This is a genomic window from Calidifontibacillus oryziterrae, assembly GCF_000331575.1.
Taxonomy (GTDB): Bacteria; Bacillota; Bacilli; order Bacillales; family Bacillaceae_J; genus Calidifontibacillus_A; species Calidifontibacillus_A oryziterrae.
Window position 1 is genome coordinate 275185 of the sequence record NZ_KB223527.1, and the last position, 57671, is coordinate 332855.

Annotated in this window: 61 protein-coding genes and 2 riboswitches (2 of these 63 only partly in view); of the genes, 13 read left to right on the forward strand and 48 right to left on the reverse strand. The window is 35.1% G+C overall.

What is annotated here, in order from left to right; genetic code table 11:
• The 21 genes from D612_RS18740 to D612_RS20055 all read right to left on the reverse strand — a co-directional run.
• A protein-coding gene (locus D612_RS18740; RefSeq protein ID WP_017755300.1) for a sensor histidine kinase crosses the window boundary here: on the reverse strand, positions 1-819 show its 5' portion. It extends 1089 nt beyond the left edge of the window; the window shows 819 of its 1908 coding nt (coding positions 1-819); its start codon is at positions 817-819; the stop codon falls past the left edge of the window.
• Positions 816-1751 (reverse strand): substrate-binding domain-containing protein, encoded by a 936-nt coding sequence (locus tag D612_RS18240; protein WP_017755301.1) that lies wholly within the window; start codon positions 1749-1751, stop codon positions 816-818. Before D612_RS18240 ends, D612_RS18740 begins: the two co-directional genes overlap by 4 nt.
• A 188-nt stretch (positions 1752-1939) precedes the next feature.
• Complete coding sequence (locus D612_RS0109870) at positions 1940-3040, reverse strand: 4Fe-4S binding protein (RefSeq protein WP_017755302.1); 1101 nt, start codon at positions 3038-3040, stop codon at positions 1940-1942.
• A gap of 17 nt (positions 3041-3057) precedes the next feature.
• Entirely contained in the window at positions 3058-3663 is a 606-nt protein-coding gene (locus D612_RS18245) for a TorD/DmsD family molecular chaperone (RefSeq protein ID WP_017755303.1), read from the reverse strand.
• A gap of 137 nt (positions 3664-3800) precedes the next feature.
• Positions 3801-4493 (reverse strand): 4Fe-4S dicluster domain-containing protein, encoded by a 693-nt coding sequence (locus tag D612_RS0109880; RefSeq protein WP_017755304.1) that lies wholly within the window; start codon positions 4491-4493, stop codon positions 3801-3803.
• A 50-nt stretch (positions 4494-4543) separates the two neighbouring features.
• Positions 4544-7081: a molybdopterin-dependent oxidoreductase gene (locus D612_RS0109885; RefSeq protein ID WP_017755305.1), complete on the reverse strand. Its 2538-nt coding sequence runs from the start codon at positions 7079-7081 to the stop codon at positions 4544-4546.
• A gap of 23 nt (positions 7082-7104) precedes the next feature.
• Positions 7105-8046 carry an NrfD/PsrC family molybdoenzyme membrane anchor subunit gene (gene nrfD, locus D612_RS0109890; protein WP_017755306.1) on the reverse strand — a complete coding sequence of 314 codons (942 nt, stop codon included), beginning with the start codon at positions 8044-8046 and terminating at the stop codon, positions 7105-7107.
• Between the two features lie 300 nt (positions 8047-8346).
• Entirely contained in the window at positions 8347-8550 is a 204-nt protein-coding gene (gene tatA / locus D612_RS0109895; RefSeq protein ID WP_017755307.1) for a twin-arginine translocase TatA/TatE family subunit, read from the reverse strand.
• Between the two features lie 19 nt (positions 8551-8569).
• Positions 8570-10999: a molybdopterin oxidoreductase family protein gene (locus D612_RS0109900; RefSeq protein WP_017755308.1), complete on the reverse strand. Its 2430-nt coding sequence runs from the start codon at positions 10997-10999 to the stop codon at positions 8570-8572.
• Positions 11000-11015: 16 nt separating this feature from the next.
• Complete coding sequence (locus D612_RS18250; protein WP_017755309.1) at positions 11016-11570, reverse strand: arsenate reductase (azurin) small subunit; 555 nt, start codon at positions 11568-11570, stop codon at positions 11016-11018.
• Between the two features lie 16 nt (positions 11571-11586).
• Positions 11587-11713, reverse strand: a riboswitch (molybdenum cofactor riboswitch).
• A gap of 179 nt (positions 11714-11892) precedes the next feature.
• Positions 11893-12594, reverse strand: coding sequence for a cytochrome c biogenesis CcdA family protein (locus D612_RS0109910; RefSeq protein ID WP_017755310.1), 702 nt, complete (start codon positions 12592-12594; stop codon positions 11893-11895).
• Positions 12594-13136: a thioredoxin family protein gene (locus D612_RS0109915; protein WP_017755311.1), complete on the reverse strand. Its 543-nt coding sequence runs from the start codon at positions 13134-13136 to the stop codon at positions 12594-12596. Before D612_RS0109915 ends, D612_RS0109910 begins: the two co-directional genes overlap by 1 nt.
• On the reverse strand, positions 13136-13396 hold the full coding sequence (locus D612_RS19050; protein WP_071591159.1) for a 4Fe-4S dicluster domain-containing protein: 261 nt from the start codon (positions 13394-13396) through the stop codon (positions 13136-13138). Before D612_RS19050 ends, D612_RS0109915 begins: the two co-directional genes overlap by 1 nt.
• Before the next feature lie 131 nt (positions 13397-13527).
• Positions 13528-14703: an MFS transporter gene (locus D612_RS0109925; RefSeq protein ID WP_017755313.1), complete on the reverse strand. Its 1176-nt coding sequence runs from the start codon at positions 14701-14703 to the stop codon at positions 13528-13530.
• 208 nt (positions 14704-14911) lie between these two features.
• The gene (locus D612_RS0109930) at positions 14912-15715 is read right to left on the reverse strand and encodes an arsenite methyltransferase (protein WP_017755314.1); all 804 of its coding nucleotides are present in this window, start codon (positions 15713-15715) and stop codon (positions 14912-14914) included.
• An 85-nt stretch (positions 15716-15800) separates the two neighbouring features.
• Positions 15801-16127, reverse strand: a complete 327-nt coding sequence (locus tag D612_RS0109935; RefSeq protein ID WP_017755315.1) for an ArsR/SmtB family transcription factor — start codon at positions 16125-16127, stop codon at positions 15801-15803.
• Positions 16128-16285: 158 nt separating this feature from the next.
• On the reverse strand, positions 16286-16570 hold the full coding sequence (locus D612_RS20115) for an iron-sulfur cluster assembly accessory protein (protein ID WP_083888503.1): 285 nt from the start codon (positions 16568-16570) through the stop codon (positions 16286-16288).
• 111 nt (positions 16571-16681) lie between these two features.
• On the reverse strand, positions 16682-17104 hold the full coding sequence (gene arsC / locus D612_RS0109950; protein ID WP_017755318.1) for an arsenate reductase (thioredoxin): 423 nt from the start codon (positions 17102-17104) through the stop codon (positions 16682-16684).
• Between the two features lie 19 nt (positions 17105-17123).
• Complete coding sequence (gene arsB, locus D612_RS0109955; RefSeq protein WP_017755319.1) at positions 17124-18182, reverse strand: ACR3 family arsenite efflux transporter; 1059 nt, start codon at positions 18180-18182, stop codon at positions 17124-17126.
• A gap of 31 nt (positions 18183-18213) precedes the next feature.
• Positions 18214-18561: an ArsR/SmtB family transcription factor gene (locus D612_RS0109960; RefSeq protein WP_017755320.1), complete on the reverse strand. Its 348-nt coding sequence runs from the start codon at positions 18559-18561 to the stop codon at positions 18214-18216.
• A gap of 376 nt (positions 18562-18937) precedes the next feature.
• A complete protein-coding gene (locus D612_RS20055) occupies positions 18938-19474 on the reverse strand; it encodes a PCYCGC motif-containing (lipo)protein (protein ID WP_324603075.1) in 537 nt (178 codons plus the stop codon).
• A 438-nt stretch (positions 19475-19912) separates the two neighbouring features.
• Here D612_RS20055 and D612_RS0109975 point away from each other — a divergent pair, with 438 nt between their 5' ends.
• Positions 19913-20422 carry a DoxX family protein gene (locus D612_RS0109975; RefSeq protein ID WP_017755323.1) on the forward strand — a complete coding sequence of 170 codons (510 nt, stop codon included), beginning with the start codon at positions 19913-19915 and terminating at the stop codon, positions 20420-20422.
• Positions 20423-20514: 92 nt separating this feature from the next.
• On the opposite strand, the gene D612_RS0109980 is transcribed toward D612_RS0109975, so the two are convergent.
• From D612_RS0109980 to D612_RS19465, 3 genes are read right to left on the reverse strand one after another with little or no spacing between them, the layout of a single operon-like run.
• A complete protein-coding gene (locus D612_RS0109980; protein ID WP_017755324.1) occupies positions 20515-21180 on the reverse strand; it encodes a response regulator transcription factor in 666 nt (221 codons plus the stop codon).
• Positions 21177-22565: a sensor histidine kinase gene (locus D612_RS0109985; protein WP_017755325.1), complete on the reverse strand. Its 1389-nt coding sequence runs from the start codon at positions 22563-22565 to the stop codon at positions 21177-21179. The genes D612_RS0109980 and D612_RS0109985 overlap by 4 nt, the downstream gene beginning before the upstream one ends.
• 7 nt (positions 22566-22572) lie before the next feature.
• On the reverse strand, positions 22573-22725 hold the full coding sequence (locus tag D612_RS19465; RefSeq protein WP_017755326.1) for a hypothetical protein: 153 nt from the start codon (positions 22723-22725) through the stop codon (positions 22573-22575).
• Positions 22726-22948: 223 nt separating this feature from the next.
• Here D612_RS19465 and D612_RS0109995 point away from each other — a divergent pair, with 223 nt between their 5' ends.
• Positions 22949-23725: a DUF2268 domain-containing protein gene (locus D612_RS0109995; protein ID WP_017755327.1), complete on the forward strand. Its 777-nt coding sequence runs from the start codon at positions 22949-22951 to the stop codon at positions 23723-23725.
• A 125-nt stretch (positions 23726-23850) separates the two neighbouring features.
• On the opposite strand, the gene D612_RS0110000 is transcribed toward D612_RS0109995, so the two are convergent.
• The 5 genes from D612_RS0110000 to D612_RS0110025 form a co-directional block, all read right to left on the reverse strand.
• Complete coding sequence (locus tag D612_RS0110000; RefSeq protein ID WP_017755328.1) at positions 23851-26049, reverse strand: DNA topoisomerase III; 2199 nt, start codon at positions 26047-26049, stop codon at positions 23851-23853.
• A 90-nt stretch (positions 26050-26139) separates the two neighbouring features.
• The gene (locus tag D612_RS0110005; RefSeq protein WP_017755329.1) at positions 26140-27264 is read right to left on the reverse strand and encodes a GerAB/ArcD/ProY family transporter; all 1125 of its coding nucleotides are present in this window, start codon (positions 27262-27264) and stop codon (positions 26140-26142) included.
• A gap of 250 nt (positions 27265-27514) precedes the next feature.
• Positions 27515-28723, reverse strand: coding sequence for a Ger(x)C family spore germination protein (locus D612_RS0110015; RefSeq protein WP_017755331.1), 1209 nt, complete (start codon positions 28721-28723; stop codon positions 27515-27517).
• A gap of 6 nt (positions 28724-28729) precedes the next feature.
• A complete protein-coding gene (locus D612_RS0110020; protein ID WP_017755332.1) occupies positions 28730-30331 on the reverse strand; it encodes a spore germination protein in 1602 nt (533 codons plus the stop codon).
• 141 nt (positions 30332-30472) lie between these two features.
• Entirely contained in the window at positions 30473-31483 is a 1011-nt protein-coding gene (locus D612_RS0110025) for an AI-2E family transporter (RefSeq protein WP_017755333.1), read from the reverse strand.
• A gap of 193 nt (positions 31484-31676) precedes the next feature.
• Here D612_RS0110025 and D612_RS0110030 point away from each other — a divergent pair, with 193 nt between their 5' ends.
• From D612_RS0110030 to D612_RS0110055, 6 genes are all read left to right on the forward strand, one after another.
• On the forward strand, positions 31677-32945 hold the full coding sequence (locus tag D612_RS0110030; protein WP_017755334.1) for an ATP-binding protein: 1269 nt from the start codon (positions 31677-31679) through the stop codon (positions 32943-32945).
• A gap of 179 nt (positions 32946-33124) precedes the next feature.
• Positions 33125-33970: a hypothetical protein gene (locus D612_RS0110035; protein ID WP_017755335.1), complete on the forward strand. Its 846-nt coding sequence runs from the start codon at positions 33125-33127 to the stop codon at positions 33968-33970.
• Positions 33971-34030: 60 nt separating this feature from the next.
• Positions 34031-34474, forward strand: a complete 444-nt coding sequence (locus D612_RS0110040; protein ID WP_017755336.1) for a FixH family protein — start codon at positions 34031-34033, stop codon at positions 34472-34474.
• 150 nt (positions 34475-34624) lie between these two features.
• Positions 34625-35269 carry a cobalt transporter CbiM gene (gene cbiM, locus D612_RS0110045; RefSeq protein ID WP_017755337.1) on the forward strand — a complete coding sequence of 215 codons (645 nt, stop codon included), beginning with the start codon at positions 34625-34627 and terminating at the stop codon, positions 35267-35269.
• Between the two features lie 136 nt (positions 35270-35405).
• Positions 35406-36164, forward strand: coding sequence for a cobalt ECF transporter T component CbiQ (cbiQ, locus tag D612_RS18255; RefSeq protein WP_017755338.1), 759 nt, complete (start codon positions 35406-35408; stop codon positions 36162-36164).
• 169 nt (positions 36165-36333) lie between these two features.
• Positions 36334-37053, forward strand: coding sequence for an energy-coupling factor ABC transporter ATP-binding protein (locus D612_RS0110055; RefSeq protein ID WP_017755339.1), 720 nt, complete (start codon positions 36334-36336; stop codon positions 37051-37053).
• Between the two features lie 110 nt (positions 37054-37163).
• Here the strand turns inward: D612_RS0110055 and nikR are convergent, their stop codons facing one another.
• Complete coding sequence (nikR, locus tag D612_RS0110060; protein WP_017755340.1) at positions 37164-37580, reverse strand: nickel-responsive transcriptional regulator NikR; 417 nt, start codon at positions 37578-37580, stop codon at positions 37164-37166.
• 263 nt (positions 37581-37843) lie between these two features.
• Between nikR and D612_RS0110065 the strand changes: the two genes are divergently transcribed.
• Positions 37844-38713 (forward strand): metal-dependent hydrolase, encoded by an 870-nt coding sequence (locus D612_RS0110065; protein ID WP_017755341.1) that lies wholly within the window; start codon positions 37844-37846, stop codon positions 38711-38713.
• A gap of 553 nt (positions 38714-39266) precedes the next feature.
• Here D612_RS0110065 and yppF read toward each other — a convergent pair.
• The 3 genes from yppF to trhA form a co-directional block, all read right to left on the reverse strand.
• Entirely contained in the window at positions 39267-39440 is a 174-nt protein-coding gene (gene yppF, locus D612_RS19055; protein WP_017755343.1) for a YppF family protein, read from the reverse strand.
• Between the two features lie 238 nt (positions 39441-39678).
• Entirely contained in the window at positions 39679-40047 is a 369-nt protein-coding gene (locus tag D612_RS0110080) for a hypothetical protein (RefSeq protein ID WP_017755344.1), read from the reverse strand.
• A 117-nt stretch (positions 40048-40164) separates the two neighbouring features.
• Positions 40165-40246: riboswitch (cyclic di-GMP riboswitch) on the reverse strand.
• A 179-nt stretch (positions 40247-40425) separates the two neighbouring features.
• Entirely contained in the window at positions 40426-41073 is a 648-nt protein-coding gene (trhA, locus tag D612_RS0110090) for a PAQR family membrane homeostasis protein TrhA (RefSeq protein ID WP_017755345.1), read from the reverse strand.
• 149 nt (positions 41074-41222) lie between these two features.
• On the opposite strand from trhA, the gene D612_RS0110095 reads away from it, so the two are divergent.
• Both D612_RS0110095 and D612_RS0110100 read left to right on the forward strand, forming a co-directional pair.
• The gene (locus tag D612_RS0110095; RefSeq protein ID WP_017755346.1) at positions 41223-41807 is read left to right on the forward strand and encodes a DUF1836 domain-containing protein; all 585 of its coding nucleotides are present in this window, start codon (positions 41223-41225) and stop codon (positions 41805-41807) included.
• 180 nt (positions 41808-41987) lie between these two features.
• A complete protein-coding gene (locus D612_RS0110100; protein ID WP_017755347.1) occupies positions 41988-43094 on the forward strand; it encodes a 6-phosphofructokinase in 1107 nt (368 codons plus the stop codon).
• A 142-nt stretch (positions 43095-43236) separates the two neighbouring features.
• On the opposite strand, the gene D612_RS0110105 is transcribed toward D612_RS0110100, so the two are convergent.
• From D612_RS0110105 to D612_RS0110130, 6 genes are all read right to left on the reverse strand, one after another.
• On the reverse strand, positions 43237-44082 hold the full coding sequence (locus tag D612_RS0110105; protein ID WP_017755348.1) for a patatin-like phospholipase family protein: 846 nt from the start codon (positions 44080-44082) through the stop codon (positions 43237-43239).
• 184 nt (positions 44083-44266) lie between these two features.
• On the reverse strand, positions 44267-45028 hold the full coding sequence (locus tag D612_RS0110110) for a C40 family peptidase (RefSeq protein ID WP_017755349.1): 762 nt from the start codon (positions 45026-45028) through the stop codon (positions 44267-44269).
• A 400-nt stretch (positions 45029-45428) separates the two neighbouring features.
• Entirely contained in the window at positions 45429-46502 is a 1074-nt protein-coding gene (locus D612_RS0110115; RefSeq protein ID WP_017755350.1) for a PQQ-dependent sugar dehydrogenase, read from the reverse strand.
• A gap of 211 nt (positions 46503-46713) precedes the next feature.
• A complete protein-coding gene (locus tag D612_RS0110120; RefSeq protein ID WP_017755351.1) occupies positions 46714-47355 on the reverse strand; it encodes a YpjP family protein in 642 nt (213 codons plus the stop codon).
• Between the two features lie 161 nt (positions 47356-47516).
• A complete protein-coding gene (locus tag D612_RS0110125) occupies positions 47517-47768 on the reverse strand; it encodes a hypothetical protein (protein ID WP_017755352.1) in 252 nt (83 codons plus the stop codon).
• Between the two features lie 53 nt (positions 47769-47821).
• On the reverse strand, positions 47822-49015 hold the full coding sequence (locus D612_RS0110130; RefSeq protein WP_017755353.1) for an LL-diaminopimelate aminotransferase: 1194 nt from the start codon (positions 49013-49015) through the stop codon (positions 47822-47824).
• Positions 49016-49218: 203 nt separating this feature from the next.
• On the opposite strand from D612_RS0110130, the gene D612_RS0110135 reads away from it, so the two are divergent.
• Positions 49219-50121 (forward strand): DMT family transporter, encoded by a 903-nt coding sequence (locus tag D612_RS0110135; protein ID WP_017755354.1) that lies wholly within the window; start codon positions 49219-49221, stop codon positions 50119-50121.
• Positions 50122-50410: 289 nt separating this feature from the next.
• Here D612_RS0110135 and spx read toward each other — a convergent pair whose 3' ends face one another.
• The 4 genes from spx to D612_RS0110155 all read right to left on the reverse strand — a co-directional run bounded on the left by spx (position 50411) and on the right by D612_RS0110155 (position 52261).
• On the reverse strand, positions 50411-50812 hold the full coding sequence (gene spx, locus D612_RS0110140) for a transcriptional regulator Spx (protein ID WP_017755355.1): 402 nt from the start codon (positions 50810-50812) through the stop codon (positions 50411-50413).
• A 36-nt stretch (positions 50813-50848) separates the two neighbouring features.
• A complete protein-coding gene (locus D612_RS0110145; protein WP_017755356.1) occupies positions 50849-51460 on the reverse strand; it encodes a TetR/AcrR family transcriptional regulator in 612 nt (203 codons plus the stop codon).
• A gap of 100 nt (positions 51461-51560) precedes the next feature.
• Positions 51561-51692 carry a DUF5392 family protein gene (locus D612_RS19640; RefSeq protein WP_017755357.1) on the reverse strand — a complete coding sequence of 44 codons (132 nt, stop codon included), beginning with the start codon at positions 51690-51692 and terminating at the stop codon, positions 51561-51563.
• 143 nt (positions 51693-51835) lie between these two features.
• A complete protein-coding gene (locus tag D612_RS0110155; RefSeq protein ID WP_017755358.1) occupies positions 51836-52261 on the reverse strand; it encodes a pyridoxamine 5'-phosphate oxidase family protein in 426 nt (141 codons plus the stop codon).
• A 248-nt stretch (positions 52262-52509) separates the two neighbouring features.
• Here D612_RS0110155 and D612_RS0110160 point away from each other — a divergent pair, with 248 nt between their 5' ends.
• Complete coding sequence (locus tag D612_RS0110160; protein WP_017755359.1) at positions 52510-52713, forward strand: cysteine-rich CWC family protein; 204 nt, start codon at positions 52510-52512, stop codon at positions 52711-52713.
• Positions 52714-52928: 215 nt separating this feature from the next.
• Here the strand turns inward: D612_RS0110160 and D612_RS0110165 are convergent, their stop codons facing one another.
• From D612_RS0110165 to D612_RS0110185, 5 genes are all read right to left on the reverse strand, one after another.
• Positions 52929-53528: an ECF transporter S component gene (locus D612_RS0110165; RefSeq protein WP_017755360.1), complete on the reverse strand. Its 600-nt coding sequence runs from the start codon at positions 53526-53528 to the stop codon at positions 52929-52931.
• Between the two features lie 244 nt (positions 53529-53772).
• Complete coding sequence (locus tag D612_RS0110170; protein WP_017755361.1) at positions 53773-54390, reverse strand: hypothetical protein; 618 nt, start codon at positions 54388-54390, stop codon at positions 53773-53775.
• Positions 54391-54525: 135 nt separating this feature from the next.
• A complete protein-coding gene (nagB, locus tag D612_RS0110175; protein WP_017755362.1) occupies positions 54526-55248 on the reverse strand; it encodes a glucosamine-6-phosphate deaminase in 723 nt (240 codons plus the stop codon).
• Between the two features lie 171 nt (positions 55249-55419).
• On the reverse strand, positions 55420-56688 hold the full coding sequence (locus D612_RS0110180; RefSeq protein WP_017755363.1) for a hypothetical protein: 1269 nt from the start codon (positions 56686-56688) through the stop codon (positions 55420-55422).
• A gap of 19 nt (positions 56689-56707) precedes the next feature.
• A protein-coding gene (locus tag D612_RS0110185; RefSeq protein WP_017755364.1) for an ABC transporter substrate-binding protein crosses the window boundary here: on the reverse strand, positions 56708-57671 show its 3' portion. 158 nt of this gene lie beyond the right edge of the window; 964 of the gene's 1122 nt are visible here — the last part of the coding sequence; its start codon lies beyond the right edge, outside the window; the stop codon is at positions 56708-56710.

The following is a 57671-nucleotide window of genomic DNA, read 5'->3' on the forward strand; positions in this document are numbered from 1 at the left end:
CAACAGTTCTTTATTTCGATTTTGAATCTCATCAAAAAAAAGTTTTTTCGATTTTTCCGAGTTCTCCAAATGATCTAACATCTCATTAAAGGAATTCGTTAGCTTTCCAATTTCATCATTAGGAAAAATTTCAATTCTTTTTGTTAAATCACCTTTTGAAACAGCACCTGTAAGTTCAACTAATTTCGTGATCGGGTACGTAATCGTTCTTGTTAACGCAAGTACAATAAGCCCAGATAAAACTAAAACACCAAGCATTGTAATAACCATTTGTGCTGTAATCCGATTTAATGCTGCTTGTAATGAATCAAATCGTAGCCCTACTCTAACTGTTCCACCATAATCCGTCATTACAGGTGCTGCAACATCGATTATCATCCCTTTCTCCGACTGAAAAACAACAAGTGATTCGATAAAGGTACCGAATTGCTTTTTAATTTGATTAGCGGTTATTAATTCGTTGCTAATGATTTGATCCTCGGTTGAGTATACAAGAACCGTATTGTCCGGATTCAGTATAAACAAGTATTCAATATCCTTATAATGGTCTACTGTATCTGAAACTAGTTTATTTAATGCATAAATATTTTGAGTAATGACGTAATCAACACTTCGTGCGGAGACATCACTTGCTATAGACTTTCCTCTCTCATTTAATTCGTTTGTTAATGACTGAGTAATCGATATTCGGACGACGAAAAGACTAATAATCGTAACTAGTAATATAACTGAGATAACCATTCCATATATCTTTAGTTCGATTGAAAAACTTGTGAGATAATTATATATCCGTTTTATTAGGTTAGTCCAATTCCTCATAATTGTTCACCTAATAACTTGATTAAGTTATCAATAATTGCATAGTCGACTTCATTTATTTCATTGTATTTATCTACATGAAGATCAGTTAATATTCGCTTTCCAGTAGAATCCTCATCCATTGACAAAATAATGTCCTTTAATTCAGCCTTTAATGCTGGATCTAGTTCAGAATGTATTACAATCGGTGGAGTCCCTGCCCATTCACCTTTTCCAATAATTTTTAAACTTTTAACATCGATATCATCCTCAGCAAGTAATTGGTCAAAAACCAAGCTATCAACTGCTGCTCCGTCAACACTGTTATTTGCGGCAGCCTTTATCGAATAGTCATGGCTATACGTATAAAAAGTATCTTCAAAATATAATTCAGCATTTTGATCTTTTTGATTTAATAAGTCTAATACAGATAAACGTCCCGAATATGAGATTGGATCAACGAAGGCAAATCTTTTACCTTGTAGATCATCAAGACTTTCGTATGGATTATGAATATTTGTGATTATATATGATTGATAGATTTGGGCACCATCCACAACCGGTGCTGCTAATCCTTCAAGATACCCTGCTTGTTTTCCAATTCGAAAGGCAAGCGAACATGTAATCGTAATATCAGCTTTGCCATCCTGAAGCAATTGGTTTACTTCTCCATACGTTTGCTTTTGAATAACGGTTATCGGACGATCTAATTTCTTCTCTAAGTAAACAATAAAGTCTTTATATTGGTCTAACGATTCTTTTGGAGAAACTACAGAAGCTATTGCTAATACTAAGGAATCGTCATTAATCATTTGTTCTACTGCATCAGGGTCTTGATCCGAATAAAGATTTACAAACGGTAACTCAGCATGAGATGAGCAGGCTGTTAGAAAAGTTAATAAAACAAATAAAAGAATTGAAATGGGTTTCCTTAGGAAGAAGTTGTTTTTCATTTGAACCACCTTGATAAAAAATCGTATATTACTATCATATACGATTCAAAATATAATTAAATTACATTCCTCATTTGTTAATAAAATCGTAAAAAAACACTATATTAATTGTGGCAATATAATGTCTTTTTTTAAATGAAATTGATACTCACATTTTAGCTACGGGATATTTCGATAGTTCAGATTGTTTACCAGAATGACAAAAATGCTTCCTCTTGTTTTTGTTTAATTTCACAGTCAACACACAAGTCTTTCGTGTTGTCGGACACTGTTTCACCACAACTACATAGTTTTTTGTTAAATCGATAAACTAGCTGAGGCTTTTCATTAAAAAATTCGCTCACTTCTATTTTTGAATTTTTTAAAGATAATTCGTGATTTTCACAAGCGTCTTCACATGACCTACAATTCACACACGCCTGTAAATTCTGTTTAATTTTCATCATTTCATGATCTTCCTCGCAGAAAAGTGCTCCTGTTGGACATACGTATGCACATTTCAGACAACCAGTACATCGCTCACCTATAATGATTTGTGCACTATTATAGTTGTCCACTGTAAGTAACGGGTTAATATTTGCACTATCTTTCAGTAAAACCTGTTTAAGTAATTGTCGCTTTTGACTCAAGATTATTTTTTCTCTTTCCTTATTTGTTACTTCCTCTTCTTCTATTAGTGGTAAGACAATATTAGATTGAATCCGATTAGTAAAAAAAGAAAATAATTCTCTTCTAGAAAACTGTTGTTGTTCACCAACACTTTTGTCATCTATATAAATATATAATTCGGTTTTACTGCCATTAATGAGTCTTACTTTATCAATTAATTCCTCAATAACCGAAGAAATATTTTCAAATTTATACGCACACGTTTTACACTTTTTTTCATTATATTTGATATAAATCTTTTTATTTTGATATAAAGCGTATAATAGCATCGTCTTGTCTAGTGATCGAAGACAAGGTATCGTTATTCCTTGGTTGTTCTCTGCTTGCCGTTGACAAGCTATTTCAATAACTTTTCGTCCGTTCATTTGTTCAAGATACTTCTTATAATTTTTATCTGTAAAAACATCTGTCGGACAAACAGTTGTACAAACCATGCATTCGACACATTTTTCGAAATCAACATATAGATTTTCAGCAATCTTTAAGGCAGATGCTGGACATGATTCAACACAACGATTACAAGATGATAAGTGGTTTTTCACATGTGTACACCGATTCTTATCTACTGTCAATTGCTTCGATTCCAACCATCGTGAAATCCATTTCTCAGCAACCATCATGTCCTTTCACCTCTTCTTTACATAGGAACCTTGTTTAATTCTTTTGCTTCTTTTTCAATCCATTTTTCCAACAATATTGCCACTAAACGATAAAACTCTGTTTCAGCATGATCAACGATTAACTTTGTAAATGACAGAACCCATTTACTTAAAACATTGTTTATAAATTTTTCCTGAATATATAAATATTTCTCATCGTTTGTTTCTAAATATTTATAAATCAAATAATAAACAAACTCTAATTCAACGGCAATATGATCAGGAAGTTCATGAAATCCTTCCTTAAATTCTAATCCAGCCTCTTTATAGTATTGAAAAGTATTAACGGTGCTTTGACCCATCACTTCCCATTTGCCTTCTAAATAAATCGATGCATAAGGTGCTGCTTTCACGTGAGAAGAGCCAACAAATAATTTGCTGAAATCCAGTATAAGAGAATCTAGGCTTTGCTTTTTAACTTCATCCAACAGAAAGGTAGCTAATAGACAAAGATCTTCATCAATTTCAAAAAAAGTATTTTGTAGACTATATAATGAGTGAAGAGTAGCTTCTGTTGGTTTATAAAAAAGAGAAGATAAAATCTTGTAAATAACTTCTCTTTCCTCATTTTGAATTTGTTTCATTCAAAATCACCTCTCGTAAAAAAAGTCTGAACTTTCGTTCGACCTCTTAAATTTTTTATTCTTGAGTTGAGTTACTACTCACCAATTGCCTTGGCACAATTAGTGAGTAGAATATATAATAAAAAGGGAGGAGCAATTTAGTTATTATAGCCTCTTAGATAGAAAACCTTTGGCTTTGTACCTTTATGAGGTAATAATGTTTTATTATCATATCTTGCTAAAAGTTTATTAATCTCACTATTCGGATCATCGAGATCACCAAATGTACGCGCATCCGCTGGACACGATTCAACACACCACGGATTTAAGCCGTCATTAACACGATGATCACAGAATGTACATTTCTCAACAATCCCTTTTGGTCGAATACCTTCATAAGTTGCGGCCCGGTCAGGGTTATAGTAAGGGATTTCAACTCCGAGCTTTTCCTGTATTTCCTTACCCGATGCCGTACCATCTGTAATGATTTCATTTTCATCACGCCAGTAACGGTGTGGTTTGTCCTTATTAAAGCTGATCACACCGTAAGGACACGCTTGCATACAAGATTTACAGCCAATACATTTATCAGGATCATGAAGAGTTAAGCCGTTTTCATCTTTATACATAGCACCTGTTGGGCAAGCTCTTACACAAGCAGCATTTTCACAATGATTACATAACATTGGGATATATTCATACTTTACATTCGGAAATTGACCCGTTGTTCGATGTTTATAATTTGACCAAAAGATCCCAACATCAACGTTATTTTCACTTTTACAGGCAATGGAACAAGCTGAACAACCAACACACTTGTGCAAATCAATTGCCATTCCGTATCTAGCCATTTAATAGCACCTCCAAAATTCTAACTACTATCAATTAGTATAGAAATCTATTATATTTTCTCAATTTTAATTCTAGTTAATCCACCATGACGAGCAGTAGCACCACTTAAACGATCGAAATCAGATGGATGTATTTCATTGTTATTACCACCACGTGGCATTCTCTTTTGATAATCAAGAGTTGCTGTTCTTCCATAAGCCCAGTGCCCTTGTCCATAACATTTTACAGCAGTCCCTGGTCGCACTCCTTCCCATTCTTTAACTTTCACTTCGATCGATGCATTAACTGACGTAACTTTTACTTTGTCACCAGTTTTAACACCGTATTTCAAGGCATCTATTGGATTCAGCTTTAATACGTCATCCCACTTTTCATCTCCAGGATCTGAATCCTTAAATTCTTGGTACCATGTTACATTTTGGGAACGTCCCTCACGATTTAAGCGTGACCGATGTTCGGTAAAAATTAATGGAAATTCCTTTTCGTCACCATAGCGGAATGGCTCTTCATAGTGTGGAATGAATGCTTGTTCGCCCCTCGCTAAATAATTAGTCTCTTCCATTACTTGATCAACTGAAACTTTATGCTTTTCTGCATGTCCTTCTAAAGCAGCTTTTAACGTTTCACTATAAAACTCAAATTTACCAGTTTTTGTTCCAAAGTCTTTCCATTTAGCTTTGTACTTATATCGCTCAGAATTATATACACCTTTTTCGACAAAATCATCCCAGCCCTTTAGTTGATCACCTTTTTTCTCGACCGTTGGATCCCACGCTGGATGTGAATAATACTTCGTTGCATATAATGCAAACTCTTCTGGTGTTGTTGGTTTTTTACCTGTTTCTGGATCTTTGAACTCATTTGAATAATAGTTTAGTAGATTAGGAAAGCCTTTTTCTGCTAGTTTCTCTGACAGCAACCACACAATTTCAGTTTCATCTATTTTAACGTCCCATAATGGTTTAACTACTGGTTGTTGAATCGTTAAATAGCTATGCATATTATATTTACTATCTAATACACCCCATCTTTCAAACAAATGAAATGCTGCTGGAAGAACGATATCTGCATATTGTGTCATTTCAGCAGGATTCGTTGTGATGTGAGCAAAAAATGGAAGTTTCTCCAATGCCTTTTCCCAACGTTGTGCACCTGTACAGGAAAATACCCAGTTATTCCAATAACCAATTACTACTTTTAAATCATAAGGGTCCTCTTCTAAAATACTATCAGCGACAGCGTTCGTTACCACGCCGCCACCGGATTTACCACTTTTAAGTGCGGGTAACTCCAGTGTCCCTCTGCGATCAATTTTCTTTTGATGATAACCTTCTTCAGCTATTTTATCTTGATATGGTGCATAATCAGGGGTGCTATTTTTGGGAACACTCATTTTACCTAGAGTACCACCTACGTTTTGAACTGAACCTACTAATCCATTTAACGCATGGGCAGCCATGCAACTATAGCCACCACGAATTTGCATCGCTGTTCCTGGTGATACCCATGAAATAACGCGAGGTGCTGCAGCTCCAAATTCTTTTGCAACTCTTGTAATTTGTTCTGCAGGTATTCCGGACCGTTCAGCAGCCCATTCTGGAGTACGATCCTTCAGCTCTAAATTCCACCATTTCACAACGCCATTCGTATAATTTTCAACAAACAAAGTCTCATCAACTGTTTGTCCAGGAACAAAGTGATTCACGCCATCTACAAAATCTCCAACAAATTCACGACTCCACAGGCCTTCTTTTAAGATGACGTGTGCCATTGCTGTTGCCAATGCACCATCTTCACCTGGAATAACAGGTAACCATTCATCAGCCTTTGCAGCAGTTGCTGATAAACGTGGGTCAATCGCAGCAACCTTCGCTTGATCCATTACTTGCCCCCAAATATTAATCGCATGTGGGACTTGACGATTGGAAGCAACCGGATCAGTACTCCAAAGAAGAGCATAACGTGTTTGTGCTAAATCGTAATCACGATAATCCCAAAACGCCTCAGTATAGTAAGGTCCGAACTTTTCAGCTTCCGCACAAATTGCACTGTGAGAAATACCGTTTGGAGACCCAAAGATTGATGGAAAAGACTTATAGAGAATTTCCGTTAATCCTGTATATCTACCACGTAATAATGCAAATTTATGAGTCTCATTTGTTTTCCGTAGCTCAAGCAATTTATCAGCAATCGTATCTATTGCTTCTTCCCATGAAATTGGCACAAATTGTGGATCTTCATTTCGACCCTTTTTCGGATTTGTCCGCTTTAAAGGAACTTTAATTCGGTCTGGATCGTACATTTGTTGGATCGCTAAATGTGGTCGTGGACAAATATTTCCTTCATTCGCTTTTGAATTAGGATTTCCTCTTACTTTCGTTACACGATTATCTTCAACATATGCTTGAATTGGACACCATGTTGTACAGCCTTGACAACTAGTCGAAATCCATCTTCCATTAGACTCAGCTTTTGTATTGCTATTTTCAGCAAATGCTTTTAATAATGGCTCTTTTGTTTTTATACCAGCAACTGCTGCTCCAGTTACAGCAGAAGCTTTCAAGAATGTTCTTCTTGTTATACCCATGTCAACACACCTCCTGGTTAATCTTACATAAATGGATTAGGGATATTTAATTGACCTGCATAAATGATAATATGCTTAAATGCATAACTTCCAATTAAAGTACTAATCATTAAAATAAAGGAAGCTCCAACGGAAAAGCTCACTTTTCGAATACTGTACAAAACACTTATAACTAGTGGTACAACTAAACCTACACCAATGGCTACTAGCCACCATATCATTCCATAATGTTCAATCATTAACTGATAATTATTCATTGCTTCTAAACCTGTTGCATTTAAAGTTGCTCGCCAAACAATCATTAATGCTGCTTGCAACACAAGTAAAATCGTAAACATATAAGTTAATGTATGATCTGGCTTACCTTTTATTGTTGCAGCTACTTCGGCAATTGCCTTATCTGATGCTGAATGAAATACCTTTGTTGAAAAAGCTCCAAGTACTAGTAATAGACTTGCTCCAGCTAGTAAAGATGATAATAAGAATAACACTGGGATTAAACCATTCATCCAAAGTGGTCTTCCTAATGAAGCTAATAGCAATCCATGATATAAACCCGTACCAACTGCTAATAATAATCCTACTATCTGAATAGACTTGAAAGATGTTTTTCTTAAACTCTCAATTCCTTGTTTAAATAAAAAATAAATAATCGCAAAACCTGACAAAATGAATAATGTTTGTATATATCCGCCCCATGATGTTATCGAGGTTGGATTAAAATTAATATACGTACTAAACATTCTTAGAGGTTTCCCTAGCTCACTCATTAGAGCTAATACTCCAGCTCCGACAAAAAAAGGTGATAATAAATATCCTGTTTTTATAACTGTCCAATTTCGTTCCTTTGCAGTAAAACTAAAATAAGTTGCTAATAAGAAAAGACCTACTCCTACACCACCAAGAAACAAATCAATTACAATGCGGTAATCCCATACTGCATGTACTGCTTGCGCTTCCATCATTTTATTAACCTCCTTTAAATAGTGCGTTTTTTATGGAATACAGCTTAATTACTATTTGCTACCCCCTTTTTATTAGGTCTTTAATAGTAGAATTAATTAATTTCTAAACTCATTATGATAAATTTATTTGTCGAAAAATATCAGTAATTCAAGTAAAGTTTGTAGGGAAAAAACGAAGTTATGTCGAAAAATTGAAGGACTGATGGCAAATTAATGAATAATAAAAAAGCCTCTCAATTAAGAGAGACTTTTGTCAACAATATATCATCTTGGTATAGTGAAACCCTTTATATATCTTAATCAAGTAATACTTTCTTTCTTATCCTCGTGTTTTTCTTTAACTTCTTCAACGATATCTGCCGTTAGCTCTCTAGTTGATTTTTTAAATTCACCTAACGTTTGACCAAATGCTTTTCCAATTTCGGGAAGTTTTTTAGGTCCAAAAATAACTAAGGCAATTATTAAAATCAAAATCAACCCTGGCACACCTATATTGGATAACATGATCACACCACCTTAATTATTAATATCTTTCAATCATCGTTTTATTTGTAAATGGCTTTTTTGCAATCTTTTCAACAGCAGCGTGAGTATTTTTAAAATGCGCGCCATTCCGCTTTGAACGTACACTTGATTGTAATTGATTTACATATTTAAATGGGTATGCAAATACAACTGCAAGTACGCCCTTTGGCACAACATCAGTTACATCAGCAACCACTTCTAGTTCACCTAATTCATTATGAAGTTTTAGCCAATCTCCTGCTTGAATCCCTTCTTTACTCGCATCATCTGGGTGGATTTGCAACTCAACTTCAGGTAATTGCTCAATTAGATGTGGAATCCAACGGAACGTATACCCACATTGCCAAATGACATTATAACGGACGGTTGTAAGGTAATATGGATAATCACCATTAGGGCGTATTTCCGCGGGTAAAAATGTTGGTAGATCGCCTTCCCAACTTTGATCATAAGGCTGTAATCTTGCTTTGCCGTCTTCCGTTGCAAAATGTTCTGTATAAAGTCGTGGTGTTCCAATAATATCGCTACCTTGTTTCACTAATGGTATTTGAATTCCACTCGTTCCAAGATTGCGAATCCATTCATAATCGACTAAATCAAGACCCAAATGCTTCCCATCACCGGTTAGCTTATATTCTTCAAATACATCTGAGCTAGATTTCCATTGGTACGCACTTGCATCAATTAAACCATGTTTTTCGCCTAATTTTCTTGCCACCATTGCGATAATTTCCCAATCAGGCTTTGCTTCTCCAGGCGCATCCATAAATTTAGAATACATTCTTAATCGCCTTTCTAGATTAACACGTAAATAATCCCATTCACCCCATGCAGCTGATGGTAAGATTACATCTGCCAACTCTGATGTTTCATTTTCATAAATTTCATTAATGACCATAAAATCTAACTTTTCTAAACCTTTACGGAATTCATTAACATTTTGTGTCGTAGACATTGGATTTGAATCGATTACCCACAACAATTTGACTTTTCCATCTACAACAGAATCCCATACATCTGGGCGGTCTTTAGAATCTGCTACTGGATGTGGAACGCCATTTAGAATCGCCTCTTGGTGACCACCTTGACGGCCAATCGAACCGCCTTCAATTCCAATATTGCCGGTAATAAGGTTTAAATTCGCATAAACTCCGACAACTTCGTCATTTTGTGATCCTTGCCAAATTACACCTTTTTCGAAAATAGTTAAAACACCTTTTGCTTTTGCTATTAGTTCGGCTGCCTCTTTAATGGTACTAGATGGAACACCGGTCACCATTTCAACATTTTCAGGTTTATATTTATCTTGTGTTACAACATCCTTCAATGAATTAAATGAAGCCGCATCCACTCTATTTTGAATGTATGTTTTGTTTTCAAGGCCATTCATGATAATGTGGTGCATGATCGAGTTTACTAACACAACATCGGTTCCTGGTACTAGCTGCAAATGGTAGCCATTTTTTTTCGCATTTCTAGATGCTAATGTTTTACGCGGATCAACAACAACTAACTTTTTTCCGTCTCTTCTAGAAGTAAAAATGCGGTCATATAAAACAGAGCCTGTTTCATATGTATTCGCTCCAGCTAATAAAACAACTTCAGCAATTTCTGCATCGTCATAAGAATACATCATAAATTCTGTTGAGCCAAAAATGTCCTCGTAAGATGGAACCTCTGATGCAAACTTTGGTCGATTATGAATAGCTCGATGTGGTATTCCTTTTTCTGGAGTTAATTCAGGATCATATAAGCCAACAGGTTTTGGTGAAAATGCAAATTTACAACCAACATAATTATTTTCTGGAGTTTCATGGTCTGCTTGCCAAATACCAATTCCGCCAGGACCATGTGTTTTAATTGTTTCAGCCATTTTATCCGCAATTAACTCAAGAGCTTCATCCCAGCTAACTTCAACGAACGCCCCATTTTTGTTTATTTTAGGCATTTTAACTCGGTTTGCAGTATCTGTTAACGGCTGCTTACTATTTGAATAAATCGCTTGCGCATTATTCCCACCACGAATCGAGTGATCACCTTTATTCACAACGCATTCTTGATCGGGAACGATTGATACATAACTTTCAACGTCTTCGATCGTTGTAACAGCTATTGTTTCAGGACCAGCCCATGGTTCTCCCATTACCGGTTTTGGCCACGATCCACCATCTGTTTTTGATTCACTTACCGGCCAAACCGTAACATTATAGCCACAGCCTACACAACAATATTGACAAACAGTTGTAAACTTTTTAGCCGTTTCTGGTGGAATCGGAAGTGATTGTGAATCTTTCAATCCATTTCTCGTAATCTCTTCTGCTAATACATCTTTATCTAGTAAAAAAGAAGTAGCGCTCCCCGCTAGTGTTGCTGCACCAATTGTTTTTAACGCTTGTCTTCTCGTAATCTCATTTTTAAATATTTCCATTAATATCCCCCCAATCTTATACTCTATCTCCGTCCATTAGATTATTACGATATCCATAAATTAAACCGTCCACACCGATTGCAAAAACCTCATTATTCTCTACTTTTAGTAAAATACGAGGTAAAGACGCTTTCCCTTGACCAATGACAACGCTTCCATTAAAGGACGGATCATACACTGTTTGATGGCACGGGCAGAAGAATGTATTTCTTGTATCGTCGTAATTTGAAGGACATCCCATATGTTGACAAGCACGATTATAGGCAACAATACTCTTGTTTGGACCAACACCACCGGGAACCTCTACACCTAAATCTAATAAATAATTACTTTGTGTTTTTAAAGGATAATCAAATGTAATCGGTTCATTGACCTTGATATCTGCCAAGTTAGCAATCTTTGTAACTGGATAACCGTCTGGATCGGACTTAGGTTGCTCAACTTTTTCCGTCTCTTCAGCTGTACAACCTGCTAAATATAGTGCACTTAATGCCACACTCCCCCCTAATACTTTCATTGCGTTTCGACGCGTGATTAATTGACCTTCTTCCTTCGCTTTTTGTTCTCCCACAACTTTTCCCCCTCGTATATTTTACGTTCTATCTCCTTTCCAAAACGGGAGGCAAAGTTATTTCTAACTCTACCCTAACGGTATTCGTCCATAGTAATAATTTTATTACTTTAGGATTTAAATACTCGGAGATATTAAATATTAATAAAATATTAATATATTACTATATGCTTATATATTTATGAAATAGGAATAACTATTAATAAAATATTGGAAACAATTACATTTATACATATTATACACATTTTTGTAACAATTTTCTATATATTTTGAATATTTGTGATATTTATCATATCGATATTTTAATTTTGATTTACTATTCTTAAAATCCTATATAAAACATATAAAGTGCAATTAGCATAATAAATGTTCCCATGATAATTTTTAGAATATTACTTGTACCTCCATACTTTTCACTTGATGATAGCTTATGTACAAAACCTACTGATGTTCCTGCAATCAACACTAAAAAACTATGTCCTATAGAGTATAGAAGTAAAAGCATTATTCCCCATATAAGGCTTCCTTCCTTTGCCACTATGGCTAGCAGTACAACTAAGACAGGCGTTGCACATGGAGATGAGAAAAAGCCTCCTAAAATTCCTGCAACAAACGCTCCCCCAAAACCACGTTTTTTATTCTTGCTGATTGCATAAGAAGATGGGATAAAGTTATATATCTCCCATGTCTGTAATGCCATTAATAGCATAAGTACACCAAGAAGTATATACCACCAAGAACCTGCTCCTTGCATAAGTCTACCAAGTAGCGAGGCAGCTGTACCTAAAGTAGTGAAAGTAAAAGCCATACCCAAAGAAAACACTGCTGACAGCCAAAAGGCCTTTTTTGTATCTCTTTCTCCTATGCCGCCTACATAACCTATAACAAGAGGTACACTCGTAAGTGCACAGGGAGTAACGGAAGTAAGTATCCCTGCAACTAAAGCCAAAAGTGGGGCCATCCACATATTTGCAAAAATAGAAGTTGATATAGTTTCAAGCCACTGGTTCACCATAACATCCATTATTCCAACCCCATTTCCCTCAATGCAGTCATGATTTGATCTTTAGTCATCCCACCTTCATGAGTTGTAAAAACATGCTCATCTGTATCTCTCTGTGAATAAAGTTTCATCTGTATAGCTTCAGGATTTTTTGGATTGTACGGCTTACCTTTTGCATCAATAAAAATTTGTGTAGGTATCACATTTATCGGATAATCATCAGCCAATTCATGATACTTCCATACATCAACAAACTTAATTATTGCTTTTCCTTGTAATTCTTCATTTAATTCTTTTAATATCGGGGCCATTTCTTTACACGGAACACAGGAGTCGGCCCCAAAATCAATTACAATAGGGAACCCATAAGACTTTAACTTTTCAAGATCTATCTTTTCCGTAACAAGCAAGGTAAAGTCAGTATTTTCAATATTTACATAGTTCATATCATTTTCCTTATTTTTCATAGCCCATATGCCAAATACAATACAAATAAGTATAACGGGTAATACAATTTTTAAAGCTGTATTCTTCTTGGATTTTAAAGTATCTGTATCAGGCATTAGCAGCATCCTCCATCTTCATTACCACATGAACAACCACAAAATCCACTATTTTCTCTTTGATTTCCCACATAGCTAATAGCTTCTGTTGGACAGAGATTCCCACACCCGTGACATCCATGAATACAGTTCTCCGGAATAATAACGACAGGTTTTGGTACTTTCATTAGATCATATACTCCATTTTTGCATTTCTCGATGCAGACACCGCACTCCGTACATCTTTCGTAGTCAATAACAGGATACCAAGTTTTAGACATAACATTACCGCCCATTTAATATTTTTAACCTCGATATTATTATAAAACTAATTTTATAGTTTTATAGAACAAAATGTGACAAAAAAAGTAACCCTTTACGCATAACAAAAGCCCCTCAATAAAGAGAGACTTTAAACAGAATGATTTACTCCGGCTATTTCTATTCGTTTTCTCAATAACAAAATACAAATTGGTGTTACAATCGTCATCACTCCAATGGACGTAAAGGCTACTCCCCAATTGAAATTATCGAGTAGAACCCCAAAAATCATCGGAGAAAATATCGTAGCGCTAAACCCCATCACAGATTGTATCCCAAGTGCAATTCCAATCGTCTCAGGATCAGACACTTCTGTAATCGCGGTGTTATATATCGGTGAATCAGCAATAATTGTAAATCCATATATAAATACAAGCGGCAGTAAAATCCACATGCTTACATCTGTTAGCCACCCAATCGTTAGAGTACAGAAAATACTCATATAAATAAATAGATTTATTGTTTTTAACCTTCCGTAATAATCAGACATCCTGCCACCAATAAAAGTAGCAATTCCACCAATCATCACGACAAGTGAACCAATTAAATTACCAATAGAAACCGCATTTGTGACTTCATGTGTCTGGAAGTAATAAACCATAAACGGTCCTATCCATGCCCACATAGCATATAATTCCCAACTGTGACCTGTGTAGCTAATATTAACTAATAAATTTTTCTTAACAAGGACGCGTTTTAAAAGATTCATATTTAAACGCTGACTATGGATATGTATATTTGTAGGAATTTTAGAAAAGTAGATTATAGCAGCTGACAAAACCGCAGAACATGAGGTAATAAAGATAACACCCTTCCAGCCTATAAGATTTATAAACAATCCTGAAACAAGCAGGGAAAAACCTGAACCAACAACAAGTGATCCTACAAATATACCTAATGCTGCCCCGCGTGTTCTTTCGCTTGAAGTTTGAGCTATAATTTTCATACCTGGCACATAGATACCTGCAATTCCAATGCCAGAAATTAGTCTTAATAGTAGAGCGGACCAAAATCCTTGCGCTAGTATACTAAAAAGAATACCAGAAACCCCGGCTATAAGCGCTCCATACATAAACGAATATTTAGGATTATTGCGGTCACTTAAAAAGCTATAAAAAATGACAGCCCCAACATAACCAATATGGAAAAAGGCGACAATGATCCCCGATTGAGTTGAGGATAAACCCCACTCTTTTTCTACAATAGGCATAACAGCAGAAAAGTTAAACCACACTTGCATTGCAAGAAATTGAGCAATTGATAACATCCACAACAGCCGATTCAGATAAAACCACCTCCATTAAGGTTGTATTTTTATAAGTTATTTTAAATATTTTGTCTATCGCTAATATAGCATACATTCTATTAATCCTCTAAATATTTTAATAATTCAAACGTATTGTTTAATTACTTAGTTTAAGGTAGAGCAAAAAAACTCAAAGCCGGCATCATTAGATGAAGCCGGCTTCGTTTCTTTATGGTTTTACAGCTTTTATAACCGCTGATACTATATAATCCTCGATGTTCCCACCAGATACCCAGTCCTTAATAAATTCCTTCGACTCATCTTTTGGTTCAATGCTAATTTGTGTAAATCCACTTTGCTGTAACATTAATTCCAATTCATCAATGGAAGAAGCCCCTGAGACGCAGGCAGAGTAAAAGTCACCTAAATTATTTTTAATCTCTAATGGGAGCTCTGTCGTTGCGACAACATCAGAAACAGCAAGTCGTCCACCAGATTTTAATACACGATAGGCTTCATTAAACACTTGGGGCTTATCTGGAGATAGATTAATTACACAGTTTGAAATAATAACATCAACGGTATTGTCTGCAACAGGTAAATGCTCAATTTCTCCTAATCGAAAATCTGTATTTGTAAATTCGCTCTTTTCTGCATTGTTACGGGCTCTCGTTATCATTTCTGGTGTCATGTCAACTCCAAGCACAGCACCAGTTTCAGTGACCTGACGAGCAGCTAAAAAGCAATCAAATCCGCCACCGCTTCCTAAATCTAGCACCACTTCACCCGGTTTCAAGTTTGCAATTGCTTGCGGATTTCCACAGCCTAAACCTAGGTTAGCTCCTTCTGGAACAGTATCCAATTCTTCATTTGTATAGCCCATTTTTGCTGATACATCTTGATAATCAGATGTGGTACCACAACAGTTTGATTCTGGTGAACAACAACCACCTTGATTCTCATCCTGTAATGCAATTTGTTTATACCTGTTGCGGACAGTCTGGCGAATTTGATCTTTTGTTTGATCGTTCATTAAAACCCCTCCAAAATTATTAGTTTCATCAAATAACTTTGATTAATTAATCAAGATAATTTGATTTATAATATATTATTTAGACCTAACAATGGCTAGGTCTGAATAAACAACACAAACTTGGGGAAAGTAATTGATTAATTTCTTCATTATTAATTTTATAGTAGCTCCATGTTCCTCTAGCTTCTTTAATAATCAAATTTGCATCGAGTAGTATTTTTAAATGATAAGACAGCTTCGATTGTGGCATTTGAAGTAAATCACTTAAATCACATACACAAATAGAATCTTGTTGACACAATAAGTTTAAAATATGCAACCGCTTTTGATCAGCTAAAGCCTTAAATTTACCTTCGTATTCGGCATACACTTTTTCCATTGAACTATTTCTTAAAGGAATTATTTGTTTCATCCGGATTACTCCTTCTCTAAATCAAAAATTCTTGATGTATTGTATTATATTACCTTTGTTTCAAAAATACAACATTTTTAATCAAAAAAAATTGATTAATATTTTTATAAAAAAATCTCCAAGTAGGATGGAGATTTTTCAGAAACGAAACATACTGTTTAACAGCAATTACTATCATTTCCTAGCATGACAAGGCCAGCCCCATTAGGGGTATCCTGCCAATCAATTGTTAAATCTTTTGTCATTTCAACTACCATTGTATCGATAGCAACTTTTATTTCATTAATTGTTTCAACAACATCTTTCTCTTCTGGCTCATCCAGAGCCACTCCTAATCTTGGCCCACCTCAGCCCATACCTGCAAAATAAACGCGAATTCCTTCAACATTATTTTCAGTTAATATCGTTTGAATAAAATCTTTAGCACCATTTGTAATTTTCAAGAATTGACACCTACTTTTTATATTTTCAGATTTCCTTACAAATTATATCATAGCACTGTTAGTCTGCTTTTATATTTCTAAAATTAACCACTGAAAACAAGTATACCAACTCTATTTTTCTGTTTCAGCAAATCGCTTCATTCGTTCGCCAATTTCATCTCGAACACGTTTGAAAACCTTCCATTGTTCTTCCACTGTTCCTACCGCTTTTGCGGGGTCATCAAAGCCCCAATGTTCACGTTTAACGTGTGGTGGTGTCATTGGACATTTATCTGCAGCGTCACCACATAACGTAACGACTAAATCAGCGTTATTTAAGATATCAGGATTGATAATATCAGACGTTTGTGTTGAAATATCGATACCGGCTTCTTTCATTACTTTTACTGCATTTGGATTTAAACCATGTGCTTCGATCCCTGCACTTCTTACAATCCACTCGTCTCCTAAATATTTTTTCGCCCAGCCTTCTGCCATTTGGCTTCGGCACGAATTGCCTGTACATAAGAAATAGATTGTTTTCTTCTTATCCATCATAACACTCCGCTTCTATTTAAAAGTTTTTCTGGATTTTAAAATATTTTCGTTGCATCCACAATGCAACATTGACTAGGGCGATCATAACTGGAACTTCCACTAACGGACCGATTACTGCCACAAATGCAGCACCTGAATGGATACCGAATACACCAACTGCTACGGCAATTGCTAATTCAAAATTATTACTACCCGCTGTGAACGCTAATGTCGTTGTCACAGGGTAACCAGCACCAATTTTTTTGCCCATATAGAAAGATACAAAGAACATGACAACAAAGTAGATTAACAATGGTATCGCAATTCGCACAACATCTAATGGTAAACTAACGATCACGTCACCCTTCAATGAAAACATTACAATAATCGTAAACAATAATGCGATCAAAGTAATCGGGCTAATTTTGGGTATGAATTTTTGTTCGTACCATGCTCTTCCTTTAGTTTTTACAAAAGTAAATCTTGTTATCATCCCAGCAATAAATGGAATTCCTAAATATATGAAGACAGATTTTGAAACTTCGGCCATTGTAATATCAACAATAGCCCCTTCTATCCCAATCCATTTTGGGATGACGGTTACAAATGCATAGGCATAAATAGAAAAAAACAGCGTTTGGAAGACAGCGTTAAAGGCAACTAATCCTGCAGCATATTCTGTATCCCCTTTAGCAAGATCATTCCATACAATTACCATTGCAATACAACGTGCTAAACCAATGAGAATCAACCCTACCATATACTCTGGCTTATCCGGTAAAAAAACAATCGCTAAAATAAACATAAGAACCGGACCAATGATCCAGTTTTGAACAAGGGAAAGCACTAATACTTTTACGTCTTTAAAAACACGCCCCATTTCTTCATACCGAACTTTCGCGAGAGGCGGATACATCATTAAAATTAAACCAATTGCAAGCGGAATGGATGTTGTACCGACTTGCAAGCTGCTTAAGCCTTCTACAAATCCAGGAGCAACATTCCCAACTCCAATCCCCACTGCCATCGCAATAAATATCCAAAGCGTTAAATAACGATCTAAAAAAGAAAGTCGCTTTTTACCAATGTTTTTCATAATTTTTCACTTCCTTATCATTACTCACAAACTAGCAATCAAACTTAATCTTTGCAGGAGTACAATTTGTAATGTTAATAATTTCAATATGTTCATCGACATGTTGCAATATATTGTCTATTAGCGGATAAAACTCGCTTGATCGATTTAATGAATAATAAATCCATTGCCCTTTGCGTTCTTCAATTACAAGTCCTGCATCCTTAAGCTTTCGTAAATGCTGGCTAATTGATGGTTGACTCATTTCAAATAACTCAACAAGTTCACATACACAGCATTTCTTGTTTTGTAGAACTGCAACAATCGTAAGCCTTGTTTTATCACCTAGTAGCTTTAAAACTTGAGCCGCTTTTGTAATTCCAACAGCTGTTTGTTGCATAAAATCTCCTCATTTCACTTTATAAGCTATTACTGCTTATAAACATAATAAAGACTATAACGATCTATAAATTTTTTGATATTTATAAATATATAATTAAATACTTATATAATCAACTCGATTCTAATATTCTTAATAAAACATTTACATTTTATCGAAAAAGGACCTCTCTTTTATAAGAAGCCCAATTAAAGCAAATATGTGGTTGTATTCATATCTTAGTTGAAAAAGCGGCTCTGTACTCTGTACACAGATCCGCTTTATGGTTCGTTATATATTCAAATAATAGTAAAAACGAATGAATCACAATAGAAAAAATTACAAAAATCTAGACCATGTCACTTTTGTCAATTTTCCAACTAAATCCTTTATCATATCATGATTCAACAGTAGGCTCTGGAGTTGGGGTTCCTTCACCATAGTGGGAAAAGTTTTTGTCGATATAATCATAGATTTCTTTATCGGTTTTGCCAGCTTTATGTTTGAGCACCGCGGCACGCGCGATATCGGCACAGATTTGTCAGGTCGCTCCGTGACGGTCCCATTCCATAACAACTTGGTCTTCTCCCATTTCAGCTATATAACAATCTAAATTATTTTCATGTCCAACACCATCACATCCGCAGTAACAAGGAACCTTTTCTAATACATTTGGATAATTTACTGCTAGTCCATAAACCTCCTGTAATTTTGGAGAAGCTTTTAGAATAGTCTCTGGCATTGGTGCATGGTTTTCTGAATGTACAGCTGCATAATCTTCTTCTGTTAATGATGTACATCCGGCTGTAACACCTAGAGATAATATAAAAATCAGCATTAGCAATAACGCTTTTTTCTTTCTCATTTCGTTTGAGTTCCCCTCCTTTTTTCTACTAAAGAAAGGATATCTAAAATATGTGCAGTTTTTATGCATAGAAGGTGAACGAAATTTTACAAAGTCATTATAAAAGAAACTATCTTTATGATGCTCCCAATTTTCTTCTATATTCTTTTTTAATATCCACCTAAAAATCTTCCTATTACAGCACTTAAGAAAATAACATTATATAAGAACACAATCATGATTAATATATCTTCCTCCATTCAATCCCCTCCTAATGATGAAAATAGCAAGATCTACTAATATATATTGGGACAAGTAATAAATTATGTAAGCAATCAAAATGCAAGGCCCTTCACATTTTTGTAATAAAATTATAGATAATTTGTGAATAACACCATTTAGACCTTTTTTACTTTTGGCAACGTGTTAATATAGACTCATAAGAAGCGCTTCTACTATTGAATTAAAAACTTCCTAACGGCAATACTACATTTATAAAAATCTACTAAGAAAATGGAGTGAAAAACTATGAATAAATTTTTACGTGAAAATAACATTGCAGCAGCAATTTTAACAGTTATTAGAATATATTTAGGTTATTCTTTCCTAACAGCAGGTTTCCACAAAATAGCTGGTGGCTTTGATGCTAGCGGATTTTTAAAAGGAGCTATCGCAAATCCAGTTGCACATGACGGACATGCTGTTTATGGCTGGTATGTAACTTTCTTAGAAAGCTTCGCATTACCAAACGTAGGTTTGTTTAATATTTTGGTTCCTTGGGGTGAATTTTTAGTTGGTTTAGGCTTAATCTTGGGATGCTTAACAACTGCAGCAGCGTTCTTTGGAATGGTTATGAACTTCTCATTCATGTTAGCAGGTACAGTATCTCATAATCCAACTGATATTATAATGGGCATATTCATTGCTGTAGCAGGTTATAATGCTGGTAAATTTGGTTTAGACCGCTATGTAATGCCTTACCTTCGTAAAGTATTTAATAAAGATGCCGAACAACGTGACAATAAATCAATTGCATAAAAATGATGTATAAAGAATTATAATAAGCAGGACTGCCCTTATTCTGACAGTCCTGCTTTGTTATATAATTTTTTCTGTTCTTTCAACCACGGTTATTCCCATTTATACCCTAATCCCCATACCGTTTTTAAGTGGCTATCGATTGGAAATCCTGCCTTCCTACATTTATCTCTAATATTCCGTATATGAGAATCAATAGTTCTACCTTCCGTATTAGAATCGAATCCCCAAACAGTTTCAATCAACCTTTCTCTACTGAAAACTAATCTGTTATTTTTTAATAATAATCCTAGCATTTCAAACTCCTTAGGCGTCAACGGTATAAGCTGTTCGTTATAAGTTAACTCATGATTTTCATCATCCCATATCAAACCATTTTCATTTATTTTATTCGGTGGACTTACTCTCCGTAATAAAGCTTGGATCCGTGCTAACAGAATTTCTTCATCAAACGGCTTCGTAATATAATCATCTGCCCCAATTCCTAGTCCTTTGATCACATCCGCGCTTTGATCTCTTGCTGTTAACATTATAATTGGAACCTTTGTAAAATCTCTGATTAACCTCGTCGTTTCCCATCCGTTGATTTCTGGCATCATAATATCTAATAAAACTAAATCTACCGAATGGTTTTCTAAATAATGTATTGCATCGAGCCCATTTGTCAACGTTACACATTCATATCCGTTTGGTTCCAAGTACAGCTTTAATAATTGCAGCATCCGGACTTCATCATCTACAATTAATATTTTTCTCAAATTTCGTCACCCTCCTTTAGTTGTATTGTAAAGGCAGTTCCTTGATTCATTGCACTTTTGACCGAGATTTCACCACCATGGTTTTCAATAATTTTCTTAACAATTGCTAGCCCAAGACCACTTCCACCGGTCGACCGTGATCTTGATTTTTCAACGCGGTATAAGCGATCCCAAATATAATGTAAATCTGCTTCAGGAATTCCCTCCCCTTGATCAGTAACGATGATAAAGGTTTCAGACTTTTTTTTGTTTTGGTGGACCGCTATACTTACAATAGTCTTTTGCGGAGAATGCTTTAACGCATTATCCAATAAGTTTGTTATAACTTGACTGAATCTTTTGGGATCTATGAACACGTATATACTAGAATCACATGTAATCTGTAATGTTACATTTGCATCTTGAAAAGCTGGTTGAAACTTTAGTTTGATTTTTTCCAGTAGATCTATCAATTTTACTGATTGTTTTTGAATTGTAAATTGATTTTCGTCCATTTTTGCTAATTCAAATAAGTCATTAATTAGGGCTGTTACATTTCCCGCTTCTTCTTTAATTATCGTCAAATATTCATTTCTTTGTTCATTTGATAAAGTAGGTCTTAATGCCACGTCTGCATAGCCCTTCAAATACGTTAATGGTGTTCTTAAATCATGGGAAATACTTGAGAGAAATTCATTCCGGTCCTTTTTTAATCGTTCAATATCATCAGATAGTGACTGGATCGAACGGGCTAAATCTCCCAGCTCATCATCTCGATTTGTATCTAATCTACTATCATGGTTTCCTTGACTAATGCGTTCTGTTACTTTCTTCATTTCCAATAATGGAGAAACAATAAATTTTGTTAAGAAAAATATCGTAATTAGCGTAACGATTAATGAAACGATACCAATTAACAAAAATTGATTTGTTAATTCTTGAATCATATTGCGAATAGATTTCGTATCTAAAAACATATATACAAATCCTTCAATTTTTTTGTTTATGACAATTGGACTGACTGTAGCTAAATATTTTTCCGTTCTCCAACGATCCTCGAGAAGTTCTCCATGGTGTGTGAAATGGATGGTCATACTCTGGCTAATTAACCTTTGCATACCTTCTGTTACATCATTTGAGGATTGGATAATATCGTTGTTGCCATCAGTAATTACAACAGCAGTTTCTGCTTCTGATTCCATTAACGCTACATGTTTGATCGTTGTATGATCGAAGTTTTTTTCTAATACGTCGCGATGGGTTGTTCCTCTAGCAAGAAGGTTCGCAGTCTCATTTTGAATGCGCTCACCAACAATACCAGTATAAAGAAAGAAAAACAGCATCGATTCAATTAATAAAATAAAAATAAAAAACAACATTCCTAGGCGGATCGATAATTTATTCATATTTGAGTCATCCCTTATTACTATTTTTTATATTTTTACCGGTCAGGAACGCCTTTAAAAAGTAAATTCCGAGAAGCATTAAAAATCCCCAAAAAATTATCATGCCAATCATCATACCGCTTCCTTGATATCCAAGACAATGATCGATCCAACTCATCATGTTAGTCATCTCCTTTCATTACAAATTAATGTACCAATTAATTGTGCATTTTTTATTGAGTGAATAGTGAATATTTCTTTCTGATTTTTCTACCTTCTAAATTAATTAGTCCAATAATCTGCAAAGGTTCTCGATAAAGTTTTAACTCAAATTTATTTTCGTAACATTTATTTTGACGTTGCATATTTTATACAAGGTTGACTTTCAAAGTCGGGGTGCTACAATGACCGTAATTAGAACAGATCAGTGGTTAATTGAGTTATATAGTAATCCTATTAAAATATGTGAAAGGATTATTACGTACTTTGATAGCGGTTCTGCTACAGAGCTATATCAATATTTAATCCAACATGGGATGTATCGTTCTTACCATAACGGAATTGAACAAGTGAAAAAATTACAAAAAAATGAAGTGTGGAGAATTGTCCGCGATGAAAAAGAGCGCCTTCAAAAACTATGGGATGGACCAACAGTCCCTGTTTTTATTTTCCCCGTAGACAAATTCAATAAAAAAATAAGACGAGACTATAATAGTAAATCTGGATTAGCTTTTAAGGACAAATTATTCTTATTTATTTCCGAGGATAATGTTGAAAAAGAAATACGAGCGTTATTCACACATGAATATCATCACATTTGTCGACTAAATAAATTAAACAAAACTGAGGAAAACTTTGTATTATTAGACACAATCATTTTAGAAGGATTAGCAGAAAATGCTGTTTATGAAAGGTTTGGTGAAGAGTATGTGGCATCATGGACATCCTATTACTCAAAAAGAGATTTAGAAAAAATGTGGAAAAAATTTATTTTACCAAACAAACATATTTTAAAAAGCGATCCGACACATGAGGACATACTTTATGGATTACGATTTTTTCCAAAAATGGCAGGATACTGTGTAGGCTATTATTTAGTCAGAAAATTTCTAGCTGGAAAGAAGCTCTTAAGCAAAGATCTACTAAATATTAAAGCTGAAGATATAGCTTACCCAACGTAATTTACTATTCATATTGAAAGTTGCCTACATATAACTTAAAAGGTAGATTCCTCACTACTTTCATGTACACTCAGAATCTACCTTTTCTATTTTGTTTTATTACTTTGCCATCATTTGTATTCCATTTATTTAAGCTTTAATTTGGCTAACGCATCAGCTAATGCTGTATTAATGGGTTCTTCCTGTTTATTTTGCTTTTTTAAATAATTCGAGACTTCTCGTTTTGAAACATTCTTGTTTGTTTGTTTTTTCTTGCGTTCATTGAAGGTTGATAGCTTCTCACGATGTCCACATTTACATACAAATGTTTGACCTTCACCCTCGCCGCGCAGTTCAAGCTTTTTATGACAGTTTGGGCACCTTGCATTTGTAATCTTGCTTACATTTTTACGATGTCCGCATTCGCGGTCCTGACAGACAAGCATTTTGCCTTTTTTACCATTAACCTCAAGCATCAACTTTCCACATTCAGGACACTTTGTGCCTGTAATATTATCATGCTTGAATTTTTCCTTGCTATTTTTTATTTCATGAACAACTGTTTTCGCATAGTTTTTCATATCGTTAATAAATACATTTTTGGATAGTTTACCTTTTGCAATCAATTCAAGCTTTTGTTCCCATTCAGCAGTTAGTGCTGGCGACTTTAAGTCTTCTGGAACTAAGTCAAGGAGTTGTTTTCCTTTTGAAGTGAGTAAGATGTCCTTACCCTTTTTCTCAATTAAAAAAGTATTAAAAAGCTTTTCAATAATATCCGCTCTTGTAGCAACCGTGCCAAGACCACCTGTTTCACCAATTGTTTTTATTAATTCCTTATCTTCTCCTGCCATAAATTTCGCAGGATTTTCCATTGCTGAAAGTAGTGTTGCTTCATTGAACCTGGCAGGTGGTTTCGTTTCACCTTTAGTTGCTGAAATTGAAGTAACCGTCAGCAGTTCACCTTTTGCTAGTGATGGCAGTAGTTGATCCTTCATGTTATCAACTTCATGACCATCCTCATCATCGTAACGATTTTCGTATACGTCTTTCCAGCCGGAAGAAATGACTGTTTTTCCTTTTGCAATAAACATTTCATTCGCGATATTAGCTTTAATAGTTGTTTGTTCAAATTCGAACGCTGGCGATAGTACAGCAAGAAACCGTTTTACGACTAAATCATAGATTTTTCGCTCTTTGTCTGTAAATTTATTTAGGAAAACAGATTCTTCTGTCGGAATGATCGCATGATGGTCTGATACTTTGCTGTCATTGACATATGAGCTATTTGCTTTAATTGATTTCTGCAATAGTTTGTTTGCTACTTGTTTATATGGACCGACCGCACATGCATGTAGTCGGTCTTTTATTGTATCAACAATGTCAGTTGATAAATATCTTGAATCTGTACGCGGATATGTTAAGACCTTATGCTGTTCGTAGAGCTTTTGCATGATTTGCAGCGTTTCCTTCGCAGAAAAACCAAATGCTTTAATAGCGTCACGCTGTAATTCGGTTAAATCATAGAGCTCGGGAGCAAAGCTCTTTTTTAATTTCTTATCGACCTCGATGATTTTTGCTTGTTTGTTATTTAGCTTAGCTAATATGTGCTCTACTTTTTCCTTTGAGAAAGTTTTTAAATCATTCATTTGGCTATCTTGCCACGTAAGTGTTACATTTTGTGACGTATGCACTTTTATCCCAAAGTATGGCTTTGCTGTAAATAGGCGAATCTCTTCTTCGCGCTTGGCAATCATCGCAAGAGTCGGAGTTTGAACGCGGCCGCATGACAATTGTGCATTATATTTGCACGTTAACGCCCGGGTAGCATTAAGACCGATATACCAATCTGCTTCCGACCGTGCAACTGCAGAATGATACAGGTTTACAAAATCCTTTCCATTTCGTAAGTTGCGAAAGCCATCTTTAATCGCTTTATCGGTTACAGAAGATATCCAAAGTCGTTTTGTCGGTTTATTTACCTTTGCTTTCGCCAATATCCAATCCGCCACAAGCTGCCCTTCCCGCCCTGCATCTGTAGCGATGATAACCTCTCCTACATCTGCGCGGTGCAACTGATTTTTCACCGCATTGAATTGTTTACTTGTTTGCTTAATGACAACAAGCTTCAATTCGTTCGGAACCATCGGTAAATCTTCAAGCTTCCACGTTTTATATTTATCGTCGTAGCTTTCCGGATCTGCAAGTGTTACTAAATGCCCTAACGCCCAGGTGACAATATATCGATCCCCTTCGAGGAAGCCATTTCCTTTTTTATGACAATTAACAACTCGCGCAATATCACGAGCAACAGATGGTTTTTCAGCTATAACTACCGTCTTTTTCATCAAAAAACATCCTTTCAAAAATCCATTCCCACCTACTATACCATATTATTCATGCTTAAGAGCGCTGAATTCATTCATCTTTTTCTGCTTTTAGTTCACTCCTGTAGAAACTTTATTATTTGTTTGTTTAAAGCGACTTTTCATTTTATCTATAATTAACGTCAATAGAGGAATGATAAACCCCATTATTAGTGAATACGGTACCCAATACCTTTCATACCATTGACTCATGTAGGCAACATTTGGATACACAATTGTCGAATATAGCAACGTTAATATGCCTATAGGAATTGCAAGAAAACGATACTGTTTTACATTTAAAACATCCGCAAAACAAACAACACAGCTGTAAAAATAAATAGCTGTTTTAAAAAAGATTGTTAGAATCCACATACTAGCCATGACAGCCTCTATTCTTTCGATAATATCGAATAGACTTACAGATTTTGCAAGGACGTAGCTGGTATACATTTGTCTCGCAGTCGTAGTTGCTCCTAACACTACTATACAAAGAAAGACAAACACTCCAACAATGAAGGCACCAACAAATACACCAGCAATTAAATTCCACTTTGATTTATCAGGCACATTCATGTTCCCTGGAAAAAACATAAGAAAAGCAATTAACGGAAAACCGGCAGTTGCTATAAAATCCATTGTTGCAGAAAACTGCTGCTGAAAGCTAGCTTCATATAACGGGCTTAGCCGTTCTAAATCTATTTGGGGAATTAAAAAAATGACTAAAGCAAAGAAAAGGATCATAAACCATGGAATGAGAAGCTCCCCCGTGCGGGCAATAACTTCAAGACCTGCCTTAACTGCAAAAATGATTAAGAGTGTTAACAACAGACTGACTACTTCAATTGGCGTTCCAACCAACATTTGTGTGGTAATAAACTTTCCAAACTGGTTCGTAAGAGTCGTTGCGCCTATGAACCAAAAAAATACATAGGTTAAACTTATAATTTTCCCCACTATCTTTCCATATACTTTCTCAAGATATTGGCTATATGTTGCTCTTCCCATCGGTTTCGCACAAATCCAATAAAAATAAGCTAAACCAACACATACGAAAATACCTATAAGCGAAGATAACCAAGCATCTTGATTTGCCTTCGCCGTTTGTACTGATGGAATCGCTAGGATTGTTCCGATCGTAAAAAATATAATTAAAACACTTAACTCAAGTGGACTTATTCTGCCTTTTTCAAGCAACGGATACCATCCATCCTTTCTTTATTCATACATTCTCACGATCGGATTAAGTATGATTGAAACTAAATTTAACGGATTGGGAATAGATACATTATTTAGTTTCAAAATGCTGAGAACGGAAATGAATACTATTAACAATGAAAATACCCAAATTTCCCGGACCATCTTTGCTTTAAGTAACTGTAAAACTTGAAAGTAGGATATTATCAAATATACAATGATCACACCTATACTTTTAAGCATATACCAATTACTCCTCTTTTAATTTAGTATGAAACGGGTCATTGATTGTTCCGACATCACGAATTTTAATCTTACTCGTAACAGTAATTGGAACATTTGGGAATAAGCTTGCCCACTCATGTTTAATTTTTTCCCATTCTTTAGGCTCTTCCTTGTGAATTCGTTCCCCAAACCCAAATATGTCAGTTTCTAATTCCTGCCCTTTATGAATTGCTGCCGTAATTACACTTTCAATTTGTTTATTAACTTTCGATTCTAGCTCACCGATCGTATTCGTATTCATAAGATCAAGCTTCGTATTAACTTCTCCAACACTTGCTTCACCACTGACCTTTACTTCAAAGCTTATATCTTCGTTATTTATTTTTGGAACAATTTCAGTTTTAATTTCATTTAGTTCAATGCCAACGTGATCGTCATTCATTTTTATAACAAGTACAGTACTAACCACGTTATTTCTTAAATAATTATACCCTTTACTCTCATCAGCATTTAACCAGCCAACTAATTTGTTTTTTCGAAATGCAGCTATGCCCTCATACTTATGACGAGATTTAGGTGTAGTCGTTTCTACATTCGACTTCGTGACTCCTTTTTGGGGATCCCCCAATAAGGAAATACCTGTTAAAGCAGGCTGTTCTCCTTCACTTAAAATTGAATCCATTAAATCCGTTAATGTTAATTTTCCCGTTGCTGCCCACGTTTCTGCCGAGTGCTCCAAACTGTAGAATAATTTGTTAGCTGGTATCTTCTCTATACTCGTCAGGATTTTAACCGTTTCTTCAGCAGAATGGTCTTTTGAGACGATAATGTAAAAATCAGTTCTCATTTCATGATCTCTTGATAAAAAATCAAGGACATCATAAATCCCTTCCTTTGCCATTTCTTCCCCGATTACAATCATTCGTAAATGAGCAACATAAACCTTACGTGGTGCCAATGTCGACATTTTTCTTAAAGCTTCAAACAAGATTTTTCCGCTTGATGTAAATGTTGTAACAGGCGTATCATATCCACCACCGCCACCTTTTTCGGCAGCTGCAGTTTCTGAAGGGTTGATGATTTGTACTGAAACTTTATATTCACCATTCTTGAGTTTATCAATCCCAAGTGCTACTGCAATTGCCAACTCAGAAACTTCACGACGACTCCAACATCCTGACATTGTTGAAGCAACGACTATAAATAGTAATATTATTATCAAACCTTTTTTCATATCGGATCACTGCTTTCGTGATTGTGGCTTTGGTGTCGGATTATTTTGTTCCCTAATAATATTTTTTTGATTAATTAAACGAGGCCGCGAAAACATTCCCCACCAAGGCACTCTGAAAAAAACATCCTTTTGGTCTGTAATAATAAATGGCGCAACTGTTGTCGTATAAGGAATTCCAAATGATCGTAATGAAGAGACATGGATGCATAATAAGATTAGTCCAAATATTATTCCGACTAAACCAAACATTGCCGCAAGGATCATCATTCCAAACCTCAGCAGCCGAATCGAAGCTGCTAAATTAATCGAAGGGAAACAAAAGTTAGCAATTGCTGTCAACGCCACGACAATTACCATTGCTGAAGATACTAAACCAGCTTGAACTGCAGCTTGCCCTAATACTAACGCTCCAACAATGCTCATTGTTTGACCAACTGCTCGAGGCATCCGAACACCTGCTTCTCGCAAAATTTCAAAGGCAACCTCCATCATTAACGCTTCCATAAAAGCTGGAAACGGAACACCTTCACGCTGGGCAGCGATCTCAATTAATAATGTAGTTGGCAGCATTTCTTGATGATAGGTTAGGATCGCTATGTAAAGGGATGGAGCAACTAAAGCGATAAAAAAGCATAAAAATCGTAAGAACCGTAATAATGTCGCAATATCTGAACGCTGATAATAGTCCTCACTTGCTTGAAAAAACTCAACAATCAAGCTCGGAACAACTAAAACGAATGGTGTCCCATCTACAAGTATTGCTACTCTACCTTCTAATAGTTTTCCGGCGACTGCATCGGGTCTCTCCGTGTTATAAATCGTTGGAAAGGGTGTAAACGTTTCATCTTGAATTAATTCTTCAATATAACCACTTTCTAAAATCGCATCGATATTAATGCGATCTAATCGCTTATGAACCTCTTTAACAACATCTTCATTGACTATTCCATTTATATAAGCAATGACGACCTTTGTTTTCGTAACAGTGCCTATTTCTTTTTCTTCCATCCATAAATTTGCACTTTTTATTTTTCTGCGGAGCAAGGAAGTATTTGTACTTACTGTTTCCGTAAAGCCATCTCGTGGTCCTTTGATTAAGGTTGCAGATTGCGGTTCCTCAATACTTCTTTTTTCAAATCCGGGAATACTGACGGAAATGGCTTTGGATTCTTGATCTACTAATAGCGCAGCATGGCCAGATAGTATATTAGTTGTTAAAGTTGAAAAGTCACGAACCTCTGTTATGCTTCCAACGTTAATAATTTTTTCTTTTAAAACAGTAATGAGGGAACTATTCGATTGATTTTGGGATTGTAAATCATTCTTGTTTACCTTAAAAATTAATGAGTCAATTAATATCTGCAACAATTGTGTGTCAACAAGACCTTCTGTGTATATAATGGAAAGCTTTACATTATTTTGCGGACCTATATTAGCTGTTCGTATCACAATATCAGAGCTATTTCCTAGTATTTTGCTTACATGAGTGATGTTATCTTTCAATGAAGACATGAGATTTTGCTGTAATTGCTCATTTGCCTGCTGCGGTTCTTTATTATTGTTATTATTTTTACTTTTAAATAGTTGTTTAAAAAAACCCCCTACCAAGACTTCATCACCTCATTTCACTACCCTATTCTTAACAATTTTTCTCAATTTATGTATTACGTAGTAATGTTCTTGAGCCTTTTGCCAAAAACAGAATAAAAAAAGAAGCAAAAGATACTTTCTTTTGCTTCAACTCACCTATTATATTGACCTTTCCGAACTTTTCACATCAAAAATATCTAGCAAAAACACAAACACAGGAATTCCAATAATTAAGCCCCAAACCCCGAAAAAATGCTCAGAAAAGATTAGCACAATAAACGTGTAAAAAATTGGCAAGTCAGTTTTTGTACTCATAAGCTTTGGGTTTAAAATATAGGCTTCAATTCCATGAATAATTGCAACAATAATCAGGATATATACAACTTTAATAAAACCGCCAATACTATAAGCAATTAAGCTTAATGGAACAAGAGATATAATTACACCCGCGACTGGAATGAGACCAAGAAAGAAAATCATGATTGCTAACCCAAATAGTTGCGGAAAACCCATAATCCATAGGGCAATTGTTGAAAGAAGACAATTGACGACTGCAATTATAAATTGAGCTTGTAGAACTTTACCAAAAGTCCGGACAAACTTCCCACCGAAAAACTCTATTTCATTATAAAAAGGAGCAAGTTTGCTAAATTTAAATTTTTTCGTAAAGATCACTAAACGTGGTTTTTCCAATAAATAAAACAAGCTTAAAATAAGAGCAAGAAAAATTTGTAACGCTAAACTACTAATATCAGTAAAGGACTTCATTACTAGTGATAACCCCTGCTCTAAATACTGTGAGACTTGATTTTCCTCTAATATTCGAACTAAATATTTCATAATCACATTATCCTGAGGCTGCTGATAAAAAACAGTTACTTGTTTAATTAGAGCTGTAATTTCAGTAGTTATAATAGGTAGATATTTGCTAATCCCCCAGGTTAATAGTCCGACAATGGCTGTGTAAACAACGGTTACTGTCAATTTCCAATTGATCGAAACCTTGCCAGAAATGAAGGTAACAAGCCTATCTAGTAAAAAAGAAAAAATAAACGTTAGTAGTATAAAATTGATCATCGACCTCATTAAGTATAATATGAGTGCAATGAGAATAAAGATAAAAACCCTCTTCACACTCTTATTTTGAAAAAACTTAGTTAATTCATCCATTCATTTTTCTCCTCATTTATTAGTCCCCATTAATTTAATTTTAGCCGATTTAAAAAAAGAGAGCCATTATTTTTTAAAAACATCAAGCTTTGACATAATATCACAAAATATGACATTTTAATGTTATAATTATATAATCAAGTGAATTACAAAATTAGTAAAAATTTACATAAACAACAGGGGTTAATAGTATATGAGAAAAAAACTAGGATTCTATCTATTACTATACATCGTATTTAGCATTTTATGGATTTCCACTACTAATTATTTTATTAAACAGTACGCTCCGCAACAATTATATGTCACTCTTACAATCGTAAAAGAAATCTGTTATTTTCTAGCATCTGGTCTATTCCTTTATTACATTGTAACAAAATGTCGGGATTACAATACATTGCACGAAGACCAGAAGCGATTGTCTACTCTTATCAACTCTATGGTTGATTTAGTAACCTTCAAAGACGCCGAGGGACGATGGATTGAAGCCAATGAATTCGGATTAAAATTGTTTCAATTAGAAAACGTGGACTATCGCGGAAAAAAAGACTCAGAACTTGCTGAATATTCAAGCTTCTATCGTGACGCACTATATTATTGTGAAGTAACGGATGAAGAAGCATGGCGAAATAGGAAAATTACTCGTGCTGAGGAAATTATCCCTCAACCAGATGGATCTAGTAAAATATTTCATACAATTAAAGTTCCACTCTTCCACCGGAATGGTGAACGGAAAGGAATTGTTATAATTGGTCGTGATATAACCGATCTTCGACAAGCTCAAGAACAATTAAACAGAACTGAAAAGCTTTCAGTCGTTGGAGAATTAGCGGCAAGTGTTGTTCATGAGATAAGAAATCCGCTGACATCATTAATGGGATTTGTGCAATTATTGAGTGAAAAGGACCGTGAATACTATCAATATTACACCATTATGAAGGATGAACTCGAACGAATTAACCATATTGTGGGAGAACTGTTATTACTCGCAAAGCCGAATACGATATCATTTACTAAGGCAAACTTGAAAAAAATAATTTATGATGTTGTGGCTCTATTAGAAATTCAAGCGATCCAGCATAATGTTTTAATTGATGTTCATTATGAGAAAGATTTAGAAGAGATAGAATGTGAACCAAATCAATTAAAACAACTATTTATCAATTTAATAAAAAACGCAATTGAAGCATCCATAGAAGGTGGTAAAGTTGAAATTTATATTAGAAAAACTAGTAGTACTTCACAATCCGTCTTAATAAAAGACAACGGATGCGGGATCAGCAAAGAACGATTAGAACGTATTGGTGAACCATTTTATTCTTCTAAGGAAAAAGGAACTGGATTAGGTTTAACGGTGAGCTTTAAAATTGTACAAGCCCATCGAGGCAAAATTAAATTTGATAGTGTATTAAAAGAAGGCACACAGGTACAGATTGAGTTACCTACTTCCCAGCCAAAAAAATAGAACATACTAATTATTAAAAAATAACAAAGGTGACCATCCTTCTATGATAGTCGTATAGATAGGAATGCGTTACCTCCTTTTTTTTGAGATCATTATTTTTGTTCACAAAGCTGTCATTGTTTAAATATAATGCTTGTGCTACGATTTTTTACATAAATAACACGATTTGGAGGTACATAATGAATCATCTCACTAAATTTTTATTTACTACCTTCTTTCTATTATTAATAGTGGGCTGTCAACAACAAGCTGCGACTGAACAACAACCGACGTCACCGCAACCTGAGCAACAAGCTGAACTAGTTCTTTCGAAGCTTCAATTCGTTGCCAATGGTGAAGATTTTATTAGGAAAGGTTTTACTTCAGTAGATGGCTGGACCATAACCTTTGATCATGCTTATATCACATTAGGTAATATTGCAGCCCATCAAACAAATCCACCTTATGATCCAACGAAAGATTCTGAGATTCAAAGTGTTGAAACGGTTTCCTTAAATGTAATACATACAATAGATTTAGCTCTTGGTGACGAGGATGAGCCTCCTATTTTGGTTGGTGAAATAGACGCACCAATCGGTCATTACAACGCTCTCTCTTGGGATATGTTAAAAGGACCTGAAGGTGATTTAGCTGGACAAGCGATTGTCCTTGAAGGTACCGCAACAAAAGCTGAGCAAACGATTGATTTTGTCATCAGCATAGACAAAGAATACCATTATGATGCTGGCGAATTTATCGGCGATGTTCGCAAAGGGTTCGTGGAAGAAGGAAAAACAGGTGAGCTTGAAATGACGTTCCACTTTGATCATTTCTTTGGTGACTTTGATACACCTCAAGATGATGCACTTAATACTGGTGCTATTGGCTTTGAACCGTTTGCAAAATTAGCTGAAAATGGTGAAATTCAAATTACATTGGCAGAAATGAAGGAAAAATTTGATTCAGAAACGTATGAAAAGCTGATTCAATTACTACCATCATTAGGACATGTCGGTGAAGGACATGCAAAAGCACAGGAAATATAATGAATTTTTTTAGAGGACTAACGTTCCATACATTTCTCATATTAAACGAGGTTTTAAATTATGAATAAATTAACATATTGTATTATCATTTCTTTGTTAAGCTTGTTGGCGTTACCTTCATTTGTATATGCTCACGGTGTTGAAATTGAATATAACACTGAGAAGTCTTTTAAAATTGCGGCTTCCTACGATAATGGTGAACCAATAGCTGAAGCTCAAGTCAACGTTTTTGCTCCTAACAATCCTGCTGAGCCATGGTTACAAGGAAAAACAGATGAAAACGGTAGATTTCTATTTACACCCGATTTCTCACAAAATGGCACATGGAATGTTCAAGTCCGCAAAGCTGGTCACGGTGGAATGATTCCAATTGAAGTGAATGAAGGTGTAATTCAAGCAACTGTCAACAGTGGCTATACTACAATGCAGCTTGTAATTATGATTGCTGCTGTTATATGGGGGTTTATTGGAACGGCGCTCTATTTTAAGCGCAAACCATCCTGATTTTTTTCTTGCGTAAAGTCCAAGAGTGTCTCGATATTTTTATTAAATACTATTATCTATTGTTCATATATTTTCAAGAATTTACTGTAAACTCTTTAGATCTATACTAAACTTGTAAAAGACATTGTTCGAAATTCAGGAGGAAACGACATGCATATTCCAGAAGGAATGCTACCAGGAACAATTTGCGCAGTTGGATATGGATTAACGGGAATTACGCTTTGGTACTCATTAAAAAAGATTAAACAAAAGGACGATCCACGTCGCGAAATTCCAAAAGCATCGATGCTAACTGCAGCTTTTTTTATATCAACATTTATTCTAATCCCCATACCACCAACTAGTGTTCATCCGCTATTAATTGGTCTAATTGGTGCGATATTGGGATTTTATGCATTTCCAGCATTGTTAATTGCATTGTTTTTCCAAGCAGCTTTATTTCAACATGGTGGTATTACAACGTTAGGAGTTAACGCTTTCCTTTTTGGTACAAGCGCTCTACTCTCCTATTCGATTTATCAACTATTAACTCGCGTTCTAATAGGAAAACGCTATCAAGTCTTTGTTGCTAGCTTTTTAACTGGAGCAGCGGGAGTCGCAATTACCGTTATTTTGTTTTACTTTGTTTTAATCACTTTTATTCCCGCTAATCTTGATGTTGTCATGGAGCAACAAGCTATTTCAATTTTAACAATTGCTCATATTCCAATTATGCTAGTTGAAGGAATATTCACTGGTTTTTTATTCACTTTTTTAAAAAAAGTAAAACCAGAGCTGATCGATGGTATCCACTAAATGATTTTATACGTGCCTAAACGAAGAAGATCGAGTTACCAATATCAACATTGTCCCTTAACACAACCTTTCTATTGAATACCTACTTAACTGTAGAAAACTACCATGTGATGTCACACACTACGAGGTTTTTTGTATGAATCAACTTTCAATTGAACAGTATGTCGATTTAAGTTCACCTATACATAAACTAGATACTCGTTTTAAAATAATCGGCATCTTTATTCTTATTTTTTCTATTGCATTTGTGACAAAGCTTGCAATTATGACGGTTATTTTGTGTTTGAGTATAATAGTCGCATTGATTTCAAGACTACCACTCCTGTTTATTTTAAAAAGACTAAAGCTTCCTAGTGTGCTCATTTTTGTGGTCGCACTTTTGACATTATTTTTTTCAAACGGGTCAGCACTTATTATGGTAGGACCCTTCATAATAACAAAAGAAGGGTTGTCAGCTTTCCTGTTAATCATTATTAGGTTTATAAGCATTATCATTTTAATGGTTATATTATTTGCAACAACACCCTTTTCTCGCTTGTTACAAGCAATGAGAACATTAGGAGTGCCCGCTCTATTATGTGATATGATGTTGTTTTCATACCGTTATATATTTGAATTATGGGAAGAATTTCGTACAATGAAAACGGCAATGAATATGCGTGGATTTAAAGAAAAAGGATTGCGTTCCTTAAAGACATGGTCTTTATTAACAGGTACCTTGTTCATAAGAAGCTATGAGCAATCGGAACGAGTGTATCACGCAATGACTATGCGTGGGTATGGTCATGCACCGATAAGAAAGGACGACTTTGTAGCTTCCCTTGCTGATTACACGTGGTTAGTACTATTTATATTTATTTCATCCATGATTTTGATTAGTCAATTTTTTATATAATTACTATAGTGCGTTGAATATGTTCCAGTTCAATTACTAATTTTTAATGCTGTTTCTTATATTTAACGTTGAAATTCGTTTTTCTTTCACGAATGTATCAGCTACCATTTCAGTATACTAGTCTGTTTCTACTATTTTTCATTTTTACTTCTTATAAGGGGAGAAAATCATGCAACACGTTTTAGAGTTAGATAACATACAGTTTAAGCAGCCTGACGGGCATCTGGTGTTCAACAACTTTACTTTAAAGATTGAGCATGGGGAGCGTGTCGGTATAATTGGACCGAACGGCACTGGAAAGACAACGATGTTTTTGCTAACTGCTGGGGTTTATCGGCCAACTGCCGGTATGGTTCGACTGTTTGAACAAAAAGTGATACCAGGTAAGTTCAACCCTAATATAGGGATGATTTTTCAAAATCAAGATGATCAATTATTCTCTCCTTCTGTTTGGGAAGATATCGCTTTCGGCCTTCAAAACATAGGAATTGATAAAAAACAAATCGAAGAACAAGTAAATCATGTTCTTGCTGAATTGCAAATTACACACTTAAAGGATAAGCCACCTCACCATTTATCTGGTGGTGAAAAACGACTTGTTGCAATTGCAGGAGTCATGGTTATGGAACCTAAACTAATGATTTGGGATGAACCGACATCCAACTTAGACATGCGCTACCGTCGCCGACTTATCGATGTAATTCATCGTGCTCCACAGGATGCTATGATGATTGCCTCTCATGATTTGGAATTCATATTAGAGATTTGCAATCGGACGATTCTTATTGATACTGGAGAAATAATTGCAGACGGTATACCTAGTGAATTACTAGGGGATGAAAGATTACTTCAATCGCATGGCCTTGAAATGCCCTACTCGTTGAAATAGAAAAGCTCAACATCCTGAAAAGTTGAGCTTTTTCCGTTCATATTATTACTTTTAGAACGGCTTATTGTTCGTGTTAATCCGTGTTGACAATCTTTGATTGATAGCCTTTTTTACATCCCTTGTATCGGCGACACTGTCAATCTACCGTATTTAACACCTTTTAAGGCAATAATTTTATCCGTTAACGCTTGTAAATCCTTACCCTTTCCTTTGACTACAATCATTTCTAAACAGTTGTGGTGATCAATATGGAAATGAGTTGTAGCTAATATTTCACCATGATAGTCATGTTGAATTCTCGTTAGATCATTTAATAGATTCCGCTGATGGTGGTCATAGAAAAATAAAATCGACCCAGCGACTTCTTGATCAGCCTCCCATTGTCGTTTAACTAAGGCTTCCCTTACGAGATCCCGAACAGCTTCTGAACGATTCTTATACTCCTTTTCCTCTACTAGTTGATCAAAGCTTTTTAAAAGACTCTCCTCCATTGAAACACCAAAGCGAATTAGATTTTTTGATTCCAACAATGCTTCCTCCGTTTCTAGTATTTCATTATACCCACATTCTAGTTTTTAAAATTTTATTTCAGTATTACTAATCATTTTGTAAACATCACTATAAATATGTATAGAAAATTATTTTATATAGAAACATATATTATTTTACCATCGATTACAAAAATCGTATAATACAACTTTTTCATAAGTACTGAATTGCATACATTTATGGTTCACTGTATTCTTGTTTTAAGGATTAGTTATTATACTAGCATAGAGGTGGAAAATCATTGGACTCGATAACCCATACTTTATTTGGTTTAGCAATTTATGAATCGTTTAAAATTAAAAATGAGTCAAAACAATATAATCGCGCTTTGCTAGTTACTTCCATTAGTGCGAGTCAAATTCCTGATATTGATGTCATTTCAAAGCTTTGGGATACGGAAGGCCTTTACCAAATGTGGCATCGTGGCATTACTCACTCTTTAGTATTAACACCAGTTTGGTCGCTTCTTTTTTTCTTATTAGCCTGGTCGCTTTTCAAAATAAAAGATATGAGAATTTTCTATATTTCATGGCTTGCTGTGTTTATTCATGATACAAGTGACTTATTTAATGCATGGGGAACTGGTTATTTCGAACCGTTCTCTACAGTTAGAATTACATTTGGAACAGTGCCGATTGTAGATTTCGTATTTTGGATTATTATAATTGGAGCTTTTGGACTAAAAAAATGGGCAAAAATGAATGGTCGATTCGTTTTTAAAATAGCATGGATGCTTATAGTTTTCCATGTTGTGGTCCAATCGACGCAAGGTTATTTTATTTATAATCAATATAAAACTGACTATGACCAAGTAGCGCTTTCTGCCGATTTTGTACCATCGAAGTTTAAGGTTATTGGCAAAAAAGATGGTGTCGTCAATGTTATTGATGCCCACGTAATAATGAATGATAAGCTTCAATATACGTTACCATCAAGTGAGGATGCTGACCTTGATTTATTATTCACTGAACGACCTAGGGCAAGAACATTATTCGAATGGTCCCCTTTTGTAGTAATTGTTGATGATGATCAAATGTTAGGTATTTACGACCCGAGGTTTTATCGGAATGGGCAATCATTTTTATTTGAGTATATTGAAAAGGTAAACTAGTTGATGATTAGGGTTATTTTTTATTATGGCTGAAAAAAGGAGGCTGTCTAAAAAGACATAATTAATGACTTTTGGCAGCTTCTTTGATTCCCAATAAAAAGGTGATTTTGATCGCTATGGCGGACGCGGACCTTAGGGCAAGCACCGAGCCACTTCCCTCGCTACGCTCAGTCCAGGGTTTCGGTTCGCTTGCTAGTCCTGCAGGAGTCGCCGCCTTCGCTCTTCAAAATCATCAGTATTCAGCATATTTTTAATAAAGTACACAAAAAAATCGTCCATTCTAGTAAAATGAAGTTACCACACTACATTTAGTTATTTCATTATATACGGGAGAATGGCTATACTTAATATCTAGTATTTTCCCTTCCTTTGCTGCAGGATTTATTGGAGTTTTAACGATTGTTCAGCATCGAAAGAATAAAAAATTCCACAATGACTAAGTTTCAAAATAATCACTGTGGAATTATACCCCTTAAAACATATTGAATATATAGGATGTTTCAACATCTAAACATCCAAACTAAGTGCAACCGCTTTCATTCTATGTAAAAAATTAAGCGATTGTTGCTCCTCGTTGCTCAAGCTCTTGAATTAGTTTTCTGTAATCTACAAACGAAAGCTTCCCTTGAATATAACCCCTTTTTAAAAAGTCTAATAGATCATTTGCACTCGAAGGCTTGTGTTTCTTTTCTTCCATGTACTTTTCAATTAATGCTTCTAATGTCAAATAAATTCCCCCTTTAAATAAGACTACCTATAGAATATCACGGAAAATGGCTATTTTTATTTTTTTTGAATTTTTAAACTTCAGACAGATGTCGCGCTATTTTTACAAAGTGTTTCGAGCTTTTATTTCTCTTGTCGATTTAGATCTTCTATATTTGACATATATTACAAATATCATTTAAATTTTATTAATTAATAGCACCCATTTTCAACTAATAAAGGGCTACTCAATGTAGCCCTTACTCTTTTTTTATTGCACCCATGCCTTCCATTATTGCCATGGCATCTTTGTTTAAATGCATGATTGCATCATCACGTAAAAATAAAGGTGCTCTATCTTTTAAAATTTGTTTTATTCCTATCATGTCAAATTTACTAGCATAAGTATTAATGGCAGTTATAGTTGCTAATTCTTGCCTTGTTAAAGGCTTATGACCTGACTTTTTTTGATCAATCAAGAATTCCAAAATGTCTCTAGCATTGCTTTTTAATTTTGATCTGTGCTCTTCTAAAATACTCATATTTTCTTCTATATACTTCCTTGCAGTAACAAAATCTAGTTCCTCTACACATCTATTAATAATAACAATTAATTCTTTAGTATTCATTTTTCTCCCCCTTTAATTTTACTAACTTAGCAAAATCGTTACTTGAGCATTTGTTTTTCTTAAATTTCCCCATTAAAAAACCACCTAAAAAGGTGGTATCCTTAAGAAACCATCTTTTTCGGTAACCCGGCGACCATTGTTTAACTTTAGGCCCGTAGCTTTGCGTCCCTATCTTTCAATAGGTTTGCCATTATCGTAAGAGTGCTCAAATGTTTACATATGTGTTGAATTTTGGTATTCCCTGAAAAATAGTATATCATACCTATGTTCAAAGTGAAGTGTTAATCGATATAACATACTTAACAATGAAAAATTTCAAAAAATATCGAACTTTAATTACAAAATAATGTCATTAATACATTAGGAAAATGTGCTGATCTAAATTACAAACAGGTAGACACTAAAAAAATGTGCTAAGCTTCCTAACAATATAAATATATGAAAAATTTCATGGAAACCAATATGCTTCATTTCCATGAATTTCGGCTTTGTAGCATAAATAACTCCACCTATCGTGTATAAAATACCACCAAGAACTAATAGCAAAATACCATTGAATCCTAACGTGGCCGATAGTGGAATGATAGCAAATATTATGATCCAGCCCATCCCAATATATAGCGCAGTTGAAAGCCATCTTGGACAGTTAAACCAAATAATTTTAAACAAGATGCCGAAGAATGCTATACAAGCTACTATTGAAAATACGACCCAACCGGTTACACCATGTAAGCTAATTAAACAAAAAGGAGTATATGTTCCTGCAATTAATACAAAAATCATCGAATGATCGATTCGTCGTAAAAACGCAATCACTTTTTCTTTGGCGATGACCATATGATAAGTAGCTGAAGCTGAATACAGAAGAATCATACTGATTCCAAAACAAATTACAGCTGCTATTTGTAGTGTAGTTGCTTCGTTTTGTGTAGCTTTTATAACCATTGCCAGTAAGCCTATAAAAGAAAAAATGGCTCCCCCAAGATGTGTTAAGCCATTGATCGGTTCTCTTATATAACGATTCATAAATACCCACCTTTATATTATATAGTTTTAATAACTACATGAAGTATAAACCATATAACAACACGTAGTCAATACTTGTCATTTTTAAATATTCGTGATAGTATATCTTGTAGATTATTGTAGATTAATTGAAAATGAGGGGATTTTACATGGAAAAGTTAAATGAATTCCTTGAAATTTTAAATATTGAAAAAGAAATTAGCTTGGATGATATCCCTGATCTTGATTTATATATGGATCAAGTCATCCAATTATTTGAGAAAAAGTTTAATAACGCAAAACGTAATGATGATGAAAAAGTTCTAACAAAAACAATGATTAATAATTATGCTAAGGCAAATTTACTTTTTCCAATTAAAAATAAAAAATATACGAAAGAACACCTTATTTTATTAAGCTTAATTTACCAATTAAAGGGCAGTCTTTCCATCAACGACATTAAATTTACATTACAAGGGTTAAATAAACGGATTACGGCAGAAGACTTTGATTTTTACTCATTTTATAGTGCTTATGAAAAACTAGTTTTTAGAAATGTTGAGAATTTTAAAACAGATATAGAAGAACATATTTTGGCGGCAAATAATGAATTAACAAAAATTGAAGTTAACAAACAGGATCGGAATGACTTGGAACGCGTCTTACTTATTTCATCACTAGCTAGCCTCAGTAATCTTTATAAGCGGGCAGCTGAAAAACTCGTAGACAAAATCATAGAACAAGAAAAAGAATAACGAAAACGGGGTTATATGATCCTTCATATATAGCCACGTTTTTTTTGATGTGTTAAAGTACAATCTACTTTTCCATTTGTAAAAAATTACATATTGTTTTTTAAAAAGGCAGGAAAAATGTGGAGATTTGTCGAAATTCACATGACAATATAATGATTTTATATAAGGGAGTCGATACGAATGAATACAAAAATTAAAAAGATCGGGGTGCTCACTGGCGGCGGTGATTGTCCAGGATTAAACGCGGTTATTCGAGCTGTTACGAAAACAGCTATTCGGCAATACAATATGGAAGTAGTCGGTATTATAAATGGTTTCAGTGGATTGATTCATAATGACCTCCGTGATTTAACTGAAAAAGAAGTATCAGGTATATTACCGCGCGGTGGTACGATATTAGGGACAACAAATCGCGATAACCCTTTTCATTATCCTGTTAAAATTAACGGCGAAACCGTTTATCAAGATGTATCAGATCAAGTGATTGAAAATATGAAAAAAGCTGGTATTGATGCACTTGCGATAATTGGTGGCGACGGTAGTCTTGCAATTGCTAATGACTTTGTAAATAAAGGAATTCCAATTGTCGGTATACCAAAAACAATTGATAACGACTTATCGGCTACAGATTTAACATTTGGCTTTGATACAGCATTAACAACAGCAAGCGAAGCAATTGATAAGCTCCATACAACGGCAGAGTCCCATCACCGCGTTATGGTGTTAGAAGTAATGGGACGTTACGCAGGCTGGATTGCATTACAAGCTGGCTTAGCTGGTGGTGCAGATGTTATTCTAATACCGGAAAAGCCGTTTTCAATAGATAATGTCTGTGACAAGATAGAAGAACGGGCGAACAAAGGTAGAAAATTTAGCATTGTCGTTGTTGCGGAGGGCGCCGCAGCAAAAGGTGGCGAGATGGTTGTTCAACGTGTTGTTGAAGGTAGCCCTGATCCTGTTCGTTTAGGCGGAGTAGGTAATCAGGTTGCCAATGCAATTGAACGCGGAACGGGTAAAGAAACGCGGGTTATTGTATTAGGGCATTTACAACGTGGTGGTTCCCCAACTGCATATGACCGCATTTTAGGTACTCGTTATGGTGTAAAAGCTGTTGAATTACTAGCAAATGGTCAATATGCTCAAATGGTAGCTTTAAAGGGTACTGAAATCAAAGCTGTTCCACTTGAATCCGCTATTAAAAAACTTAAACAAGTTGACCCAGAAGGAGAATTAGTAAAAGCTGCCGAATCTGTTGGCATAAGCTTTGGGACAGATTATTTAAAGTAAAGTTGGAGCAAATTATTTAAAAAATGTAATGGTTTCTACCTAAAATATTTAGGAAGAAATATGGATAGGTTAGCAGAAAATGATCCGCTTTCCTATCCTTTTTTTCTTACTCTAGAACAATTTATATATCTCTACAAGATTTTTATTCATAAAGAAACATTTCAAGCCTTTTATACTGGTTTTTTGCGTCTTGCCAACCTAGTTCATAAAGTGCTTGTAATTTTACTTTGTTTTTTTCGACACGTCCGACAGGCATGGCAACACTGGGCTGTATCACAAATACATTCCCTTTCTGCTCCTCAGCTTTTATGTAGGATAATGTGTCATTGTAGCGCTTATGACGAATCGCTAATAACTCATTGATTTTTGGATGCCTTTTATATGTAAAGAAAGACCCTAGTCTACTTGGTCGTTTAAAGTATCCCGCTGGCTTCGTCATTATAATTACAGTTCTTTGATTTCCATCCTGTTGTGCTTTTTTGACTGGAATTGGATCAATGATGCCCCCATCAAGTAGGAAACGATTATCATATGCTACAGTCGGTGCAACAAATGGTAATGAGCTTGAAGCACGAAGAAGTGTTAATAAATGATCTCCATGTTCGTCCTTTCGATAGTAGACTGGCTCTCCTAAATCGCAATCTGTTGCTCCAATTATCAATTGTTCCGGGCTATTTTTATATGTATCTATATCAAACGGTACAAGCTTATTCGGAATTTCATCGAATAGAAAATCCATTCCAAACAATTCTCGTTTCTTTAAATAATTTCGTAAAGAAAGATAGCGTTTATCTTCAGCAAAATCAATATTAACAGCTTTGTTTCTACCAGGTTGACGAGAAAGATACGAAGCAGCCATACATGCGCCAGCAGATACTCCAATTACATAAGGAAAATATAAATCCTCTTTCATGAAATATTCTAAGACACCCGCTGTATATAAGCCTCGCATTCCCCCACCTTCTAATACAAGTCCTGTGTTCACCATTACTTAATCCCTCTTCTATATTCATATATCGTTTTCCTTACTTCCATTATACAAATATCAATGCTTTTAGAAAAGGCTACCAAGCCTTGCACATTAGCAAGACAGGCAGCCCTTAGACCCTCGAAACTGATTTCCATAAAAACTCTATTGTTTTGTATAGTTTTTTAATATCGATCTAAATTTACTATTTTAATATTCTTGTAACCTTTACCATGCGTGCTTTCCAGTAATGCGTTGTATTACTATAAGCTACCCCTAATGAAGTGGATGCGTGTAAAATCGTGTTCACATCTACATAAAGCGCGGTATGATCGATACGTCCATCATAATTATTATCATACGATACGATATCGCCAGGTCTTGCTTGTGAAAACGGAACAATTATGCCCGCGTTCGCCTGATCTGCCGCTATTCGTGGTACAGTGATACCATTTTCCTCATATACACGCTTTATAAATGAAGAGCAATCAAATACATCTGTTCTGGATGTGGAAGCCCCGTACAAATAGCCTGCTCCTATGTACTTTTTCCCTGTATTTAATATATGTTGCCCTGTTACTTGTTGGGTTGGTGCTGTTTGAGACGATGACACATTGATAATTTGCCCAATGTAAAGCACATTTGGATTCGCAAGCTGTGGATTTGCAGCAATCAATGCGGTAGTTGTTGTATTAAATTTTTGCGAGATAATATAAAGCGTGTCTCCAGGTTGCACCGTATACTTAGATGTTGTAGGCGCAGTTTCAGATACTTTTAAAACTTGACCAGGATAAATCATAGTTGACGATAACCCATTCCACTCCATAATTTTTGCGGTGGTCGTATTATTTTCATAAGCGACTTTCCATAGCACATCCCCACTTTTAACAGTGTAGGTTGCAGCATCTGCTTGTGAAGCAAATAATAGGGAGCCTACAAGACTTGCTGTCATAATAAACTTTTTCATGATGTTCTCTCCTTTGTAAGCTTTTTGGATGTTCACTTATTATTTCGAGAGGTTCTATGAATCTATGACCCTATCTTACCAGTGAAATTGAGAAAAAGTTCAGGTAGATGCTACAAAGAGTGGTAATTGTTAGGGATAACTCCATATATACGTAATTACAAAAAATACCACAAGTTATCTCAGGGTTGATCTTATCCAAAGTTTTCTGATTTTTGCACAACTTAGTACCACCTAATATTTGGTAGAGTTAAAATGTGAAAAAACCGTCACATTTTCATGCGACGGTTACTTATTCAATAGTTTAGTTGGATAATTCGATTTATTTTCTGAGCGTATACTAATGATCTATTCGTTTTGCATATAAAGGCGGTCTGTTGCTCTAAACTGGAGATTACTTTACTTACTCAAAATTTAATTTTAATAGACGATCATCGTCCTTATCGGGAATTCCTCTACCATCAGTATTATTTGTTATCAAATAAAGCGAATCGCCATCGACTAATAAATCTCTTATTCTGCCAACATTCTGGTAAACAGGGGTGGAAGTTAATGACCGTAAGTCGAAAGCACGAATTTGCTGGCCCCTTAAAGCAGCAACATACAGCTTTCCGTTATGATATTCCAAGCCTGATGGTGCCCACGTTTCGTTACCTGAATGAAAGAGAGGTCCAATCATTCCTTCCTTTTTCTCATCACCTTGTATAATAGGCCAACCATAATTTCCTTTTGGAACGATCAGATTAATTTCATCATGTCCAATTGCCCCATGTTCAGCAGAGTACATTTTCCCTTGCTCATCCCACACTATTCCTTGCGGATTTCGATGTCCATAAGAATAGATGTACGAATCTGCAAACGGATTATCTGTCGGAATTGATCCGTCTAAATTCAACCGTAAAATTTTTCCCGCTAGACTTTTAAGTATTTGTGCGGTATGATTCTTTCCAGCATCGCCAACAGTAGCATATAATTTGTTATCAGGTCCGATAGCTAGTCTTCCACCATTATGTATATTTCCCGCTGGCAATGTAATTAGTTCCCTTTCCTCAACCCATTCATTTTCGTTCCTCTTTATTAGTACAATTCGATTCCCTTGTCGTCCTTTTTCACGGTATGTGTGATAAATATAAGCTAAAGAATTTTTTTCATAATCTGGGTGTAAAAGAAATCCTAATAAACCTCCCTCATCCTCTTCTACAATTGATTTTGAAAGTTGTAAAGGCATCTCTTTTTTTTCCCGATTTTCATTTATATGGATGATTCGACCGCTTCGTTCACTAATGAAAAATTGATTATCCACTTTGACAATATCCCAAGGTACAGTAAGATTAGAAGCTATAACCTCAACATTTAAAAACTGCCGATTTTGATTAACAGGTACCGCTTCTTCTTTCGTTGTATCAATTGTCTCAGGGTCAAGTTCAGAGCAACTCGTTAAAATGACAAGCAAAATAATTGTGAAAATTTTTCGCATTCATTCACCTTCTAATTAATATTTGTTCCCCTTATTTATTATTGCCACTGTTTTCCATTTATAAAATCAACTGTTATTTTCTTTAGTACTTTCTTGCACCTATTACTTGCATGTGTTTCATTCGAATTTATATTTGAAAATATTTCCATTCCGGTCCACTAAAAAAGCGAACTAGCTAAAAAACTAGTTCGCATTCGTATAGAAAAAGTAATTAAGTATTCATCCAATATGGGGGGGTGTTTTTATCCCAATAAATTGAACCCATATCATGGTGATTATGAAAGTTATCAGCATACGTATGGTAATGAAAATTAAACCAGTATCCTTGCTGCGGTGGATGATCCCGTCTAACATGAAAGCGAATCAAATCTTTACCTGTCTTTCGTTCGTAGACATGAAAGATTTTCTCACCTAGTCCCCCAGCAGGTTTTTCAGATATTTCAAGGTCCCGTACATTTTGCTCATCTAACTGTTGAGTTAAGGAAGCAATGGCATCTTCGATTTTCGGTAAAATAACTTCCTTGAATTCATCACCAATTGCGGGTGCAATGGTTTTGCCAAATTTCATCATCGATAGCTGCTCAGCTTGAACAATAGAATACGCAGTAAAAGATGAAATAAGTTGGTCATAATCATCGATTAAAGAAGCGCGAACCCCCCATGAATCTTCGACAGTAGTATCTTGTTCATCCTCGCTCAAGCCATCTTCGACTAATATGCGATCACTTTGATCAGTCAAACCACTATTGTCTTTAACATCTTTATTTAGTTCTATCGGCAACTGAGGGACAACCATCCCAAAGGTTAAAATCGTTACGCATACGACAAATAGTTTACTCATCCAAAGCTTCATAATTGTAGTTCCCCTAGCGCTATTTTTATATATAATTATTTTCTCACGTTTAATGGGGATTAGCCACAATTTACACAATTTTTAATGAAATTGTAATGTTTTTGCTAGACAATCTCGCATATTTAAAAATCATCAATTTTGTTGTAAATTTATCCATCCACCTAGATTTGAAGTTGATCGATTTTTGTATGCATATAGCTCAATGCTTCGTTCAAAATATCAATTGCTACATTGCGATTATGTCTTTGATCATAAGCATGTTCAACAAACTCTAACAGCTGTGGGTCATTTGCTTGCTCGACAATTTCTAGTACCATTTCACCCATTTTATCCACTTCAAAATCATTTTTAATTTGTGTTTTAAATTCTAAAACAGCTTCTGTTAATAGCTGCAACCTCATTAATTCATCCATATAACTTGCCCTTCCTTTTCTAAATTGCTAACAATGAGCGAATCGCAATTTTTTTAGTTGGAATTATTGATCATAGATCCATTAAATATTCCACTTTGTTTAATTCGTCTGACAGCTTCTTTTAGTACATCCTCAGATTGCACTAGTGCAATTCGAACAAATCCTTCGCCTGCTTCTCCAAACGCACTACCAGGCGTAACGACTACTCCCGCTTTCTCGATTAAATCATAGGCAAATTGTTTAGAAGAATAACCCGCTGGAATTTCCGCCCAAACAAACATTGTTGCCGGGGGCCGCGCTACATCCCAGCCTATTTCTCTTAATCCGTCGACGAGTACGTCTCTTCTTGCTTCATATCTCTTGCAGTTTTCCTGTAAAAACGAATCACCTTCCAACAATGCTACGATCGCCGCATTTTGAATAGGAAGAAACACTCCATAATCTACATTCGACTTCAATTTTGCCAATGTAGCAACTATATCTGCATTTCCAATCATATAGGCAATCCGACAACCCGCCATATTATAGCTTTTTGAAAGCGAATTAAATTCAACACCGATATCCTTTGCCCCTTCAATTTCTAAAAAACTAATCGGCTTTTCCCCATCAAACACAAGCTCTGAATAAGCAAAATCGTGCACTACTACAATATTGTGTTTTTTTGCAAAAGCAACAACCTTTTCAAAAAAAGTACGGTTTGCCAGCGCAGGAACCGGATTCCCCGGAAAGTTTAAAATCATCATTTTAGCTTTTTCTGCTATTTGTGCTGGAATATTCTCTAAATTTGGTAAAAAGTTGTTCTCCTTTAATAACGGCATTGTATAAGCTTTTGCCTTCGCAATTCTTACTGCATCCCCGTAGGCCGTATAGCCTGGGTCAGGCACAAGAATAATATCATCCTGGTCAACAAGCGCCATCGGTAAATGTAAAAGACCATCTTGAGAACCCATTAGTTGGACAATTTCGGATTTCGGATCAAATGTAACACCGTAATGTTTTTCATAAAAAGAAAGAACAGCTGCATTAAAAGAAGTTGTTCCCTTTAACGTATAGCCATATTGCTTCGGATCCTTTACACTTTCAACTAATGCATCAACGATAAACTTTGGTGGTGGCAAATCCGGACTCCCTATGCTGAGATCAATCATTTGTATGCCTTGTTGTATCTTTGCTTGTTTAAAAGCAGCTAATTCTGAAAAAATACTAGTCTCAAATGATTGCATTAATTGTGATGTCGGAATAATCATAATAAAAAAGCCCCCATTTTTGTGTTGTTTCTAATAGTACATTTTACCATATGTGGGGGGATTTTATTAAAATATTATTTATTAGAGTAGGGACCATAGTTTTGTTTTGAAAGCAAAAGAACCTTCCCCGTGCTTGCCTATTGTAATTTATTTAATAATTTAGTAGCTTTATTTTTATAGGTATTTAAGGAGAGAATATAATTATGTCAAAAGCAATTATTATGGCACTAGTTACAGTCGTTATATGGGGATCAGGATTTGCAGGTATTCGTGCAGGATTACAGGGTGGATATTCACCAGGGCATTTAGTACTTATTCGATATTCAGTAGCTTCTACTGTTTTTATTTTATATGCATTATGGCCAGGAGTGAAATTTCAATTGCCGAAAAAAGAGGATTTAGCAAGGATTCTTTTTTTAGGCTGGATTGGAATTAGTGTATATCATATTGGAGTAACGTTCGGTGAGCAAACGGTTTCTGCTGGTACTGCTGGTATGCTTATTGGTTCATCACCAATATTCACTGCGATAATTGCAATGTTTGTATTAAAAGAACGATTAGAAATGCGCGGTTGGCTTGGGCTTGTTATTGGATTTATAGGCATTTTCTTAATTACTATAGGAACCGCAGAGTCATCTTTTGCTATTTCTAAAGATGTTTTTTTAATATTAATAGCTGCGATTGCAACATCGATTTTTTTTGTATATCAGAAACCGTTATTTAAGAAGTATCGTCCAATCGAGTTAACTGCTTATTTTACATGGGCGGGAACATTACCCTTTTTTATTTTTTCACCAGGGCTAATGGATTCACTTCAAAACGCAACAATGGAAGCCCACTTAGCCACTATTTATGTGGGAATTTTCCCAGCAGCAATAGCATATGTCACTTGGGCTATTGCCCTTTCGCTAGGAAATGCGAGTTCAATCTCAAGTATTTTATATATTGAACCAGTCATTGCAATTATCACATCTTGGCTTTGGCTACAAGAATGGCCTAGTACCCTATCTCTAGTTGGTGGCTTAGTGGCAATCTCCGGTGTTATTGTTGTGAATGGCATTAGATTGCCTCGTCGTACCACTGTAAAAAAGGAGCATAATATTTGAAATTTTTCATGTGCAAAATCTTGAAGTTTGTTCCTCGGCACACTTTATCTTTGTTTAAGTATTTTCGAGTAATTATTCCGTTACAAAGCTGAAGGTTATTTAATCATTTCAATCGTTTCAGTAGGATACCCTTTTTCTTTAAAAGCAGTAAGAATTTCCTCAATATGGTACTCATCTCTTGTCTCTACTGAAATACTTAATTGAGCAAAGCCAGGAAATATAGGTTTAGCCAGTAGTATTGTTATTATTTAACAATTCTACTGGCTTACCAGCGACTAGAATTAACTCTCTAACAATTGAGGGACTCCATTTGAAGTTGTAACCATTGACGTTTACGAACCTTTCGAGGAATAAATTTTCGAATATCATCCTCGTTATAGCCAACCATCATCCTCTTATTGTCAACGACAATCGGATTACGTAATAACGTTGGATGTTTTTCTATCAAGTTTAACAATTCCAGCAATGTTAACGTATCAAAATCGAGGTTCAGTTCTTTATAAATTTTTGATCGCGTAGCTATAATTTCATCTGTGCCTTCACTTGTTAATTCAAGAATCTTTTGAAGCTCTTGTACATTAAGAGGATTTGCCAAAATATTACGCTCAATATAAGAAATATTATTTTTTTCAAACCATTTTACAGCTTTTCGCATTGACTCACATGGCGACCCATAAATAATAGCTGTCATTGCAACCCATCTCCCAAAATCTCATATTTTTTTATTTTATTTTTTCAAGCCTTTTTTCAGCATATCAATCTCAAGTACGTAGCTGTTTATAGCTTCCTGATCAGTTAAATTTTGTGCAACCTTTTCGATTAAATTGCGAATTGTAATAGTTGCGATAATTTTCATAAGATGAGGTAATTCAATATCTCTTGATATATTTAGGTGGTTTTTATTGATCAATGGACTAATTTGTTGAAATTGTTCAATACCACCGTTCGCATTAAAAATAGTTCGAAATGAAGATTCAACTTCATAGGTCATATTTAAAAACGCATTCCTTAAAAAATTTATATTATCTCCCTTCGATAATTCTTTAATAATTAGAGAGAACATCTCGGTCATAGCATCAAATAAATCTCCGTCATTTTTGTTCAAACAATATATAAATATTTCTTTACTTTGAATAACTTGCTCATTCAGTATATAAAAGTAAGCATCCTCTTTATCCTCGAAATATTGATAAAAGCTTCCGCGCGGAATTTTTGCATTCTTAACTATATTAGCTATCGATGCATCGGATAATGGCACCCGCGAAAATTCTTTTCGAAGCGCTTCGGTTAATACTTGTTGTTTTTCTTTTGTTAAATTGTGGAATGTTAATTTTGGCAATGTAGTCCCTCCAAGATAGTGGTAGGTATAAATATCCATCCGTATCAAAGTGACACCTTGTCACATTCAAGCAAATAAAAAAGCAATGATGCTTTTCTTTTTAGTTTTTCACTAAAGGTAATGACCATAGTACGTATATCGCTGATTTTTTCATTAAGGGAGCAATTTTTTCATTTAAATGTTCCAGCTCCTTTTTCACAAAATAAGGCATATTAGCCATTAAGTTAATCAAATCAATCCCCCCATATTCCTTGCAATATGACAACGTGTCACATTGACCTACTTCTATAGTATATGACACTGTGTCATACGTCAAGAACGATGTGACACAGTGTCACTATATATAGATATCATTACTATGGCTATTTAAATAAGCTAAAAGGACACAGTAGACGGGCCATTTAAGTCGGGATGATTTATTAAGCGAATCGATTTAGGTTTACAACAAATTACTATATAATTTGGATCTTCTGGTCCAGTTAAATATTTCAAAAAATTATCGTGCCAAAACCGATTCCTTAATTCCTTTTCATCATGTATCGAAGCAGCTGCAATCACATCTATATATGGCTTCCCAAAACCACCGCCTTCAAAACCAAGCAAAATATGAACATTCGGATTTTCAGCAATATGTTTTACTTTTTCGGTCTGCTTACTTGAAATTGTGTATAGGGTAAATCCTTCACTACGAAAGATCATATAACGAGAAAAAGGTTGATCCCCTTTGATTGTACATAATATTCCTATACGAGATTCTGAAATGATTCGAAGTATCTCGCCCTTCATTTCATTATGATCCAATGTTACGCACCTCTTTCTACAAAATTTTTAAAAAGGAGTTATATCATACATAGTGTTGAACAAACGCATTGTTTTTAAGTATTATTCGAGGTTTATTCGACATATTCGACAAATATATACAAAATCCCTCTTGCTGCATAGGTGAAAATTTTATAAAGAAAAACAAAATTTTTTTAAGACACGTTCTTTTTTTAATGTTAAAATTATCCATATCCTTGGCGTTTACAGCCATGATCGGAGGTTCTAAGATGAGCGTTGATGTAAAAAAGTGTCCGATTTGCAACAAAGAGAATAATTGTGGGAAATTGCAAGGGCAAAAAGTCTGCTGGTGTGTATCTGAAACGTTTCCAGGGGAAATATTTGAGCTAGTGCCAGAAGAGAAGCGAAATAAGGCTTGTATTTGTAAGGATTGCGTACAAACGTTTAATGAAAATTTGTTACTAAACAAGTAAGTGTTCTTTTCAAGTTCAATAAAAACAGCTTCGTAATCAAATTACGGACAATTCCCTTTGTTTTCGCTACTCTAGCAATATACATGGGGACAATTCTCTTGTTTCCGCTACTCTAACAGTATGCGTGAGGTATTTCTCTAGCTTCCGTTAAATCCGACAGAAATAAAGCCCTACCACCCTTTCCTTGCTTATCCTAAAATGGATACAGAAGAAAACTAACTTGAAGTTTTCATAAATTTCAATAGAGGCTTTGCTACTATAGGAGCAATTATGAAGGAAAGAATTGCTTCTGCGATGCCATTTGTCACCAAAATATATAGAATTGTTGGCAATACTTCAGTTACATCAATATTGTAGGCATTTGCATAAGGAACTTTATAAAAAATATAAGTCAATCCGAGAACTAAAAACGTATTCGTCAAGGAACCGATGAGCGCGGCAATACGCATTGCTCTAGCATTACTTATTATTGACTTTTCTAGGAAATAATAAGTAGATCCAGCAGTAATCCCTATCAAAATTCTTGGTAAAACAGAAATCAATGGATTCGTAAAAATAATGGGGGCTAACGGACTTGTAGGGGCAACAAAAGCTCTAATAAAAGTAATCATTCCCCAAACCCCACCTACAATCGCTCCATTTTTAGGACCAAATACAATTGCTGTTAAAATAACGGTAATCGGGATAATGGTCAGACTAAGAGGTCCAATTGGTATATAACCGAGAAAAGGGATAAACGTTTGAATTACAACAATCGCTGTCAGAACACCTAATATTGTTAGTCTAAATGTTTGACTTTTGTTACGAGATTTCATATATAGTCCCCTACCAATCAAAGTGGAGATAACTGTAAGAGCCTTAATATGCCTAGACTTTTTACAATACCACTAATTTGTCGATATGATTATCATCAGACTAGTCGAGGAAGATTATACAGAATGTTTGCATGTATTCAAGAATAGTTGAAAAGTAAATTGACGGTCAAAGGGATGTTCGCACTTTAAAAAGGGCATTTTTTTAATTAATTTGAAAAATAGTGCGAATCAACCGATGAACCTCTTATCCAATATCTTCACCTACATACTTCTTCAAAATCTTCGTGAACTTATTCCAATAGGGTGGATACGAATTGCTTCCATTTTTCCGAAATGTAATCCGGTTTGGAAGCCGTATAATAAGCTCCCATTGTGTTCCATCAAGTATGGCAACATTGTTATATTCATCATTCCAACAAGGGATCTCTAATGTTGAAAGATCTTTTATAAAAGAAAGCCATTTTTCTGATGGAAGTGGTATTTCTTTTAACAAAACCTCCGGATGAAAGTTTATTGGATTTTTGGGATGCTTCAAGTCGACGTACATTCCGCCTTGTGTTTTTGCATATCTTATAAGTTTATTTTTCCGTTTTCCATCAATGTATAAATGATGGGATGGACCAAAATAGCCCCCAACATAAAATTCAAATGAAGTCATTTCAAATAATGGATACAAACTACCACCGCCAAACTCCTGTCCACATGATTTGCAATGTCTTTTTGGGTCGATGTCTGAAACACAGCAACCACCTATTACACATTCACCACGGTATACTGCCTCTATAGTTTCAGGAGTCGGCAATCCATATATAATTTTTACTGTGTTTAAAGAGCCACAAGCTGGACATTTCTTTTTAGCCATTGCACCCACCCTTTTTGATAAGTGTTATTGCAGCGTTAAACAATTATAATGAAAATAAGTTTAGTGAAATTAAATCATACTTCATTTACTAATTCTATGAACCGCTTTTTATTCCTTTTGTTTTTTGTTAAAACACTAGAAACTGTATGAATCCCTATCCGCAATAACAGTTACATCATGATGCCTTCTTAATACTGTGACTGGGAATTCTTCCGTAATTGGACCCTCGATAAGACTTTTGAGTGCAACACTTTTTGAGGTACCACTCGCTAACAGTATGATCTTTTTGGCACCCATTATTGTTGAAATACCCATTGTAATTGCGGTTTTTGGGACTTCTTCTAACGAATGAAAATCTTTGGAATTCACTTGACGAGTATGTTCAGAGATGGTTACAACCGAGGTTTTTTGATCAAACCGGGTTTTAGGTTCATTAAAACCTATATGACCATTAACGCCCACTCCTAAAACAGCTAGATCTATTCCACCTGCTTCCTTAATTTTTGTTTCATATTCTAAACATTCCTCTTCTAGATTTTTAGCGTTCCCATTTGGTATAAACGTGTTTTCCTTTGGAATATTTAATTTGCTATATAAATGTCTTTCCATAAAAGAACGAAAGCTTTGCTCAGAATCATGAGCTAGACCAACATATTCATCCAAATTGAATATTTTTATATTTTCCCAGTTTAATGGATTCTGACGGTTCAATTCAATTAGCTTTTCATATACGCCAATTGGTGTATTTCCAGTAGGTAAGGCTAGGACGGCAAAAGGATTTTCTTTTATATAATTATACAGAATATCGGCAGAAGCCTTACAAAGTTGCTCGTAGTTTTCTGTTATATTCGTATTCATCTTGATCCCCCTATCATTCATGTACTTGACACGTGAATCCCTAACAACTTATGTCAAGATTATCCTCGATTGTGTGATAAAACGGTTTTGTGTATATTATGTATTTAACAAAAAATGCTATAGTTGTGTTTAAAAATATCCCTGTGCAATCAAATTACACAGGGACCAGTTTTACCTATTTATACTAGATACAGTTTCGAAATGGCTGTCTTCGGCCCAGCCATAGCAATAATAGATGATATCATCTGCTTGGCTGTTTTTCGCTTCTTTAATCGCGTTAATCAAATCCTCATTTTCTATATTCCACATTTGAATCCCACTATAAATTTTTGTATTAGGCTGTGAAAGCTTTCGAACTTGCTTATTTTCATCATGAACAAATTTTATTGGAAAGCCTTTATTCTTAAAATCTGTAAAGCTAAGTTTATAGGAAAAACCAAAAAGGCGTAAAAACGCTTGAAACGCTTTTTCTTCCTCATCAGGATCACTTGTGAAATATCGTATAAGCCCTTGGACATCTGCGCCACCGCCCAACTTATGGTATGGAAAATGTTTAAGTAGTGGAACTAAGCTAGTTAATTGGCTATAGTCCTGTCCAAGGAACCAAGAATAGGATGGCGGCCAAAGGTCTAACCACAAATTTAGCTTTTCTCCTTTTTGATTAATACGATCAATAATGCTTTGAATTAATGAAGTTACACTTTCTTGTCTAAACAAGTACCAATCTTGGAAATGATTAGATTCTTTTAATAGCAGAACAGCTTCGTGAAAATTTTTATTTGTAAGATATTGTTTTACTTTTTCAAAAGTATCGGTCAGAAGCTCAATATCCATTCCTTTTTCAATCATTTTCTTTTGACAATGTGGACAGAAACAAGTGAATAATAGCTTAGGTTTTATAGTCTCTCCCGACCAATCCGGATAGCGAATGCGGTCGAGCATGTGCACGGAATACCCATACATTTTCTTTGTTTCAATCAAGACATTACTCCACATTTCACTTATAACCGGACTATTTGGGCATAACCAATCTAGCACTTTTTCACCATCATATGTCGTTATACAATGATCTTCAATACTCCCCTTAAAGTCACCATTTAGAATGCTAAACCAAGGGACTACCTTATATTGTTGTTTGTTCACACACTGCTTTAACTCTAGTAGTGGATCTCTCCCATTCATTATCGACAAATCAATATCCTGATATAAATCAGAACAAATGTCTTTTACATGTATGGGTAAAAACAACTTCCCATTCCCACTGACAACAGGATTTTTACGATTACGAGGTAAAATTCCAATAGGATTAGGATTGCGTTCAAAAATACTGTTTACTTGTGGGAAAATATAGTCCACATCTTTTAATTTATTAATATATTGTAAAATCTGGTGACTGCCTTCATCGAGTATGTCGTGTGAGTGGATCTGGATACCAGCCATATCAAATTTCCCTCTTTACCTATTTTAAACCTGCAAATATTTCGTCAGCTTTAATCAATTTATCCACGTCTACAACACCAGCTTTAATTTCGCCAGTTCCTTCATGATATTCGATTAACATTTCATAACGATCTTTCCAGTTCGAAGGAGAAGCTGGATCATAGAAAATGGCTTCAGTTTCTTCTAAAGATTTAGGGAAGATAACATAACTTTCAAGGAAAGTTCCAACTTCCTCTCCAGTAGTGCTACCACCAGTTTGCTCATTGGACCATGCTGCAATTGCTTCATGTGCTTCATCAGGATTTGACTTCATATATTCCATTGTTTTAAACCAAACTCTTTCAATCTTGTTAATTAACTCAGGGTTCTCATCAACAAACGCTTTTTTAGCTGCAATTCCAGCAAGATTTACAGCTCCTGGTCCGATATCTTCGCCACTGATTAAAGCAGGAAAGCCTTCTTGTTGCAATCTTTCACGCTGCGGAAGTCCACCTAAATAAAAGTCACCAGTCCCGGAAATAAATGCAGAAACTCCTGTATCTGGTTCCATATCGATAACTTCCATATCATCCATAGTTAAACCAGCATTCTTTAAAGCTTGTTCTAACACCATATAAAACGTTGCTCCTGATGTTGTCACAATTTGTTTCCCTTGTAACTGCTTGCCAGTTTCAATCGCGGCTTGCTTTGGATCGCCAAGCTCAGCTAAAAATTGTTCATATGTTTTAAATCCATCTGGACGTGTCATAATAGCAAACCCTTTGAACACGTTATGAAAAGCGATCATCTGTAAATCCTCAAACTGTGCTGCTAATGTGATGGAAGGTGTATCTGAAAATGCACCAATATCGATCGAACCATTCGCTAAGGCAGGTGCTACGTTTCCTTCAACCGGGAATAATGTTGGTTTAAATTTTATTCCTTCTTCGTTAAAATAACCTAACTCTTCTGCTAAAGCCCAAGGCGCATAATCATAGTACGGC

Excerpts from the sequence above, each read along its gene's own strand:
- D612_RS18240 (WP_017755301.1), bottom strand. The coding sequence starts at position 1,751 with ATGAAAAACAACTTCTTCCTAAGGAAACCCATTTCAATTCTTTTATTT.
- D612_RS0109870 (WP_017755302.1), bottom strand. The coding sequence starts at position 3,040 with ATGATGGTTGCTGAGAAATGGATTTCACGATGGTTGGAATCGAAGCAA.
- D612_RS18245 (WP_017755303.1), bottom strand. The coding sequence starts at position 3,663 with ATGAAACAAATTCAAAATGAGGAAAGAGAAGTTATTTACAAGATTTTA.
- D612_RS0109880 (WP_017755304.1), bottom strand. The coding sequence starts at position 4,493 with ATGGCTAGATACGGAATGGCAATTGATTTGCACAAGTGTGTTGGTTGT.
- D612_RS0109885 (WP_017755305.1), bottom strand. The coding sequence starts at position 7,081 with ATGGGTATAACAAGAAGAACATTCTTGAAAGCTTCTGCTGTAACTGGA.
- nrfD (WP_017755306.1), bottom strand. The coding sequence starts at position 8,046 with ATGATGGAAGCGCAAGCAGTACATGCAGTATGGGATTACCGCATTGTA.
- tatA (WP_017755307.1), bottom strand. The coding sequence starts at position 8,550 with ATGTTATCCAATATAGGTGTGCCAGGGTTGATTTTGATTTTAATAATT.
- D612_RS0109900 (WP_017755308.1), bottom strand. The coding sequence starts at position 10,999 with ATGGAAATATTTAAAAATGAGATTACGAGAAGACAAGCGTTAAAAACA.
- D612_RS0109910 (WP_017755310.1), bottom strand. The coding sequence starts at position 12,594 with ATGGATGTTATGGTGAACCAGTGGCTTGAAACTATATCAACTTCTATT.
- D612_RS0109915 (WP_017755311.1), bottom strand. The coding sequence starts at position 13,136 with ATGCCTGATACAGATACTTTAAAATCCAAGAAGAATACAGCTTTAAAA.
- D612_RS19050 (WP_071591159.1), bottom strand. The coding sequence starts at position 13,396 with ATGTCTAAAACTTGGTATCCTGTTATTGACTACGAAAGATGTACGGAG.
- D612_RS0109925 (WP_017755313.1), bottom strand. The coding sequence starts at position 14,703 with ATGTTATCAATTGCTCAATTTCTTGCAATGCAAGTGTGGTTTAACTTT.
- D612_RS0109930 (WP_017755314.1), bottom strand. The coding sequence starts at position 15,715 with ATGAACGATCAAACAAAAGATCAAATTCGCCAGACTGTCCGCAACAGG.
- D612_RS0109935 (WP_017755315.1), bottom strand. The coding sequence starts at position 16,127 with ATGAAACAAATAATTCCTTTAAGAAATAGTTCAATGGAAAAAGTGTAT.
- arsC (WP_017755318.1), bottom strand. The coding sequence starts at position 17,104 with ATGGATAAGAAGAAAACAATCTATTTCTTATGTACAGGCAATTCGTGC.
- arsB (WP_017755319.1), bottom strand. The coding sequence starts at position 18,182 with ATGAAAAACATTGGTAAAAAGCGACTTTCTTTTTTAGATCGTTATTTA.
- D612_RS0109960 (WP_017755320.1), bottom strand. The coding sequence starts at position 18,561 with ATGCAACAAACAGCTGTTGGAATTACAAAAGCGGCTCAAGTTTTAAAG.
- D612_RS0109975 (WP_017755323.1), top strand. The coding sequence starts at position 19,913 with ATGAATAAATTTTTACGTGAAAATAACATTGCAGCAGCAATTTTAACA.
- D612_RS0109985 (WP_017755325.1), bottom strand. The coding sequence starts at position 22,565 with ATGAATAAATTATCGATCCGCCTAGGAATGTTGTTTTTTATTTTTATT.
- D612_RS19465 (WP_017755326.1), bottom strand. The coding sequence starts at position 22,725 with ATGATGAGTTGGATCGATCATTGTCTTGGATATCAAGGAAGCGGTATG.
- D612_RS0109995 (WP_017755327.1), top strand. The coding sequence starts at position 22,949 with ATGACCGTAATTAGAACAGATCAGTGGTTAATTGAGTTATATAGTAAT.
- D612_RS0110000 (WP_017755328.1), bottom strand. The coding sequence starts at position 26,049 with ATGAAAAAGACGGTAGTTATAGCTGAAAAACCATCTGTTGCTCGTGAT.
- D612_RS0110015 (WP_017755331.1), bottom strand. The coding sequence starts at position 28,723 with ATGAAAAAAGGTTTGATAATAATATTACTATTTATAGTCGTTGCTTCA.
- D612_RS0110025 (WP_017755333.1), bottom strand. The coding sequence starts at position 31,483 with ATGGATGAATTAACTAAGTTTTTTCAAAATAAGAGTGTGAAGAGGGTT.
- D612_RS0110030 (WP_017755334.1), top strand. The coding sequence starts at position 31,677 with ATGAGAAAAAAACTAGGATTCTATCTATTACTATACATCGTATTTAGC.
- D612_RS0110035 (WP_017755335.1), top strand. The coding sequence starts at position 33,125 with ATGAATCATCTCACTAAATTTTTATTTACTACCTTCTTTCTATTATTA.
- D612_RS0110040 (WP_017755336.1), top strand. The coding sequence starts at position 34,031 with ATGAATAAATTAACATATTGTATTATCATTTCTTTGTTAAGCTTGTTG.
- cbiM (WP_017755337.1), top strand. The coding sequence starts at position 34,625 with ATGCATATTCCAGAAGGAATGCTACCAGGAACAATTTGCGCAGTTGGA.
- cbiQ (WP_017755338.1), top strand. The coding sequence starts at position 35,406 with ATGAATCAACTTTCAATTGAACAGTATGTCGATTTAAGTTCACCTATA.
- D612_RS0110055 (WP_017755339.1), top strand. The coding sequence starts at position 36,334 with ATGCAACACGTTTTAGAGTTAGATAACATACAGTTTAAGCAGCCTGAC.
- D612_RS0110080 (WP_017755344.1), bottom strand. The coding sequence starts at position 40,047 with ATGAATACTAAAGAATTAATTGTTATTATTAATAGATGTGTAGAGGAA.
- trhA (WP_017755345.1), bottom strand. The coding sequence starts at position 41,073 with ATGAATCGTTATATAAGAGAACCGATCAATGGCTTAACACATCTTGGG.
- D612_RS0110095 (WP_017755346.1), top strand. The coding sequence starts at position 41,223 with ATGGAAAAGTTAAATGAATTCCTTGAAATTTTAAATATTGAAAAAGAA.
- D612_RS0110100 (WP_017755347.1), top strand. The coding sequence starts at position 41,988 with ATGAATACAAAAATTAAAAAGATCGGGGTGCTCACTGGCGGCGGTGAT.
- D612_RS0110105 (WP_017755348.1), bottom strand. The coding sequence starts at position 44,082 with ATGGTGAACACAGGACTTGTATTAGAAGGTGGGGGAATGCGAGGCTTA.
- D612_RS0110110 (WP_017755349.1), bottom strand. The coding sequence starts at position 45,028 with ATGAAAAAGTTTATTATGACAGCAAGTCTTGTAGGCTCCCTATTATTT.
- D612_RS0110115 (WP_017755350.1), bottom strand. The coding sequence starts at position 46,502 with ATGCGAAAAATTTTCACAATTATTTTGCTTGTCATTTTAACGAGTTGC.
- D612_RS0110120 (WP_017755351.1), bottom strand. The coding sequence starts at position 47,355 with ATGAAGCTTTGGATGAGTAAACTATTTGTCGTATGCGTAACGATTTTA.
- D612_RS0110125 (WP_017755352.1), bottom strand. The coding sequence starts at position 47,768 with ATGGATGAATTAATGAGGTTGCAGCTATTAACAGAAGCTGTTTTAGAA.
- D612_RS0110130 (WP_017755353.1), bottom strand. The coding sequence starts at position 49,015 with ATGATTATTCCGACATCACAATTAATGCAATCATTTGAGACTAGTATT.
- D612_RS0110135 (WP_017755354.1), top strand. The coding sequence starts at position 49,219 with ATGTCAAAAGCAATTATTATGGCACTAGTTACAGTCGTTATATGGGGA.
- spx (WP_017755355.1), bottom strand. The coding sequence starts at position 50,812 with ATGACAGCTATTATTTATGGGTCGCCATGTGAGTCAATGCGAAAAGCT.
- D612_RS0110160 (WP_017755359.1), top strand. The coding sequence starts at position 52,510 with ATGAGCGTTGATGTAAAAAAGTGTCCGATTTGCAACAAAGAGAATAAT.
- D612_RS0110165 (WP_017755360.1), bottom strand. The coding sequence starts at position 53,528 with ATGAAATCTCGTAACAAAAGTCAAACATTTAGACTAACAATATTAGGT.
- D612_RS0110170 (WP_017755361.1), bottom strand. The coding sequence starts at position 54,390 with ATGGCTAAAAAGAAATGTCCAGCTTGTGGCTCTTTAAACACAGTAAAA.
- nagB (WP_017755362.1), bottom strand. The coding sequence starts at position 55,248 with ATGAATACGAATATAACAGAAAACTACGAGCAACTTTGTAAGGCTTCT.
- D612_RS0110180 (WP_017755363.1), bottom strand. The coding sequence starts at position 56,688 with ATGGCTGGTATCCAGATCCACTCACACGACATACTCGATGAAGGCAGT.